The sequence below is a fragment of the Paraburkholderia sp. J8-2 genome, assembly GCF_905220195.1.
Taxonomy (GTDB): domain Bacteria; phylum Pseudomonadota; class Gammaproteobacteria; order Burkholderiales; family Burkholderiaceae; genus Paraburkholderia.
Genome location: NZ_CAJMZA010000006.1, coordinates 114,813 through 171,527, shown reverse-complemented (window position 1 = coordinate 171,527; position 56,715 = coordinate 114,813). Strand labels below are relative to the sequence as shown.

Genomic DNA, 56,715 nt, shown 5'->3' with positions numbered 1-56,715 from the left:
TCTCGGGACAGAAAATGCGAACCGACCCATTCAAGCACCTCACGCGGCCCGCACTCACCGCGCTCGATCGCATCAAGATGACGCTCCAGCGTGCTGGAAAAATCCGGAGCAGACAGTGCAGGCTCTTTCTCTTCGAGCGCGAGCGCGAGCCGGACGCCCGCCGGGGTGAGGCGAAGGGGACCGCCCGCCGCAGGCAGAACGAGGAGGCTTTTCTCAACGAGACTGTGCAAGGAGCGCGCAAGCGTTGACGGTCGCCCGATCCCGAGGCGCTCGAGAACGAGCATCAGCGCATCGAGCGTCAGATCCCACCGTCCGGCCGGTTCCTGTGTGAGGACAGGTACAACGCGATCGAAAGCGTTGCGCGTCCAGGCGTCTTCCAGATCATCGACGTCGTTCTTCAGGGCGGGAGAGGCGCCGAGCATCAGCATCTTCACGTCGTCCGGAACCGCGCCGGGGTGAGCTTCACCCTTGCGCCTGGATGTCGGTTCGCATGCCACCGCCTTGACGCGCACACACATCGCCGAGGATCCCGCGAAACGCAGATCAAGACTTGCAAACCGGACGTGGTAAGGACCACGCTCCGCTGCTTCGTACCTTTCCCAGACCAGTTCGTAGACGCGCGCAATCTCCCTGGTCGCGAACATGCCACCAAGCACATCAGGCCTCGAAGCCTCGTCCAGTGGCGTAATCGGCGGATGTCCCTCACGGGCGATCGGGGTAATCGGGAATTCCGGCTCGTAGGAGCGCGAGGCTACCGAGTCGTCGTTGCGCGCGGACCACGTTCCCGAGTAGAGCGCCTGCAGCGCTTCGGCGGTGCTCCACGGTGCGAGGCGATACCGCCGGTATGCCTCGGCCATGATGGAGATGGTCCCCGCTTCTGGCAGCGCCGCGCGCTCGTGAGTGAGAACCGGTGGATCCGCCGGTGCGAGTTCCCTCCCGCGCAGGGCTGAGACCGCCCCCGGATTGGTGGTCGTCGCGCGGTTCTCACCCGTATGCACCACTTCGCCGGACAGCTGCCCGGCCCCCACGGGGATCGTCGCAACAAACCGGTATTGCTTCGACAGCGCGATCGCGGTTCGAGCTTCCGCAAGCAGCAGACGTACGATGGCGCCTTGAACGCGGCCGGCGTTCTGGCGTCGGTCCGCCTTTACGTCCTCCTCGAGCGCCCCCAGCGTGGCGAGGTCCGTACAGATCGCTGTTGCGTTTGCAACGACCTCAGAGCTTGCGGAAATGGCGCCGAACTTCCCTGCTATCAGGCAGTCCGCAATCTCGCGGATGATTTCTGCGCTCACCTTGCGCGGGTCAAGCTCGCCCCGCGTATCGATCGCTTTGGTCACGGCGGACTGGGTGATCGCGCCAAGGCGTGAGCGGTGGATCGTTTTCCCCTCCAGCCCTTCTTTCAACAAGCGACGAATTTGCCAGCTGATGTACTCGCCCATCCGGTCATCATCGGTCGCGAGTACCACCTCGTCGACGGCACGCAGCCGCTCCGCCGCGACACCGAGAAAGCGCGAGGCATCGCCCTCGAGCTCGGGACGCGGCACAAATCCCGCCCGGATGTCCACTCCGCCGCGCAGCGGCAGACGGGTCAGTGCGCCGCCCGTTGCTTCGACCACAGAGGACTTGCCAAGGATGTCGGAGAGCGTCTCCTTCTTGTTGCCGGCCTCGATGAAAACAACACGTTTCGGATAGAGCGCCTGCGCCCGCGCGCGGCAGCGCAGGTGCACGCCAAGTTGTCGGGTCGCCGTGAGCTTCGAGACATCATCGTCAGTCACCTCCTTGCCGGACCGTACGATTGCTTCGACATCCTCAGAAAAGAGTCGGTCAGGGTTCGCAAAGATAACAAATGACCGCTTCGCGCGCGAGACCGCGACATTCATCAGGCTGGCGTCGGTGTCGATGAAACTCGTCCCGCCCTGCTCCGGTCCCTCGACGAGGCTGAAGCAGACGATCGGACGCTCAGCGCCCTGCAACTTGTGCACAGTGCCGATGACGACCTTGTTGACGTCGTCCCGGTCCGGCCAGTCACCCACATGCTTCGCTCGCGCGCGTACGCGATCGAACTCCCGGACAAGCGTCTCCCTCAGCAGGTCCGCCTGTGGCCTGTATGGCGTGATGAGCGCGACGATGTCCCGCAACGGCTTGCCCTGCGTCTGCGGGTTCTTTTGCCAGTGGGGCCAGCGCTCAACCACCCATGAGACGATCTCGCTGACTTCCCTCCTGTTGCGCCATGAGCCCCCAACCGGTTCGGGCGTGGCATCCACCGCCACCCAGGCGAGTGAGGGCTCCGGCCCTTCGCCATCGTCGTTCGTTCGGGTTTTCAGCTTGCCGCCGTAGGTCAACGTATTGCAGTACCAGATGATATTCGGCATGCAGCGGTAGTGATATCGCAGCGTGACGCCCAGGTCGTCGGGTTCCCGCCACCTCGACAGAAGCCGGGCGAGCGCGAGAATGCTACCCTTCGCAACTGACCTGTGCGAACGAATGATGTCGTCCAGACAGGCGAGCGTATCGGTCTGCGAGGCAACGCCAAACTCAGTCAGCGACGTATTGTTCCAGATCGGCGCGAGCTGCTTGAGATCTCCGACGACCGCTGCGCGCCGCGCGAGCGCAAAGATCGCCGCAGCAAGCTCGGGCGCCGCCTGACCCGCCTCATCGACGACAAGCAGGTCGATTTTCCCGAGCACGTGCGAGAGCGCAGGATCGGCATCCGCCTTTAGATCCCACGCAATCTCGAATAGCCGAGGCGCGCTGTGCAGCGTGGACACGATGCATGGCGTCAGCATGCAGATGCGCCTGAGGGCTTCGACGACATTGTCCCGGTGGCGCGAAGAGAGCCGCTCGCGTTGCGCGAGAAGGAAACGCCCTTCCCAATACCTTGCGGCCCAGTGGAAGGCATCCGCGCGCCAGAGCAGATCCTGTATCTCCTCTGCCGAATCGCCTGGCACCCCGGACTGAAGCCGGGCAATGCAACCCCCAACGAACTCCGCGCGAGAGGCGGACCAGAATGGCTTTGCGGCGGCCACCGCTCCCATGACGGGTGCCAGCCACGGACCGTTGCTGGACCAGTTCCTGTGAAACTGCAGGCGTGCGACCTCGGTGGCGCACAGCCGTTCCCACACAATACGAATCGCATCGTCGAGCGACGCGAGCTCCGGACTATTTGTGGCAAGTCGCGCGCGCGCGATATAGGCCTCCTCGTATTCGATCACACGAAGCGGATCCAGCACGTCCGGGCGGTTCCAGTACCGGTAGAGAAATCCTCCCGTCGATACGGCCTCGAGGCAGACAAAGCGCTCGACCTCGGCGCGGTGCTCCTTTTTGACCAGCCGCTCCTTTGCCGGCAGGTACGCACCGTAGCTGGAGGCGTCGGCGATCCAGCGCTGCGCGTGCGGCAACGAGCCATCGGGGTGCGGGGCCTTACCGAAGGCTTCGATCACGTTCGTAACCGACTGGTTCGTGGCGCCGCACGCGACAGTAATCGGGCACTCCCGTTGCTCGAGCGCGGCGCTCACCCATTGGCTCGCGACTACCGCACGTAGCATCGAGGTCTTGCCGCTGCCGGGAGGACCGTTGACCGCCTGCATCTCACCGTCCTGCAGTGAGAGGATCGCCGCCACCGCGGAGCGTTGAGTACCATCGAGCGGAAAGAGGGGCCGACGCTGTGAGAGCTCGTCGTATTCGTCGATGTGGCCGGAGATGAGTTCGCGCACTTCTGCGCCCGTCATCTCGCCGATCGGCCGCGCAGTCTCAGTCCCTCCGAGCCGATCAAACAGACGCACGCCGGGTGAACGCTCCTTCAGCGCGAGCAACGCGGCGTCGTACGTCGCCTTGATCTGGCCTCGCCCGCCGTCGTCGGCCGGGAAGACAAGTGCACGCCACTCCCAGACATGCGCACGGCGGCCTGGCTTGTCGTCTGCCGGGAGAAGCTCAATTACACGCTCAAGCATCTTCGCGTTGCTGTCGGCCTCGAGCAGTTCCCTGAGAACGGAGAGTGCGGTGTCCCACCAGATTGCCCACCCAGGCGTTACCGTCGGATCGCTCACCATCGCCGACAAGCGCGCGGTCATCCGTTCGTCGGCCGCGTCGTGGGTCGCAAGACAAAAGCAACGCGACTCGACGTTCGGCGCCAGGTACGACTCGTTGATGATGGGCGGCGCCTCCGTTCGCGGTACGAGCAGGTCGTCATCCGTGAGAATCGCGGGAACAGCGAGAAGAAGATGGGGACGTGGACTGTCCTGGACCCTTCCATTCCTGATTTGAGTGAGCGCCAGCACAACGTGGACGTTCGCGCCTGCACCCGGCTGGCCGTCCTCGTCGGGCGCCGCAGAGCGCCCCATCGCGTCTTCCAGGCTATAGACGCGACTGGGCAAACTGAATTTCCCGCCGCCGCCGCCGAGTTCCTTGAACGACACATAGTCGAGTGCCTTCGCCCAGTAACGCGCAAGCGCGTCTGAAGGCACAGTTGGCGTGCGCGGCGGTGACTCGACAGGGACATACTGCCGCGCAGGAATCACGGAAGCGCTCTCCCGGTTCGCGGAAGCAGTGCTAACGATCGCGGCATCGATACCTGGTTGTGCCTGGTCTCTCATGCTTGCCGCAGTAGCCTGCGACACATACGGCTGGCCACGAAACTGACGCGCGAGCGCCGTAAGGAATTTACTCAGCCACATTCTCGTTATCAACCGTCGTCATTGCCGTATTCGATGGAGTGGATCGATGCACGTGCGTCGTCTTCCAGTACGTCTTTTCCCGCCTGATCCGGATGATGGCAGGCACCCCCGCTTCGAGCCCGGCGCGGCTCACACACTCCGCATCCGTGTACCAGGTCGTGACGCCGCGCCCGATCTCCTGATCCTCGAAGCGAAAGCTCACTTTCTTACGGGCCGGCGATGCCTGCTGCCTGCGCGGCTCATCCGGGTTGCGCTTGTCGTTCGACGCCTTGTCGTCCTCAACCCTGTCAACCGTCGCCTTTACCCAATCGATGACCTGTCCAACAGGCCCCTGACGGAACGTGCCCGGCGCCAGCAGACGGTGATACACCCATGCTGTTCCGTTCTCTGCAGGCACGACCTCGATCAGTACGCGATCAATCTGAAGCGCATCGACCAGGGCCTTGTCGTTCTGGATCAGGAGATCGGTCCATTCTTCGATCTGCGCCTGACCCACGATCGAGGATTCGGCCTCCGGCAACTCAGCGCGCTTCACCCGGGGAATCCCGAGCGCCCTGAGCGCCGCGTGGGGAATCTGCACCCCCGCGTAGACGTCAGTGCCGTCCGCGTGGGTAGCGGCCAGAAGTGATCTCACCCCGCGTGGCTTGTCCGCGGCGTCCCAGTCATAGATGGGAAAGGCAATCGCAACTCGCGGAACCGGCGTCACGTCCCCTTCGGATGCCGGAAAAGCTTGGGAAGCTTCGGGCTCATGCAGGCGGCTGACCCGATATCCAGTCCCGTGCCTTTCCAGATCGACCGTGACAATCGCACCCGTCTTGAGGAAGGCGATGCGTGCGTCGTCGTTCAGATAGTCGGTGTGCAGGATCACACGTCGTGCGGGCCAACCTTCAGCGCCACAGGAAAGAAGCTCGTAGCCCCATTTGTCAAGCCGCGTCAGCTTTCCTACCGTTGCCCGCACCCGCTCGAAGGATTGCGTAAGGCCTTCTTCGTCTTCCTCTATCGAGATAACGGCCCATCCCCGCGGCGTCTCCTTGATCTCGCAGAAAAAAGGTTTACCGAGTTCTGGCTTGACGCCGACGGTTCGCGTCGAGAAATATGCGCTTTTAGTCGGACCGTCCGACACAATCTCGGCGAATCCCCAGGCGCCATGTTCCTCGTTGCGCCAGGCACTTATCGTCGCTTGCACACGGTTGGGCTTCGCTGGTAGGGCGGTCATCTACAACTGGCACGAGTTTGGGCGAACACGCAGTCTAAGGGAATGGCTCCGAGGATGCCAGCCGGATGGGCACGTCGTCGCCTCGCCATATCTCCTGCGCTCCTATTTCGCCTCGGTGACAAGGTCCCCGTTCGGACGTTGCACCAGCGTCACCGGGAACCCGTCGCGTTCCTGATGTACCACCTTCCAGACTTCCGGCTCCCTGGAGCGCACGCGGACGCGGACCTCTTTCGTTTCAGGCCCGACGACGATGCATCCCACGAGCGGAATATCGTCCGGTCGGCCGCCCAGCCAGTATGCCTTGCTTGGATCGCTCTCCAGCGGGCACTCATCCACACCGAAAACCGGTGTTGCCTGTCCGTCAATGAGAACCGTATATCCTGGCTTCATCACGAACTGTGGGTGAGCGCCTCCCGCTTCGTCCAGGTAGTACCGAGCCAGTGCGCCCGCGTAGGGGCGCACGACCGCCGCCAGAACGACCAGGGCGGTAACTGCTATCGCAACAGCGCGGGAATGCGCCTCGATCTTGCCAAGTGTGGAGCGAAGCGCTTGCATGATTTTCAGATCTCCAGTGTCGCCAGTTGCCATCATCAATAAGAGGGACGTCGTCTGATCGCGACGAGACGCGTCCGGGAGAGGGTCGATGTGCGCCGAATACAATCTATGGCGCATACATCGATCAACGACTCGAACGCGAAGAGCGCGCTACATAGCTTGCACATGTCAACCGGGGTATTCAGGTGCGCGGTGCCCAGAATAATCGCCGGACTCCAGGTACCGGTCCGCTCGCTGAAGATCATCGTCCCCGTTCGTCATACCGATCAGGCAGTCGCCTTTGTCATCAACTCAAGTGACCTGGGCGTCTCGCCCTCCCCGAATCCGCACGCGGATCGAGGCTATTCACCCTTGCTCGGGTAGGACCCGGCGACAACCCATCCTTTTCCAGCGTTCGAGGATTTCGCGCCTGCGGGGACCTTGACCACGTCCACATAGACCTTGCGAATGTGATATGCGTTGTCGACGAAAGCCGCCCACTCCGCTCTATGCGCCTCGGTATATGCGCTCGGGGAAAATTGGACGGTGTAGCTCAGGCGACTGGCAATGGTGTCACCATCCGGTACGCGGTACGCCGGGTACTCATCATATTCACTGCTATGGAAAATGAGTCCCGCCACCGAATCCTTTTCCACCCTGATCGACTCTGGCTTGACATTGCCATCCCAGGCGAGTTTTCCGAAGCAGAGCAACGTCGTGCGCTCTCCATCGGTGTCGACATCCTGATGTACCTGTGCGAGCGGCGCGCCTTTGCGCGTCAACTCGAAGTACAGCCGCGGCTCCGTCACAGTCTGCCCTGCATCAACGGTCACCCTCTCCTGCCGAACGCTGCGCTCAGCGAGGCCCGCCGCAACGAGTGCGCTCAACTCATTGTGGTAGACGTACCAAGTGGGCGTGCCGTCCGCCTGGACCGTCGTCGTGACTGGCCACCGGAACTGGTTAAGGCACTGTTCCTTTCCAACGTACCGCGCTGAATCAAGAGCGGCGAGTCGCTTAAGCTCGGCGCTTGTCGGCGGCGCCGCAGTGCGAGAGCACGCCGCCAGCCCGGCGAACGCGAGTGCAGCGACGAGTGTGCGTGACAAGGAATGTCGAATGCTGCGCATGCTCATCTTCCCTTTTATCGATCAGGAATTTTTGCTACCCGCCGGCCCTGCCGTTACCGGCCACGGTGCCTCTCTTACAGTCAAACGCATTGACGCGCCATGCATCCTGACGGTTCGCAGTAGCGCGAGCGAGTTCGACGCGGCAAGCCATATCCGCCACCTGCGCCACAACCGTCGCGCTATCACCGCGCACGACGGCGTTCGCCGGCGCGATGAACGTGCCAGTCAGGAATGCCGTTGCCGCTCGCATGGCATCGACCTGATCGAGCGCCCCCTTCGCCTTGCTTACATTCGCGCCGTATGCTCCCGCGTCGATATTGCCAACGGCGACGGACGCGCTCGCTACGGCCGTGACGCTCGTCAGTGCCAGCATCAATACCGCTAATCGTTTCATTGTGTATGGACTCCCCTTCTTCCCTTATCGCATTAGTGCGCATTAGGGCTTGGCTGCGGCCAATACCCAGTCAGCGTGACCGCCTCGCCTCCGCCGGACACATTGGATCGAACATCAGGAATACCGTCTTCACGCAACCATCCCCCGACCATCCGCGCATCAGCCTCGCTCCGCGCCGCTATCTCAACCCATGCATACGGACCTTGCATCGCGAAAGCGTCGATCATCGGGCGGTTTTCTCGCAACGCGAGTCCGCTTACGTCGACCCGGTTCGACACGAAGTGGACCGTCTGCGACTGAACAACCGGCGCAACGCCTGAGCAAGCCGCGAGACAGAGCACTACCCCAATGAAACCGCAGCGCCGAACTTGTTTGATCATGTCGTTGAATTCCGTTAAGCCGCTTCGCCTTGCGCCCTTTTGGCGTCTTCGCTCGCGCACTTAAAGGGCGCAGGCGATCTTGACGGTGGCGGTTGCTGCGCTGGCATCCAGCTTGCGTCCCGACGAATCCAGCCGATCGAGATCGAGGCGCCAACCGTCCCCATCCGGAATCAAGGACGCTGTCACCGTTTCGTTGGCAGAACGTGCCTCGGGCTTCGCTTCAATCGCTGCCCCCGCAGGGGCGTGACAACGCGGTTCATCAATGTGCTGCCCGGCGTGCAACGCAGTCACGGTGCTGACGGTCTCGTTAGAACCATGCAGTGGTACCCATTTCTTGCGCTCGCACTTGAGCACTTCACCTGATCCATCGCGGTTGAGCGCGAACGCGCCATTGCTACCGCAATCCGAGTCGAGCGCGGCCCCGGCGCCCGCCTGTATCAGGGCGTCATGTGTGTTGGTCGTGGCATGTGTGCCGACCGCCTGCGCTCCCATCTGCGCATGGGCGGCAGCCGAGAACCCGAGCAACGCAACAAGCAGAATCTTTTTCATGGTCGTGTTCCTTGAGGAGGTGGATTAAGCGATTCGAGTCGCGGTCTTATCGTGAGCTGGAAACAAGGACGGACACGCGGCTATTGGCGCGCGTTAGGATCTCGTCGGCGTGATCGCGCGACGGTGCTCGAGCAAGCTCATCGTGATCAGCCTCATTGAGGATCGAGATCGCGACCCCGAACCTGCGCCCGCGCTCGCTAAAGAAGGTCAGCACCGTTTTCTCTTCCTCGGTCAACATGCTGAAAATCCTGCCGTTCAATGCCCTGACCTGTTCAATCGTCGGTTGATCTGCACTCGTCATTTCGCTCTCTATCGCTCCTTATGCATCAAGATGGCGGCGTTCCGCGACCGCAGCATGGGTAAACGCTCCGAGGCGCTCGTTCGCCTCGAGAATCGAGATTAGGCGGGCCTCCCGCAACACCCTGTCGTACTCATTGACCACTACCGTCAAGGTTTCCACGAGTTCCGGGTCGAGTTCCATGCCATCTGACCCGCCCAGATCCTCCAACGCACGGTGCAGGCGCCTTTCCGCACTGTCCACGGTTTCCTTTGAGATCACGCTGTCGCCAGCCTCAATCAGGAATCCGACCAGCAACGTCACCTCGACCATGCTGAAGATCGCGTCTCGTCTCCCCCGACCGCGGCGCAGGGTTTCGAGTGCGAGCCTGATCGGGAGAACGAGCTTGTTCGCGGCAGATCGCTCCATCGGCAAAAACAACCCCTTCTTGTGGCGGTTGCGCTTTGCAAACGCAGAATGTCGGGCGCTGCCCTTTTCGCTACGGTTCATCGCTTGTCTTTCCGCTGCTAGTGCATCAGGTGTAATGAAATGGTGGGCTGCTGCGAGTCATCTCGCGAATGAACGGCCGATTCCGGAGATGCGACGGCGCTACGCATCGGCAGGACGGAACAAAAGCTCCGACGTTTCTCCGGCTCCGGCTGCTCGCGCTGATGCCCCAAGGTCCGCAAGCAGCGGGATCTTTTCGCACGCCCGAATAAACGCTTCGATCGTGATCTGTGCATTCTTGAAGCCGGCGAGTACGGTTATGGCTTGTGCTCGCTGTTCGGCCGTCGGAGTGAGCCCCGCGTTTGTACAGAAGAAGTCGATCACCCAGGCGTCCACCTTTTCTCGCGTTGGCTGCGCGCCGGGCATGCCCATCACCCCGCATTCGCGCAGGTTCTGCGCCGTATCCTCGAGCAATTCGTGCTGCAGGCGTGCGGCGGGCTTCTGTTCGTCCCTCATCTCGTTCTCCAGTCAATGTTCGTGGATGGGCGACAGCGTTTCCGAGCTCACCTGGGCCTCGGCGACGCCGACACGTGCAAGTAACCGCTTGACCGTCTGAACATGGCGCTCGTGTCCAGCAAGGCTTGTGGGCTCAACGTCCGAAATGGCGTACCGAGCCACGCCGAAGACCTTCCCTGAGCGGATGTGCGAGAAGGTCGCGATGACCGCTTCGACCACCCCGTCCGTTCCGTGAAGCGTAACGGCCGCCGTGACATTCTTCGGGTTGATCGCGCCAACCACACCGCGAACATCGCTTACGAAGCCCTGCGTTAGGCACAGACGACGAAAATCATCGAGCAGGTTCAGCAGATAGGTCGGCGGATAGACCTCAAGGCTACCCGGTGGCAAGCTCATACCGCCTTCCAGCAACCGCGTGGCGAGCGACGCCCACTTCCCCTGGTTTTCCGAATACTTCTGCGCGAGGGGAATGGCTTCCGTACCTGCGAGGAACGCGGGGTTTGACAAATCTTCAATCGACGCGATTTCCAATGCCGAGAAGGGACTGAGATCAACACTCGAAAAGTGCAGGAACAGCAGCGCCACGTTCTTGCTGTATCGCGCCCCGTGGGTGGCTTCGAAACGCCGGCGCATCTGATCCAGCGCGCGCAGGAAGCGCGACGGGGAGCCGTCCCGGACGGCTTCCAGCAGCGCGCGAGTGAGCGCGTGCAGATCCACGAACGCAAGCCCGATCAGCCACTCGACGGGCACAGGAATGCGGATGCCGCGCGCCTCACACGCCTTTCCCATGACGCCAAGTTCGGACATGCCGTTCAGCGCCATTTCGAAGCTCGACGACACGGGCATTCTCGCTTCCGGGCCCTCAGGGGAATACACCGCGTAATCGAGTTCGCTCGAATACATCGAGATGCAGCATAGGTGTGCCACCGCGTGCGGCGCTTCCGTGACCGCGGATGTCGCGCACCGCCGGATGAGCGTTTCAAGCGCTCGCGCGAGGGCCACGTCTTCGTCGAATGTCCTGAGATGCCTCAGTGCCTCGAGCAAAAGCTGGTTTTCACCGCCCTCAAGATGTCCGGCAATGGCCCCCTCAAGCGCGGCCCGCCGGCGCCGCATTTCGACTGCGTCGTCGCTCGCGGGCGTCGTTGGGGCGAGCGCGGCCCTCGCGAGCCCAATGGTCTCGGCGATCAACCGCGCTGGCGCGCGCGGATCCGCCCGCTTGAAGAAATGTTTGATCATGTCCGGAGCCCGTACGGCGTTTCCGTAGAATCTTTTAGGGGCAGCGGAACATTTTTCGAATGCCCGCCTATACGGGCGAAAGAACCGGTGCCCGACGCCGGCCGCCCGTAGCGCCGTCTCGCACACCTGGGCGGCGAAGAGGCTTGATCCTGCGCATGTTGCTTACAGGAGGTCGAGGTGCATCAGGCCGACGCGCCACGTAAATTCCATGTCCACCTGATCCGAACCGCGCCTCATTAATTCCCACACACCGTCTGCGCGCAGACGCACATGGTGCTCGGGGAATCTTCCCTCAAGGGCCTCGCGCATCTGCGGCGCCCTTTCCGCCCGGCGCGCGGCCGCAAGCCCGGCATACATATCCGCTCTCCGCGCGGCTTCAGCGGGGTCGACCTCATGATTCGGCCCGGACCCGTTGCCGACACTTCCGCGAGGGGGAAAAAGGACATACCCGCCGACCAGCACGATACCGAGGACAATGCCCTCCGGCTTCCATGCCAGCGACTCAAGGAAGTAAAAGGGCGCCAGTTTCGTCGCGATCCCGGGAATTGCGATCCGCGCTCCCACCCATATCAGATGAACAAATACCCCCCCAACTGCGAGCCCAACGACAGTCGTGTAGATCATTTGCCACTCGTCACGCCAGCGTCTCTGGCCGAGCGGGCCCTTTGGGCGAACTCTCGCCGCGAGTGCATTTTGGACGACTATGCCGATCACTACAGACACGATCGCGCTCCCGACTACTGCTGCAAACAGACTCACCATCTTCATCAACACCCTCACCCGATGTGCGCCGCGCTCGAACGTGCGGCAGCCCGTTACGCTTTCGATCGCCAGCACCATTCCGGTCTCCGGGCTGCCAAACGAAGACGAAGTGCCCTTGTCGAACGATGGAACATGGCGCATTACCGCCAGCCCTGTCCACCCGCTCGGCGACGTGTTTGAACACTCCCCGTATCCAGTACGGCATCCCGAGTCTAGGTTTTAGGGCACTGGTAGTATCTCAGCGGCGCTACCGCCTCGCCCTGGCCCTGGCGATACGCGGGTAAGCCAACGAGCGGTACTGCACCCAGGCGGGAGGCTCAATGTCGGCGGATTGGTTTGATGAGGATGGCGGCCAAGGGTGGCACGAGACGAATATGCCGGTTGGCTGCGCGGCGGTTGAACCGAGCGCTCGTACCAGGGTACGCGGCCGGGCGAGGCGTTTGGCGACCTCGCCCGGTGTCACAGTCCTTTGGTTAAACCCGCAGCACTCTCTGCTTTCGATCGAAAGGCGCAACGAGCCTAGCTCGGCGAGAACTCAAACTGATGGTCTTCCAGGTGCGCGCCAACATGGACGATCGTGCCACGGTACGTCGGCAACGTTTCATCAACGGGTATCGGAGGTAGCGTCATCCCATCGGGAAGATTCGTGCTTGTGAATCGAATCTGCGCTTGCAATTCAACTATCCGATTCGCGTCGCACAACTCGCGCCAGAGCGCTACGCTCACGAACATCCCGGTCGCCTTCGCGTTATTCGCTACGCGTGCGTCATAGGCTTCTTCGAATGCGGTCAAAAACTGGGGCATGGATCCTCTTCCTATCCTTGTGAAGGTGCCGCTTGCTGGGTATAGAACTGCTTGAGTTCGGCGAGGGCCGGACCGATATCACGCCCCTCTTGTGCGTCTGCTGCCATCTTCCGCAGAATCCTCAATTCTTCCATCGATGCGAGTGCTGCGCCTTCGCCTCGCAAAGCGTCCGACAGAATGCGCGTAGCCCCCGCTTGCAACCCGTCGACGGCGCTGCTCATCTGCCCGCTAATCGCTTTGGAGATCGCGCCGCCGAGCACGCTCGTATCACGCGCCAGCTTCCCACTGATCGCCTCGTACACTCCGGACGCAAAGCGATGCCCCACTCCCTCAACCATCTTCCCCGCCAACGATGACGCTCCGCTAGCCAGATCGGGAGCGCTCAAGAGAGCGAGATATGCGATTTGCTCGATCATCGGGTTCGTCTCGCTTATTTCAGCGGGTGGCAGCTGCCGCCAGGTATCCCAACAAGTCGCACAGAATCCCGAAACGTCGTCATCACGAGCGTCTTGCCGTCGTCGCACATGACAGGGGCCGCGAGATCCGCGATCTTCTTGTCTGCAGCGGTCACCTGCGAGATTTGCTTCGCCGTACCGTAGGCTGCGCCTGTCCAGCTCGAATACGTCTGGGCCGCTTCTTGCGCTGGGGCGTCCACGGTCAGCCTCCAGTCGAGCGTGCACCCTTCGTGCTCCATGATCAGGCGCAGTTGCTGTTCGAGAGATCCGCCCTGCTGCAAGGTCACGGGAGCCGCATGCGCGACCGCAGCCAGCATGCCCAACCCCACGACCAAAACTTTCGCTTTCATTGTCATTACCTACTCTTGCTTCCCGGCTTCCGGCCGGTTTCGGGGCGCGCAAACGCCTGCTGTTCAGTTCACCACCCGAGGGAGTCTGCCCTGCCTTCTTCAATCTCCGCGTGCCAGTGGCTCTGTCTCTGATGGTTCGGGCAACCCGCCAGGTGAAGTCGCCTTTCTATTGGTGGTGATATCGGCGGTCATATCGTTCCTCAATTCAAATGGCAGAGGCGAAGTGCATCAAAGCGACGCGCCTTTTACCGTCGCGGAGGCTTCGCTCCTCTCACGCTCTGCTTCGCTCTTCTGTTGGGCCGCCAGGGCACGCTTGATGTGTTTGTCGCGGGCTTCAGTGCTGTTGTCGTGCCGCGCGGCGAATTCTGCAGCAACCCGCTTGACATCAACCTGGCGCCCTTCGTAGGTCCGATCAAATGCGGTAACGAGGGCGTCCAGCCTGTCGGGGGTCACGACGTTCGAGATCCCGCCTTGAATCTCCACGGTCCCTTGCTTTGACGCGATCGCCACGACAGGGATCGCGTCATACGGAGCGTCGAAGAAGCGATTCAGCTGCCGGCAGGTGTTTTTCACCTGCACCAGCGCGTTTCTCATTCTCGACGATCGCTGGGCGGTTCTCACCTCCCACTCCCTCGCGTCGTCCTTCACCCAGATGGTCCCCGTCCTGTGCTTCGATTCGACCACGAACACGTTGTGGGGGGTGATCAGCAGGTGATCGAGTTCCATCGAAAACTCGTCCGGCCGGTCGCGGTTGACGACGAGCAGGAGGTTGTTCAGGACGACACCATTACACCGCGAAGCGATTCGCCTAAGGTGCCGGGCAACCTCCTTCTCGGCCCACTTACCCGCTCGCGTCTGCCTGGCATCAACCGAATTCCAGCGTACCCAGGCAATCACGCCATAGATCTGGACGGCAAAGTACAACACCCACCCCAACCGGTGCCCAAACGGGATAGAAAAGAGCATGCCTCCGAACGGCCAACAGACGACCGCGAGGAGAATCAGAAAAGCTTTTTTCAAGGACACCTCTTTAGTACGTCTTGCCACGTCGGCTCCCTTCAATTTTAGTAAGCGTGTTCGAGCGGGTATTCGGTGCTCATCCCGGTTCACAGTTGCATGGTCACCGGCGAGCGAGCCTCGAGTTTGCAAGGCCTCTTTGCGCTTTCCGCCAGCCAGTTGTTCAAAGTTGTCCCTGCAGGAACCTTGCCGATTAGCTCGGTGCGACAGTGCGCACCCGGATCAGCGAGACTTTCTTGACCATCCCGAAAAAACCTGCGCACTGGAACCGAGCGGTCTCGCCAGCGCCCAGGTGAGCGATCGTGACCACCGGGTTTCCCTGTGTCACGAGCCCGTCAGCCGTATAGCCTTTGAATTCCATGGTGAGGTCCACTTCGTGGCCGGATCGATTCGCCACCAGTCCAACCACATTGTTATTTGGGCCGGGCTGATAGGACACGTCCATCTGCCGCGCCGCGTCGCCATCAAAGATCGTGTCGGCAAAGGCCTGGCCGCCCAGCAGCATCGTGGTCAGCAGTGCTGCAACCAGTAAAGGATGCTTCACTCGGTTGTTCTGTACTCTTTTCATATACCAGTTGTCCTGATTCCGGCTGTCACCGCTGATCGCGGCGCGCAGTCTCGATAGACGCCACGCCGTGCCCGCGTTAAGTTGGTTCGGTATGCCACTCAATTCTGTCGCGGCTTCTGCACCAGAAGCGCTACTGTGCCCGGGTCAGCATCCCGCGCAGGCCCATCGAGCAGCGTTGCCGCGTTAAGGGACCATTGCCCGACCGCGCCGACGTACTTGCCGTGAGTGTCGAGATAGCCCCCGTTCGCACCGAGCATCAGTGCGACCCGACGCCCAGTCTCTTCAGCCTGATGCTGACCGGCCAGGAAGAGAATCTGATACCCGCCGGCGTCCGCCAGCCGCAGATGGAGTCCAGTTCGTTCCCCGTTCCCTGGATACCCATAGCCCCGCGCGCCGACCTCCGCTGAGTCGCGTATATCGCAATACTGGCTCTGTACACTGTCGAGCAGCATCGAGGGCCGACGGCATAGCGGCGCGTGATACAGCACGGTGCCGATTACCGCGCCCACTGCGATTGACGCGATCAGAGGTTTGACCATGCCGCCGTTGATTCCTTCACTTTGCATAAAGATCCTCTTTCCCAATCCTGCCCGGTCTGTAAACCGAGCCGTTGCTGCACGATCCGCCGCCACCCTGCTTCGCAGCGTTGCCTCACGTAAGCTTGTTTCCCTTCGGGATATCCAGGGACCGGACCCGTTCAACCCGATCCCAGAAGTTCGGGCCAAATGCGCCGCTGACCGTAAAGATCGTCAGTGCGACGAGGGAAAGTGGCGGCAGGACCGCGCATCCCCAGAAAGCGGCGCGAATCAGCATGAACAACACGAACGAGAGCGGCGGCAGCGTGTCTGATACCGCAAGCGCATGGTCGATCATTGACGCAAGCGGCGAAACGTAAGCGACCCAGGACGCCACGGGCACCACAATCGTAAGCAGCGCGACGTGGGCGTAGAAGGATCGCCTTGTCATCCCGATCGTCGCGAAATATGCGGCCTGGACGTCGCTCGCCACACTAACGAATCCCCGCTCTTTCATTTCCCGCTCAAGCTGCTTCGCTTCCATCATGTTCCTTGTTCATTAGACAGATTGACGCCACCGGCGCTACCGTTTCGGGTCCTCCGAAGCTGGAAGCGGCTCCAGACCACCACAGAGACGAAGCAGTGCGTTGTCGACTTCCACCGCCAGTGGGGAAAGGCCGTACACGACCGCAACGCACGCGATGGTCGCCAAGGCAGTCTCGACGTAGGCACCTCGTCCCAGCATCGGGAGAATGGACTGCAACCCGAGAATCAGAAGTCCCACCGCCCCGAATATCGCCACGCAGAGTGCCATCAACTTGCACACCAGACGAAGAAGCCACTCTCCTACGCCCATTTCCCCTTTCTCAGCCACCGGTACGCTTTTCATCTTCGAGCGTCGATTTCCCGAGTCTTGCTGGCGGGCTATCGACTGGATTCTTCACTCGGGCTTTCCTTCGCCTTCCGCCCTATTTCGCGCACAGCACGTTGCGAACGGGAACCGAATAGGCATCAATCTTCTCCCCATGGCGCTCGGCAATGGTGATGTCGCCGTGACACACATCCGAGGTGTGACTCGGGTCCGGAACGCTGTAATTTGTGAGTACGGTATGGCGCAGCGCCAGCGGTACGGTACCGACATACTTGATGGGCGCGAGCGCGGGATTGTCCTGCGATGTCCAGGTCACATAGATGGTTGAGGTCTTCCCGACTGAGTCGATATGCATCTCGTACTTCGTATGCGTGTCGACGACGGCGATGACGTTGCGAGCGCACGCACCGTCACAGCCCGAATCAGGCGCGGCCGTCGCGCCAGCAGTGACGCCCGCCAAACCGAGCAGCAGGAAAATCTTCTTCATGTCCAGATCTCTTTCTGGTATGTAAATCAGTTGCGTTGCGACTCGTAGGACAGCACCACAAACCCTAGCGGATTGGTTTCCGCCATCAGAAGCTGATCTCTTCAAACGTCGCTGAACCAGCGTCAGATTTGCCATCCGCCGCCGTGATGCTGACGTGGAGCGTCTCGCCGGTCCTTTGTCCGGCAAGCACCGTGCGCGCGAATGCTCTTGCCTGCTCGACGCCTGCTTCCACTCGCGCGGCCGCGCTCGCGTCCCCGCATTGCGTATCGCTGGACGATGCAGCGCGTCGGTGAATCGTCGCGGCAACATAGTCATAGCTCTCTGCGGCAGGTCGTGCCTCGAACCCCTCACGCCAAATGGCGTTCTTCTTCGCGTGCCCATTGCGAATCTGGGCGCCCGGGCCATAAAACGCCATGAGCGCCGCGCCCGCAGCAGGATCAACGCATGACCCGACGTATTGCCCTGCTGGGTCATAGACCTTCATCCATGCAACGGGTAGCTTGCTCATCGTTTTCCGATCGAACACTGGGGTGTGACCACATTTCCGGAGCTTTGACGAGAAAGCATCGTCATCGCATTTCCGGGTCCTCGATGATGCTCCATTTTAGTATCACCATGATACTTTTCAAGATGCTTTTTTACTTCTTTCATGAAGGGAAATCGATGCGCTGCGTGTCGATCGCTTCGGGGCGAATTTGATGCGGGCTCCGACGGCGTACTGTCGCGGCTCCCCTCGGTCCTTGCCCGACGATGAGTATCATCGCGATACCACCCGACAACCAGTGACCTTCACGCGCGAAGTATCACCGTGATAACGACATATCCGATGATTTCTTGAGCGAGTATCGTGTAGTGGACCGCGCGCACATCCAGTTCCGCACGTCCCTTTTCACTCTAGTGACGCGTGCACATCACTGCACGCCGCGCGACGGTTCTCTCGAGCTCGGTGACACAAACACGCCGCCGCGACCCCAACTTGCATTCCCATTTCCGCGGGCGAGGATAGAGCCATCTCGCATCTACCGTTACCAACAGCGGAGAAGTCCATGGAAATCGTCAAACAGCATCCCGAGGCGCAACACAACGCCGGTGCGGGCCCCTCCCGCCGACGCCTGAGCCACCGCCCCGTCGAAGTCAGCGCCCACGCGGTGGGACGAACCTTCAGGCGCTCGTTCCTCGACCCGGACCGCGTCTGCGTCATGATCGAAAACGGCGGGGCAATCGTCCTGCCCTGGACCATGCAGGCCGAAGGCGGTGAGCGCAGCTACCATCTCATCTACGATCCCCAGCTGGGTGATTTCGTCGTCGCAGTAGTTGCCAGGAACATGCGCGATCTCTCAGGCTTGCGCATCGTAACGATGCTCACGCGCGAGCAGGTCGAGCAGGATATGGGTCCTTTGCCCGTACGACATCTGCGCATGGCGGCAAGCCGCGCGCTCGACACGGAGGCCTTCCTCGAATGGGAGAACACCAACCCCGACGCCCGCACACGAGCGCCGCACTACAGCATTCAGTCGTTCTACCGCCGTGAGGAACCGTCGAGCAGAACGTACAAACGCCCTGCGCATACGACATTCCATGGGGCGCCGCTCTGTCGCGAGTTCGTTAATCGCCACGGGATCTCGCAAGCTGCTGGCCACCCTGGGTTCTGGGAGTGGTACGGCCGCAAGGCAGCGGAGGCGGGTTTGCCCGTCGATCGGGTGGTCGCGCTTCGAATCGAAGACACGCAGCGGGTCGAGCTCGATGCCAATGCGCCCGCGCGTGCGTGCCCGCACTGCGAGGCTCGCAAACCCCTCTTCGGATTTGCGCATTGATGGGGATGTTGCAGTGGTCGCTATTCGCTCTGGGCGGGGCGCGGAGCCCGGCGGCGCGCGGTCTTCGTTACGCTCTTCGTCGCGCTCTTCCTGGTGCGCGCCTGCCGCGGCTGCACGCGGCATGAAGCGTAGTACTCCCCGAGCAGCGCGACGGCAGCCAACGTGACTCCGGCCGGTGCGCAGATCCACCACGAAAGGCCGTGGGCTCGGCAGATCAGCAGCAGCATCACACCCAGAACGGCGATGGCGAGGCTTGCAAGCGTCGTCCACGCGGGAGCGTTGTACTGCGGATCTTGCACCTCGTTTCGTGTGCCTTGCTCGCCCCCTGCCCGCCGATTGGCGCCGCGCTCGAGCAGCGCGCGGGAATTGGCGTGCTTCAGAGGCGGCTTCTTTTGAGACGAATGGTGTGAATCGGGCATATTTTTATGCTCAACGCAATTTCAGACAATCGTGTGGGGAAGACCTAGCATGACAGACCAGCAAGACGACCAGAACAATGCCGCGCACGCACCTACGCTATGGGACGCCTTCGAAATGGGCTTCCAGCTCCGCTCGGCGATGCTTGGCCACGTGCTTGATGGACGTGACGTTGGGCGCCTGACAACGTGCGAGTTCTGGCACCCCTCGATGTGCGAGATGCATAAGGATACTGACCTCCACGTCGGCTTGTCCGTGGGAGAGGCTATCGTGAAGCTCAAGGCTGAGGTCCGTCGACGCCTGAGCGCATTCGACGCTGCATCCCCGTCAGCGAAGGCAGACGAGACCACGCGAGTGGCCCAGGCCCGCCGGGACGCCTTCAACGAAGCCGCGAGCGTGGATGCGAAGGTCATCGCGATGCTGCTGGCTACGGGCAAGGTGACGCGCGAAGATGTTGATATGGCGCTCGCGAGAGTCGCCGAGATGCCTGAGGAGGCCCCCGTGTATTCCTCCTGAACCATTGCATGCCAGGGCGCTGTCGCGCGCTGCGCCCACACGTGCTGCTGCTGGCTGGCGGCACACGCACCCCGAGTCACGCAGTCGCGTAACCCGAGCGCCTCAAGCCTTCACGGCGTACACAACGACGGTGCGCTTGAGTTCCGGGACAAAGGCGCCCCATCTAACCCGGCATTCTACCGACGCCCTGTCCATGGGCCCGGTACGATTCGCTGCAGGCATTGCGTCAGCGACTGGCAGCCCACGATTGTTCAAGTGCCTGATTTCACAACCAGCGGTCGCTTGCCGATTTCACCAGTTACGACTTCGGGAGCGTTCGCGGCAAGTGCGCGTCGCCAAATCAGGCGCCCCAAGCCGCACCTGCGTCCTCGCCGGACTTCACTTGTGCGATCGACGCCGGATCGCCCGCGTTTTCCCTGAACTGGAGACTCGAGATGGCAAACAACCGGAAAGGCCAGCCCTTGCGCGAGGCGCGCCTGGTCATCAACAGCATGAGCCTGATGGATGGCCTCAAGCAGGTTCTCAAGGACGATCTCGTGGCCGGCCTCGTTCCGCGCCTCGAAGCGGCGTTCGACGGCGAGTTCATTGACGCCCTGTCGTTGCTCGCCCCACTCGTGATCAACGTCACTGATCTCGAGATGGCGCTGAGCGACACGTTCGCGTATCGCGGCGTCTTCCAGTATGAGGTCGTTCAGGAGCTCGGTATCGCGCTCGCGGAGATGCTGCAGGGGCGCAAGTACGAAGGTTCGCCTGACGCCCTGTTGCGCGACGCGACCGCAAAGCTCGTGACGCTGACCGCGGCGTTCATATCTGCGGCGAACCGCGATGCGACTGAGGCGAGCATCCTTGAGGAAATCGCTCGGGTCGTGAAGCACGTGGAATCCGAAGCAGCTGAGCCGGCCTGACCGGCGATGTCCATGGGCCGCCCTCAATCGCGATGGCTACGTCTCCTTCCCGAGCCCGCCACCGGCCGCCAGTCGGCACAGCGCCTTTCGCACCACGCAGCCGATCGCAGCACACTACGTCCGGCGCGGGGGGCGCGCGCTATGCTCCCGGCTGAACTCGCAACGTTGCCATGCGTCCGCTCCATCAATCGACGTGGCTGCGTGCAGGTGCCTTACCTTGCGGCGTCGCCCCCGCCAGCCTTCTCCGAAATGATCGCGGATCGCTTGAACTTCCGGGCGAGCTCGCGCACGGGATAGTTGTCGAACCCGGAGATCAGTTCTTCGGTCAAGCCGGCATTCCGCAGGTTGCGGCGGGCGAACGAGACGGCCTGGGTGAAGATTCCCGCGCCCACGACGACAAGGAAGACACCTGCACAGGCACAAGCAGCTGGAACCCAGCGTGGCACCGCCAGATCGCCAGGTGATATGACAAGCGATCGCGTGATGAATACCGCAGCGACACACATAGCGAGCGCAACGATCGAATGCTTCGCATACGCATAGCGGCGCGTGCGTGCCTCGATGTAGGCGTACATGGCGCTGATCTGCTCGTCCGAAAATTTCATATCGTTCTGCATCGAATCCCCGATTCCCCCTTTTACCCTTGTTCCTTTCCCCGGGCTCTGGTCGTTCGCTCCGGTCTTCGCCCCAGAGCCGGGAACGCACAATGTTGTTTTTGCGCGGGCCTCGCGCTGCTCCGCGGACGTCGCCCGGCGCCATTCACCAGAGACTCCCCTCCGAAACACGGCGCTGAGATCAGCGCTGCCAAGATGTCCCCCGTCCCCTTCAGGGACGGTGACGCGTGTCGATCAGGTTGGCATCGCGCAAGCCTCGCAGGCACCATCCTGCCCCCACAAGGCCGAGGAGGATCGCCGGCACACCGATCACCCATGCGCGGTACAAAACACCCAGCAACAGGCCGATCGTCGCGATGGCAGCCATCGGCAGCAGCGAAACCACCTCATGCTTCATTCGGCTTTGCTTCTCGACGACGAGGTCGAACACGTGCTCCTGATAGAACTGCTCTTTCCCCTGCATTGTCCTGCCTCCGTATTCAGCTTGTTGCTTTGACACGCCGGCGCTCTCCCGGAGCAGTTGCGGACCGTACGCGAGATCCGCACCCAATCCAATGCTCGCAGGTTAGCGCCTGGGCGTGACCGGTTTTCCCCGGGACAGTCTGTCGAACCGCTTTCGGGCCCGCGCGATACAGAAGCGCCCAAAGGTCCTGCCGATGAGCGTATCGGCGTGCCACTCACTGAACGACCACGAAACGCGCTCCCCTCCTCCTGCGTCGCACCTGACGCTTCGACTAATCTCGGCGCGAAAGTGCCGTCCCGACGGTGTGCTGCCGCTCGCGCTCCACGACGCGTACAACTCAACGAGAAGCGCCAGCGCCACAACGATCGCAAAGGCGAGGACCGTGACCTCCCAGGTGTCCATATCGCAACGCTCCAATTTCCCGCACTTATCGGTGGGCCACCCTGCTACAGCGTGGCGTCGCTCGCGGAATCGCGTATCACAGCGACTTTGACTCCCCCTTCTCGACACCCGGTCGCGCTGTGCAGGTGTGAGCGCCTCGAGATGCCGCGCCCGGGCATCAATCCACGCCCTATCGCTCGGTTGTCATGATGCGGATCCTACCGGAGTGCAAGTACCACAACAACGCCAAACGCGCGGTTTTGCGGTAGAGAGGCGCAAAAGCGGCGTTCCTTCTCCCGCATTCGTCCACGGTACGGCAGCTTTGCCCGGCTACCATCAGGCGCGTCGGCACATGCCGGGGCCTCATTCTCGTGATGATGGAAAGGGAAAAAAAAGTGAATACCGTCGAAAAGCCGAAAGCGAAAGCCAAAGAGTTGTCATCAGGTGCGCACCGCGCGCGCAGCGGCACGTTTCTGCTGGCCGTGGTTGTGGTGATCTACTGCTTCGTAAAAGTAGCCTTTATCGAGCCGGCGAAAGCCAGACGTGAAGCCAACGCTGCAGTGGTTGAGCATTCGACCGCCGCAGTCACGTCTGCGCTCTCAAACTGGTCGTACACCGAACCTTCCCCCAGGAGCCTGACACCCGATACGCACTGGAGCGGACGAGACGCACGAGTCGTTGGGGTCTACGAGCAAGATGTCGACTCGACGAGCCTGATGGGCAAGCAGAACAAGGCGTGGATCGTCATCGCGAAAACCCGGAGCGGCCGCTACTTCTCCGTTCAATTCGAGCTCTGCGAGCGCTGCCAGGTGGACGCAGACGATGTTGGCTGGAAGCGCCTTTTTGTTCACGGATTTCAGCCCCTCACCGAAGAGGTAGTGAGGGACAGTCTCTACCGAAACAATCTGCTTCGGGAGTACAAGGCAGAGTTCGGTACCGATGCACCGCCGCGGACCGTCGAAGGCTGACGACCGCATCAGCGGTATCGAGCAGGACGAGAACTGAAATAACCCATGCGGCCGCAAGAAAGTGCCGCATACCTACGGGTGTTGAGCGGATCGCGCGATAAATTTTGTGCGCGCGCACTTCACGCCCTCTTCGGCTCGGCCGCGCCGGGTTAGGTGCACCGCCCTCGCCCATCCGGGATAGCACCGCGCGTCCGCGTAGCGCGGAACACCCTGCCTTCCCGGTGGATGCCTCAAGCAAGCACTTAGCCGTGCCCCGGCACGGCAAAATACATGCAATCGAGTCCCCGCGCCCGTACGGGCGCGCGGGGACTCCTGCTGTTCGACTAGCAGACAGTTGCAAGAGCCTCCTCATACTCGGCGACCGTGCCCAGCGCTTCGTCATACGCCCGTAGCACATCGCCGTACTTGAGAGGATTGCCCGATTCACGATTCATCGGACTGAACCAGCCTTTGATGCATACACCGGCCGCCTGTGCCGCCAGCAGCCGTCGACGATTGGTTGAGATCAGGTTTCCGTCATTGCCCTCGTTCACATGGATGTAAGGCGGCTCGTGCCCCTCCTGCGTCCACTTCAGATAGCGCTGATACGTGACGTGTTGCTTGATGCCGCTTTCCGCTTCGGACATCACAAGCGTTGCTGAATCGAACTCACGCAGATAGTCGACATAGGCCTGCGACGGGTCGCACGCATACGAGGGGATCTTCGCCGCGCCGGGCGCGAAGCGCGGGAATGCGACGATCTCGCGAGCATTCGATGGCGCGAAGAAACGATCGCGGTGTTTCAGGTCCTCCACACGCAGCGTGACCAGATCTTCGACAGCCCGTACCGGGATTCCAAAGCGATTTCCAACTATGCGCAAGGCTTTCGGGTCTGCCGACCGCACTGGCGTGGCGACGTGCACAGGCAGGGACGAGACAGAGGGGGATTGCGGGTTCATGGTTCTCTCCTTTATGCCTCGGCGAGGCTTGATGAAAGGAGATACGGCGCTTGTCGGTCGATTCGATCGAGAAACAATAGTGAGGGGTTCGGCCGGCCTACCGCGCGCAGGCGCGCGTGGAGACGTGGAGGGAAAGCGTACGCGCCGCGCCTCGTCGGGAGCAGTGCAGGGGCCGCATTGAAGGATGTCGGCGCATCGGCTTGCTCCTCCTGAGAGAGAGCAAGCCGCGGCCATTACACCTGGATGGTGATTTTCGAGAGCATCTGCCGCGCCGCCTTGAGCGCCTCGGTCCGCGTGATGCCGGGCTTTTCGCGCTGAAGCTCATTAGCGAGGCGGGATTCCTCCCCTACCCGCGCATCGAGCTGGCGTCTCACACGCTGCTCGAGCTTGTGACTGGGCAGCGTTGTCATGCGTCTTCCTTGCTGGCGGTTCCCTGCGCACCGGCCGACGCTGGCGTCGTGCCGACGTAGTCCAGCAGGTCGGTACGCACGATGAGGATGTCATCGCCATCGGCGTAGTTGCCGGGAATTACCCAACCCGGGATCCCGGACGCCTCGACGGACTCGCGCATTTCCTCGACACCGGTCACCGCGATATCGTGCTCGTCCGCCAGCTGCGCCATCGCGCGCTGGGACGAGACGAGGTGCAGCTCGAGGTCTTCTGCCAGGGCATATTCAATGACACGCTTCGTGCCACCCCATCCGCCGGGGCGCGTCGCGAAGTACTGTGCGACACCGCGCGAGCTTGAAAGCCACGCGGGGCCGTTCAGGCTCTCCGTGGTCTCGTCGAAGTCGTCACAATCCGTGCCGTGAAAAAGCGCCGTCCCCTTCTTCAGGACCGTCATGTTTCCTGCGGACTTCATCGTGGATTCTGAATCGTTGCGTGCGTTCATGGATTCTCCTTTATCGTGCCGCCGGTGCGGCGTTGATCAAAAGGAGGAGCGAAGCTCGGGTGAAGCCTTGACGCTTCAGCCGAACGATGTCGGCTCGCGGAGATGAGCCCGTAAAACGAGGGCCGTTCGATAGAGACGCAATGCCGATTTAACGGCTGAGCGCAGAATACCACAAAGCAGCAGGCTTCTTGCCTCTGGGGGCGGTGCGCCGTCGGCCGACCGTCATCGGGGCGGCCCCGGTGGGGGGCCGCCACCCCAGTTCGGCGACGCCCCCAGCCAATTACGACTTCAGCCAGTCGATCAGTTCATCAGTAATCAGCGCTTCGTTGAATTCGTCATCGGTCAACTTGACGAATTCGCGCAGGTTGGACACGCCGTAGAAACCGACATTGCCGAACATGTTGCCCAGCTTTTCGATGAAGGGGAATTTCGTTCCCTGATTCGAGACACCGAGGAAAATGAAGTAGACCTCATCCTTGCGCTGCTCGGACGCACGGAGCACTTCGATCGTGCGGTCTTTGTCGTCATTGTCGCCGTCCGTGATGACGATCACGAGGCTCTTGCGCTTCTCGCCGCTCGAGATCACGCGATCCTTGTGGCCGAAGAGCTTGCCGATGAAGCTGGCCTTCTCGACGACCTGAGCCCAGCCGAAGTGCGCGAGGTACCGCTCGACCACGTGCGAATAGTCGGTGCCACCATTCCACCCGTCGACGCGCCCGATCACCTGCTTCTTCACGAAGCCTTCGAGGTTTTCAACCGTGATCGGACCGACATCGTGCACATGGTGCGGGCCGTCCGAGAACGTGAAGCAGTCGATCTTCTTGTCCGGATCGAAGGCGAGTGCCCACGGGATCAGGCGCGTGATGAGGGTGTTCGTGATGCCGTCGACGTGCTCGTCCTCGAACGACTGGGACACATCGAGCCCGATGCCGACCTCGAGCTCGGGCGGCGTGTGAATGCCCGCCTTTTCGAGATTGAGTCGGAGGGAGGTGGTAGCCTTTTCCAGATTGAGAGTCAGTGCCATGTACGGCTCCTTTCGAAGAGTTGGGTGAGATTGCTGAGGGCCTCGCGTGCGAGGTAGCGATCCGTGTCAGTCGGCTTGTCGGGCAGCGCAGCGATTTGCGTCACCACCGACGGTAGCTTCACGAGCACGCCGTCCTGAATCAGTACGACGAGTTCGCGTAGCCCCGCTTCCTGCTGCTGGAGAATCAGGCGGTTATCCTGTGCCAGCGTCTGCGACGCCGTCAGCGCGATCAGCCGTGACTGAAGGAGATGAGCCGTGTCGTCTCCCGTCATGCTGTCGAGGAGATACTGGCCCGCGAGGTAGTGCGACTCCAGTTCCTCCACCGCGGCAACGTAGCGAAGGCAAAGCCCGGCAATGCCGTCGAGCATCCGCCGCACGTCACTTCCCGTACGGTCCAGCAAGGTCTCGAGACGACCGATCTCGGGTGAGTGTTGCTGCCATACCGCGTGAGCCGACTTCCGGAAAAAGCCTCCTTCCATCGAACCCAGGACCTCGCTGAGAATCTCGTGCAGGCGCGCCAGATGCGCCACGGCGTCACGGCGGGCTGAGGACTCGAGCAGCGCGACCTGGTCCTTCAGCGTTGCGTTGACGCTCGATTGCTGAGCCACCGCGAAGGTCAGCCAGTCCGTGCGGCCCGAGCCGCCGCGCGCGCCTCCATGGCCGAGCAAGACGGCGCGAACGCGCGCCAGCATGTCGGGTTTGACATCCGGGAAACGTTGCGCCAGTGCCTCGAGCGGCACTGCCTTCGCGACCGGCACCCCACCGATACTTGACACCGTGAGAGGCATCGCAGGCGCGTGCAGCACGGAAGGAGCTTGCCTATCCACCACCGGGACCGGAGCCCCAGCCCCGATCCGCGTGGGCGTAATCCCCTCGCTGCGCGGCACCGGCACGCCGGCGGGCGCGGCAGGCTGCGCGAGCGGCATCGACGTCGGTTTCATCATGGTGGGCATCAACGACGGCGTCGGCTTCTCCTGGCTGTCGCCACAGGACTTGCCGCCGTCGTTGCCGCCGCCGATCGTTGTCACCGGAATGACCATTGCCGAAGTGCCCCCGGCGAATCAGGAGAAGTGCTCGAGCACGCCGTTGAAGTCGACGTTGAAGCCCGCAGCAGTGCCCGCGAATGATGACGCGCCGCGGCTGTCGATCACGATCGATCCCATGTGAACGCCAACGGACTGCCCGAATTCGGTCGAAAGTGATGCGTTGAGCAGCGGATTGCCGTCGCCGTCCTCGACGATCACGCGAGGGTTTTCGACCGAGCTGAAGGTCTTGCCCGACGACTGGGGGTGAATCATCGCGATCAGCGGAATTTCGAGTTGCCCGTTGGTCGGTGGCGTGAGCTGGTCCGGCTTGATGACGACGTACTCGTCGTCGCCGTCCGCACTGCCGTCGCGGGCGTCCGGACTGTGCACGAGCGCGCCGCCTCGAATCGAGAACGTCTTGTCGGCCGCGAGCGGGAGCGTGCCCACGTGGTCGCCACCAGGCGTGACGCGCACCACGTTGTAGGTCGACAGAATGTCATCGAGAGTGGACACCTTCGCACCCGCTCCAGTGTTCGTCGCCACGAACGCGTGCAGGTCGAGATCGGTCTTCCCGTCCCAGGACAGGCGGACCTTGAACAAGGCACCCTTGCTGAGATTGAGCGCAAGCTTCGGTGCTTCGTCGCCGGGTTTGGTCAGGTTCAGAACGAGCGAGCTCATGGATTTCCTCAGTAGGTTTGCGGCACGAGCGGTGCCGCGGGGTTGACTTTCATGCCGAGCACCAGAAGGTCCTGGCGCACACCGGCGAGGGTGTTACGGGCTTCTTCGAATTTCGCCTGGTTGGTGACCCGGGCGTTGTCGACGATCGTTTGTAGCCCCTGCGTGTCGGAGACAATGCGCTTGAGGTTGTTGGCCTGCTCCACCCGGTTGTTACCCGGTGCCGTCGCCGCCGTGCTGACGACGCCCTGCATAAGGTGGGCACGCACTTCCTGCAGGTTGTTGTCGAGGGAAGCGCCCGTCTGGGCGAGACGCTGGACGTTCTGGATCATCTGCGTCCCGTGGATCGTGATCAGCGTCATTCGGATGCTCGCAAACCGATCTCCCATCGTCGTGACCACTTCCTGCACGGTCGAAATGGCGGCGTTCTGGACCTGCCGGATCACGATCTGCTCGGAGGGCATGCGCGTCATCATCGTTTCCCGCGCGACCGAGACAGACTCGAGCGACTGCAGCTTGTCCTGAATCTCCTGCTGCAGAGCGAGATCCGGACCAGCGGCGGCCAGCAGCGCCGGCGCCTCGGCCTTCGCCTTTTTCAGGACGTTCTGCAGAAAGACCGTTTCCTCCGCGAACGCTACGAAAATGCCGCGGTACTCGTTCTTCAGGGCTTCGAGCTCGAGCTGCTCCGTCCCGAGCTTCTTCAGCTCTAGCGCGAGCGTGCCCTCCATGTCGTTCACGACAGTGGACAGCGCCTGTGATTTCATCTTCGCGAGCCGACTGAGCTCGTCGTAGACGCGGTCCATTGCACGAACAAAGCTTCGCTTGTTCATCGCTCCCGGCAGCCTTCCTCGAATCCGGTCGAGGAAGCCCGGCTTCGCGTTCAGGATGTTGTCCGCGAGTTCGCCCAGCCGCTCTTTCGCGACGGCCTCATCGAGCGCGGGAATCAGCTTGAATATCTGGGGGTTCTCTGCCCGGTTGATGCGGCCAAGGTAGTCATCGAGAACGCGGTTCAGTGCGAGCGTTGGCTCGGCGCCGAGCACGGCGATCTGCTGCTGCCCGGTACCCGCGAAGTCAAACGCTGCAACACGTTTCTGGATCTTCGCGATTTGTTCGGGGTGGAGCTGAACCGGAAAGTTCGCGGGCAACGTGAGGCCCTGGACCGCGTCGATCGGACCGGGTGAAAGCGTGGCGGCCGGCGCAAGAGACTGTAAAGACGTCACGCCGAAGCTGGTCGGTTGCATGGAGGCTCCTTAAGCTGCGGCGTCGGCCTGTTGAGGTTGCTTCTGCCCAGCACGGCGACGCATGAAGTACGCGGCGCCCACGACGAGTACGAAGCCTCCGAGGTTAGCCAGCGGGACGGCGTAGCCAGCGATCGGGAGCGTGGCGTAGTCGGCGTAGCGCGAGAGAAAAGCATCGGAGAGGAGCATTTCCGCGCCGACCCACCCCAGGAGGCCTCCCCCGAACCACACGATCACCGGGAAGCGGTCCATGAGCGACGTCAGGACCCCAGCGCCGAAGACGATCACCGGGATGCTCACGCAGACGCCCGCGACCGCGTACAACGTGCTGTGCGCGGTCGAACTGTGCGCGGCGGACGCAACAGCGAGCACGTTGTCGAGGCTCATCATCAGATCCGCTACGACGATCGTCCAGACGGCCGCCAGCACCTTGTCGTATTGCTTCACGTTCGGATCGTCGTCCTCGCTCGCAGCCAGCAGCTTGTAGCCGATATAGAGCAGGTAGACGCCCGCGGCGATCTTGAGATACGGAATGTCCATCAGGTAGTCCGCCGCTGCGAGGAGCACGCCTCTGAGCACAACGGCGCCGAGCGTCCCAAGCAGCAAGGCACGAAGCCGCAGCGCAGCCGGCAATGCCGCACACGCCAGCGCGATCACGACAGCGTTATCGACACCGAGCATGATGTCGAGCACAACAATCTTGAGAATCGCACTCCAGTCGATCACGGAAAGGAAGGTCATAAAGGCCCCGTTCGTTGAATAAAACATCAGTTGAATTTCAGGGCCCAAGAACGAAGCCCTCCGGTTTCAAGGCTGGCGACGGACACCACCGAGCAGGGCGCTGCGCTTCTCGAGGTTCCTGTGCACGCTTGTCATGCCATCTCTCTACGAGACAAGAAGTTCCGTGTTCTCGCCTCTAGATGAGAATTTCCTCGTGGCCCGCTAACTGTCCATTAGGTATCCTGACTGCTTAACTTCGATTCCTGTCGCGCGGAGCCCTTCTCTTCTTTGCGAGTGGCTCACAGCCGAATGCGCTCCCCTGTCACTCGACCACATTTCCCGTGGAAGATGCGTGAGCGACCTTCAAGAAAGGCTCTTCCGAACCAGTACGGATGTTCGTCGCGAAGTTTTAGGGGGGAGCGAAAACTTTTCGAAAGGCAGGGCACTATTGCGAACGGATCAGGACATGTACGTCCGCGCCCCAAGGCAACTCACCCCAACAGATGAGCGGAGCTACTCTCGTTGGCGTAGTAGCCAAGGAAAGCGCGATAGAGGATGAACTTGGCGCCCGTCGCAATGGACTAACCCCGGCCTTTTGGGCGGACCTATGGACCTGTCTCGAAGAGCGATGTAGGTGCGCGCGTGCGGGCTGCCTGAAAACCTGGCGCTGGGAAACCATCGACGCAATCGGTTTGTGCGGCGCGCCTGATCGGCCTTCTGCGGTTCATCGCGATTCGATTCGTCGAACCTGGCTCACATGCGCTGCCACTTCCGAGTTGAGAGGCGCCCTGTTCGCTTGTCAGTCCCTACCCACCCCTGCCAGCCCTATCCGCGCGCCATCATTATCTCGCGGTCGTGTTCCAGGATACAGACTGCGGCAGGCAGATTGCTTGCTTCCCAGATATCAATGGCGGCCTTGAGCACCTTGCGCGCCTCTGCAGCATCCCCATGCTGAAGTCGCTGGGCCAGGGCGAAAACGTCGCCAACCCATCGGATGGTTTGACCATGCGCAATCTGGCAGCGCCGAAGAGCATCCTGGAGAGGAGGTTCGACATTGCGCGCGATGCGATCGATGTCGAAGGCCAGACGCATTACATCCGCGAGGTCGAAAAATCTGGCATCAGGAAGCTCATATCCTGCCTTCCTGATTTCGTCTGCGTCCCTCAGTGTCAGCCACCCTCCCGTCGCGTCCCGGACGTCGATCGGGAGGTTCTCCAGCCATTTGGTCTCGCGCGTATGCCCCACCGCCCGCTCGGCCTCGTCGGACAGTCGCATGAGCATCTCAACGGCCAACGGGTTAAGCCTGTCGATCAATCTTAGACCGGCCTCGTAACTGGTCTGGAGTCGGTCGATTTCGACGAAGATCCCACGGTCCCTGTCGGCGAGTGCTCGGCTCATCCATTGCAGGCGCTTGCACAGATAGAAGCAGGCTAGGCACAAAATGACAAAGCACACCGAGATAAACCACGCAAGCATGTTGGTCCTCAAATATATGGTTCGTGCGAATCTGCCGGGCGGGTTGGTGATCACTGACGGATACAAAACGAAAAGGAACCCAACAGATGTACACCAGCATTGATCGGCCTTCTGGACGCCCTGGCTACGCCCCCTTGGGTTTGACGAACATGAACCCGGCCGAATCGAGCAAGTTATGAAGCTCCTTCTTCAATTTGCCTTTTTTATAAAGTCGGCGGATCTCTGCTGACCAATTGACGAGATCGCCGTCCGGGCAGTCGATCCCAACCCATCCGGTACCGGATGTTCTGAGGTGCTTGAGAAAGCGATCAATCATCTCGCGAGTGTCATAGCGCTTATTCACCTCCCACGGGAATCCGATAGAGTCGAGAAGGGCGATGCGATCGGCGCTAAGAGTACCGGTCTTACGCGCGTACCTGGAGTTGTTCGCAAAAGTGGCAGCCGGATGGTCCTTGGGGAACGCGAACTTGTTCCTTTTTTCGTTGCTGGCTACCGCCTCCTTGAACGCCTCAAATCGGAACATCCAATCCTTTGCGATCTCCCAGGGGAATCCGATGGAGTCGAGAAGCGCGATGCGCTCGGCACTAAGAGTTCCGCTCTTTTTATCGTACCTGCATGCGTTAGCGAAATTGCTGGCCGGGTGGTCCTTGGGGAAGGCGAATTTGTTCTTCTTCCCGTTACTGGCGACGGCGTCCCTGAACCACTGAAACCGGCGCATCCACCTGGGCTCCGCCGTCCACGGGAATCCGATGGAGTCGAGAAGCGCAATTCGATCGGCGCTGAGCGCTCCCGTGTTCCGCTCGTTCCTGCACCGACTCGTAAAAATGTAAGCCGGATGGCCCTTGGGGAATACGAACTTGTTCACATTCACGTTATTGGCGACTGCGTCCTTATACGCATCAAAGCGGAGACGCCACTTGTCTGCGGCCTTTATGGGCGGCGTGAGGCCCAAGCTGACCAGCGCATTGATCTGATCAGGCGTGTGCTCGTTCCACCGGTTAAATATTGCCTTGCTGGCGGTTTGGAAGCGTCCGCGATCCGGATGTGCCAACGGAAATCGCGCTTTCGAGAGGCCGAGTCGGTCGCAGTTCTCCCGAAATTCTCGATAGTCGGCGATAAAGTTGTCCACCAGGCTTACCCGGTCCCGGAAGTCAAATCCGGCCTCCTTGAGTTTGCGTTCCCGCTCGGCCGATAGTCCATCGTCGCGCTTCGCGGTTCGAACGTTATTGATCCAGTTCAAGATGCCCGTTGGAGTCGGCCTCGGGGAGCCCGATATTGTCCACCGTCGCCAGGCGTCAAACTTTCCTTCCCACTTCGCAGACAAGACCACCGAGGGGAGCCCGAGCTCGATGAGCCGCTTGCTACGCTCCTTGCTTAGAGTTCCGGTAGCAATCCTCCTGGCCTGCAAGTGCAGCCACTCCCCCAGCCCGAAGTCCGTTGACGTGACGTAGTCCCGTGGCACCTCCAGATGGCCATTCGTAGCCTGGTGGATCTGCGCCTCTCTAAAGTTCGACTCCCAATCCGACTCGCGGGACAGTCCGACTCCGAACCCCTTCGCTACCCGCGCCGAGATCGCGATCCTCAGTCGTGCGACGATGTCACTCGGCGCGAAGATATCAATCTTTTCGGTGAGTTCCCTAAGAGCCCTCCCCTCAGACGTCACATCCCGCCCACTCGGACTCAGGAGAGGCGCGAAATCTTCGTCGATCGACGCCATCGCGTATAGCAGGTCGAGCACGTCAGCGAAATCCGCGCCCGCGACGGCCGCTTCGATGTCGTCGGGAGCAGCCGCGTTCAGATAGATGGGAACAAAAATATATCCGAGCGACTTACCGGTCATCGGGTTCAGGCGCAACGTCCTCCCACAGATCTGGGCAAGTTCGATCGGAGCACGCCTGGCAGACATCAGTCCGACCACCTCGATTTCGGGCATATCCACACCTTCTGCGAGGCAGCGCACGTTGGTCGCAATGGCGTCAGTCGCGTCGCGAAATTCCGCTATCGCCGCGTCGCGCTCACCCACCGTCATCGATCCATTCACGTGGACGGCCTTGATCGGTGCCCCCTTGTGTTCGGCCTTGACGGCGTTGCTCAGCGCAGCGAACTTGCGAGATGCAAGAACGTTCCGGTGAAACGTGATGGCCTTTGTCGCACCGACCTCGGCCATGGCCTTTTGAAATGCGACGAGCGCCGCTACTTCGGGCGTGTCTGTGCTGCCGGAGAAATCTAGAAAGACCGGGCCAGTTGACTCAAGCCAGTGGGAATGCACGCCGGCGCGCGGATCAACGCAGGCGATCACAACGCGATAGTCGCAAATCAGTCCTCGCTTGATTGCCTCGCGCAGGCCAAGCCGATAAGCGGTACGCCCGTAGATCGCCTCGTCATCCATCGATATCACAGCGGGGCCAGACGAGGTGGTTCGTTGCACGAACCGTGGCGTGGCAGTCATGAACAGGCGCTTACGCACCGGGATGTGGGCATCGTCGAGCGCCAGGGTGAATTCCCGCTCCGCAAGTCCAGTTGTACGATGCGCTTCGTCGAAGATGCCGAGGTCGAATTCGAAGCCCTTTGGCATTACGTCTGCGATGACAGACGAGGACTGGTAGGTGGAAAAGACTACGAGACGCCGCCGGCCGTTGAAGAAGTACGGGCGGGCGACGTCCGGATCTGTGGTCACCGGGATATTCAGTCCATCGAGGTCGATCCCGGAGTTCCGGTCGTCGCCATCCTTGCTCGGGACAACTGATGCGTCCGAGCAAACGCAAAGCGCGTTGGCCATGCGCATTGGATACTGAGCTTGCCACGTGCGTATCGTCTGCGCGATCAACGCGAGCGTGGGCGCGAACACGATCGTAAAGCGCGCGTGCATTCTGGCGTCGACTTCCGAGCCTACGAGCGTCTTTCCGGTGCCGCACGCCATTACGGCCGTGGTTTGATCTGCGATCTCGAGTTCCGTACACACCGCGCTAACGCACTCGGCCTGGTGCAGCCTCGGCGGTAGCGCCTTCGTGAACGGCGGTCGGTTTCCCATACCTTACGGGCCTCGAAATGGTCTCGGTACCCGTACGGCACTTGGAAGGGAAGTTTTAGGGGGCCGCTGCCGATTGCAGGCAAATCCCGCTTGCGCCGGTTTGACGGAGCATCGTGCGAGAGAATGCGGGGGCGGACGCCCGGACGGCCGGTCCGCGTAGTCTCATCCCAGAGTGCGAAGCGCGTCGTCCACGACGTCGACGGCGGCAGCCCATTGAGAAGCGGATGGAGGCTGGCGGTCGCAGGAGTAGGCGTCGCCCGCCTGATGGGCACGCTGTCGGGGGAGCGAAGGGGGCGCTCGGGCGCGCGCCCCATGGCGAGGTACGCCCTACTGCTGGGCGGGCGCGGCCGCGACGTCAACGGCGCCGTGTTCACGCGAACGTTCGCCCTCGAAGTATTCGCGCAGGCGCACGAAGAACGGGTGCACCGCTTCGTTGAAACGCCGTGCGCGCGCCGGCGTGATCGCCCGGTACGCGAGCGTGACGGTGGCAATGATGACGATCGTCTGGATGAGACAGTTCACAATTCCCTCCTTACCCGATGAATGTGGTCGCAACGACCGGCGTGAAGCTAGCCGACAACAGGACTGTACGCTTTCTCCCGGGACCCGCAATGTTGGCTGCCGTACCCCGCCAGGTGGTGCTTCATTCCTCAACTGCCGCTCTCTCAGCGCGTCACCCCGCCGCGCTCGGCTGCAGGCCCCTCAGCCGTTGGGCGTAGATCCTATAGAGCCAGGCTGCGCACGCCCCACCAATGCAGGCGCCCGCGACATCGGCGAGCGCCTCGAACAGCGCGGAGATCCCTCCCGGGCGCGCCATCGCGAGGGGCGTGTGCATCGCGATCCTCGCGAGCAGAAGCAGTGGCAACGTCGCGACCGCCTGCGTGAGCCACAGTCTCCAGAAACGCCCCCGAGAATCGCGCCAAGCTTCGGCGATTCGCACGCTTCCCCCGATCGCGACGTGCGTGGAAAGCAGGCTTAGGCGCGTGACAAGGAAAATGCCGAGGAACTGAGAGACGATAGCGGCTCCGCCAACCAGCAGCGGCACTGACAACGGCGCGTGAACGTGAGACAGCATCAGGACGAACACCACGCCGAGCGCGAACACGACGGCAATGGCTGCGAGCACAACCAAAGCAAACAGCAGCGCCCACGTCACGCCCAGATAACGCCAGAAGCTGCGTCCGAAAAGGGGCTCTGGAACAGCCGGTCGCTCCGGAAGCAGGAGGAAGCGCAGGACGTCCACCGCGAGCGCGGCGACGAAGCCGAACCTCACGACCTCGAATACCGCTAGCGGCACCCAGACGAGAAACCGGAATGGAGGATGTGGATGCGGGCGCAGGATTGCTTCGACGTAGGGCGCGACCCACGACGGCAGAAAGAAGGCCAGCACGAGCAGCGGGCGCAGTCGCATGTAATTCAAGCCGTCGGCCCACGCGCCCCGCACGCATCGCCAGAACGTGAGGTTCTCCACCGAGCGTCTCCAGTGCGCCGCCGCGCGCGGCGCTTCACACGGTTCTTTTGCCGAACGAGCATGGCCCCCTCGGCCGGCCGGATTGTCCCACGCACGGTTGGGCGACGTGTGCTCGCTCGCGCACTGTCGGTGACAAAAGCCGCGCCGGACGTTGCAGGATCTGATGCGGAGAGGGGGGGTTCATCATCCTTCAGTAAATCCGATACCCCCGCTTACGATCCCACGGACACCCCGTCCCGCAAGGATTTCACGCCTTAGGAGCATCTTAGATAACCCTTAGAGATTCTTATGCTGACGTAAAATGTTGTTGCATGCGGGATACGCGCCTCTTATACTTCGGCGTCCAACAAGGAGAAGCGAAATGCCAAAGTCCCCTGCAACCATCGCACAGGAAATCTCAGACCAGATGCGCAAGCAAGGCGCACAGGCCTTGACCTATCAGTGGAAAGACTTCTACAAAGCGACGGGCCGCGAGCGAATCAAGGAAGCATTCCAGGATCAGCTCACCCACAGCCTCGCCTCGAGGAGCCTTCTGATTGCATATGGTCGAGCGGTCGTCGTCGTGTGTCAGGACTACAACTTCAATCCGGCCCAAGGCTAGGAGCGATCCTCGGGAAGCGTCCAATCCGGGCACGCGCCCCATGCGGGGCATCGTGACCAATCGTGTGTGAAGTCACGCCGGGCCAGAACATCGGGCTGAGTGCCGGCGACCTAAAACGAAGTGAAAACATGAAAATCAAGGTCGGGGATTTTTACTACGGCGCAGCGTTGGCGCAGATTGCGGCGCATCCGGTTCTTTCCCACGTGCATTCGGTTGCCGGAAAGGAAGGCTACTACCAGATCAACGGCGACAAGCGTCTGCTCATCAAATACGCGACTGCTGATCGCGGAACATGGCGTTTTACGGTCCGCCCCGATGATCTGACGGATGTCAGCTGGTCCGCGGACTATATCGTCTGGTTTGCACTGGTTTGCGGCGAAGAAACCATTTGCCTGCTCAACGATGAGGAGGTGCGAGAACTCGTTGACGTCGAGGCGTCTGGCAGCCAGTGGATCTCCGTCTCGTCGAGCAATGGCACGAGCATGAAGGTTGCGGGAACGACAGGCCGCCTGAAGCACAGGATCCGGCACAACGCATTCCCGCACAAGCTGCTCACGGACGGCCCTGAGCCCAACAAGTACTCGTGGCCACCGCTCTCCCGCCTGCAGTTCTACACGACCTGGCCGCACATCGTTCGCAGCACGGTAGATCCCTTCTTCGACCTGTCCGATGCGCTCACGGGCGACATCGGTTTCGGCGACGAGAAGACCGTCTACATGGGACTGTGCACTTACAGTCCTGACTGGTCGGTCTGGGACAACTCCACCCTCAAGAAGGTCGAAAAGCACATCCGATACGACCTTAACTTCGACGGCTTCGATGTTGCTATTGAGCGCGCTAGTCCCGAAGTTATTGAGCAGGGAAGCGGCCTCTTTGTCCAGCGGTGCTCCGACGAATTTTTGTGGAAGCTGACGATCACCGTCAGGGAATAGCGCCGCCGTGCTGCAAATGCGGCCGTCCCGACGAGTCCGGTCGGCACTGGGACCTTCCTCGCACGGGACAGCGGTCATTTGTAACCATTACGCCCCCGTAGGCAAAAGATACCCGGCCTGATTATGCAACCGCACGTCCTGAGGTGCCATACCATAGGCGCGTCTAAAGGCACGGGTGAAGTCGGACGCGCTCGTAAAGCCGTGGGCATACGCGACGTCCTTGACTGGCACTGCCGGCCACGCGACCAGTTCGCGGGCGGCAGCGCGCAAGCGGACGTGTCTGATGTACGCGGCGAGGCCGCCGTCATGCTGAAAAAGTCGATACACCGTTGGTCTGGAAAGACCAAGCGATTCCACGACGCTGTCGGGCGAGAGGCTGTCATCATGCAGGTTCTCGCGTACGTAGCGCCGCGCCTGATCGAATGCGATCGCACGTCCAAGCGACGGCTTGCTGCCTTTCAACCCAGCCTGGTCAGCGAACGCATCCGCGATCAGTAGCACCAGTTCCCGCAGTACGCGGTGCGCATCACCTGCAGCCATGTGGTGGATCCGCGCAGCGAGTGACATGACGCTGTCCGTGAGAAAGCGCACGACCGGCAGGAGGGGCGAGAGCATGCGCCCATGTAGCGCCGATGGGTCCGGAAACACGTCGCACAGCAACGAGCCTGGAAGGAAAATCGTCACGTGCCGGCAGGCGGCTCGCCTGAACTGCATTGGCTGGTCGAGGTCGATGGCGAAGATGCCGCCTTCGAGCGCCGGGTCAGTGCGCTTTTTGCCGGCGTAGATAAGCTCGTTGTCGGGCGCGCGGTCGAAGAATATGTGGAACACGATGCTGCGCGCGTCGTCCCTGGAAATTCTCGCGATCGTGCGGTCCTGCGTGATGCGATCAGTGAAGCAGTCCGCGAAAAGGAATTCGCCCACGGCATAGCGGTCGATCCGGCCGCGAAACGGCTGTCCACGTCTATCGCGCGTTGTTAGTAGGTCGGCGACACCGATCATTCGATCGCACCATGCGCCGAGCTGCTGATGAGCGGGCAGCGCGCATACATCGAACCGCTGATGTGCAATCTCGAGTTGGTGAGATGGCTCCAGTACAACAGGCAGGTCCAGATAATGTGTCTTCACGGTGGACATGAATAAGTCTCAGTACGTCAGCGGAGGCGCTTCCGCAATCGCTGTCGCGCGCGGTCATGCAGAGTATCGCGCGACGAATTGGGTAGTGGCCAAAATGACCGCGTGTGGACCGCGTTCTGCTCAACGGTCGCGGCGCGAAAAAATGAAGGTCTGCCGGCGACGACGTCGATATTTGTCGGCCCGCTGCCGCGCGCCGCCCCAACAAAGCGCCCCACCCGACCCCGCTCACCCCGTTCGAAACGTGAAAAGCGCACCCGCGACGCTGCGGCGCTGGATAGACGCTCACCCGCACGTCGTAAGAGTGTTCGACTGCGGCGACGGCTACGGAACGGAGCGCGGATTCGCCTACGACACCCTGCTGCGCGCCGGGCTGGCGCCAGGGCGACGACTTCGTTCACACCTTGATCGCAGGAGGTTTCCACACTGCCTCGGGATCCACTCATCCTTCGCGCCTCGCCCAGCAACTGGCAGGCCACTACATTTCACCCACCGCTCGGCCTCCCTCAGTCGGTCTGGGTTGTTATGGTGTCAGTGTTTTTCACCTGCATCATGGCAGTCCTAACGTTGTTTGTATGGAAAGGCTGGATCTCGGACGAAAAGAGCGAGATCGCAGCGGACGTCGTCAAGGGCGTCATATGTCTCGGTGTCGGTGTTTTCTTCGGAACCTTTGCGGGCGGGTATTTGCTGTAAGGCATAAGGGCAACGTGCGCCCCGAACAAGGCATCGCGACGGGCGCTACTTCAGACCGTCGCAATCCCCAAGCTCGCGGCAAGCGTGAGCACCTTGCTGCGGCACGGCTGTGCCGCCAGCAACTGATCATCTAGCAATTCGAATGGATTCGCGGGGTCCGCAAGACGCTGGCGGATGAGCATCACGCAACGTCCCACGTCGTGCCTGCGCGATCCATACGCGATCGCCTGCGCGTCCGATCTCTGTTCGATTGCTGCCTGCGCCCACTTGCGCGTCTGTCCGTAGAAGGTGGGAAGGCTGTCGACGAGTTGCGTGCGGGTGAGTCCCAGCTGCGGCAGGAACGCACTGTGAAAGCTCACGCATGACAAGTCACCTCGGAACCGTACGCGGGCGATCCGAAAATACTCCAGCTTGTCGACATCGAAAGCGCCCGCCGGCGCGAGCGGCAGGTCGTGGAAAACCGACTCCATGATCGCGCAGTCGAACCTGCTCGCCGCGTACCACGTATGCGCGGGCTCGCCGCCAGGCAACGTGATCGGGGCGAACCGCGTGTCGCCCCATCCTTCAGAGAAAGTGAGCGCCGTGTTGGCGTGCGGAGACGTGGAGTAGACGTGGAACCACTCCGGAACATCGGCGCGCGTGACCGTTTCCACGACAAAAGACTCGGCTGGGCCTGGGTCGGGGATCACGAAGCTCACGCCACGTAGCTCCCGTGGTAGCGCCTCGCCGCACCAATGACGTCCTCGCGCCTGTCGAGCGCGTCCTTAGGTGCCACCGGTCGACCTTCGTCGTCGCTGATCCAGCCGTTGGGGAAATGGAACCACGCGGCGATCTTCCAGGTATCTGCGAGCGGTCCGAGCGCCTCCAGGATCTCACGGATAATCGGCAAAGGCTGACTGAACGTGTCGAACTGGTAGGCGGCGAAATACTCCCGCCCATTGACGCTCACGCTGTAGACGCGATCGCGCCGCTTCCAGTCACTCGCAGGCTGAGACTTGCTCGCCGGCGGGGTTTTCTGAAGCGCGTTGATGTCCTCGGCGGTAAGCCACTGGCCGTCGTCGAACACGGTGCGCATGGCGTCCTGGCGTCGTCGCCGCTCAATCAGCAACGACTCGTCCGGCTCGGCGATGCTTGTCACGAGGCGCGCGATGTCGTCCGCTCGCGTAAGCAGATCCTGGCCGGTTTTCGGATCCGACAGAACGAGGCGGATCGCCTTTTCAAGACTTGCCTGAACGGCTCCGGTCAGAGCGAGGTTCGCGCCCACCGGCAGGTCGACACTAAACTGCACGCGGCGCTGGTCGCCTCCCGGAGCACCCGAGCGCATATTTCCCATGGGCATGGCGCACTCCAAATTAATGACGATATTGACGACATGATAGACCTAATTGGCAATCTCGTCACTGATCGGGTTCACGCCGCGCGACGTGCTCTGTGCTGGGCAAGCGTCGCGGGAATTGAGCGGCGCGAGCGCTCCGCCGCCAGCGCCCGCGATATTGCGCCGCTGCGCGACTGCGCGACGTTTGTGGCGTGGCGCGCACTCGCGCAGGCCGCGCGCTCGCGCTCGCGCACGCGCAGCGTGGCACTTCCCTAGTGCCGCGCGCACGCCCCTAGCGCGAGCAGGCCGCGCGCGCCGCGCGCCCGCCGGCGCTTCCTACTATGCGTCCTCGGCGCGTGCCGGTGCTCGCGCGCATACCGCGCGCGGTGGTGCGCGAATCCACGCGCAGATTGGGCGCGGCGCGCGCGGGCGCGCGGGCGCGCGAGGCCCACTTCATCTGCGCGGCCACGCTCTTGCTCGCGCATCTGCGCGGCGCGCGCCGCGCGCTGCTCGCGCATGCGTGGGCGAAGGAATAAAAACCTTGCGATCGCATGTTTTTTGCAATTCTCGTGGCCGTACAATGGAAAAACCGTGCGATTACACTGTTTTTCAGTTGCGATGGCCTTGGAAGGCGCAAAACCATGCGATTGCAATGTTTGGCACCTTGAAATCAGGAAATCAGGCACAATCTCTTCGTTCGCAAGGTTTTTACATCGCACCGAGACCCCGACCGCCACTGGCCGACACCCAGCACAACACGAGGCACTTTTAGACATGCACTACACCATCGATCGCGCGTCCGACATCGGCGGCATCATCCGGGCGGCGCGCAAGGCCCAGCAGCTGCGGCAGGACGATGCCGCGGGCAGTGTGGGTGTGAGTGAGTCGTTTCTCGGAAAGGCGGAAGCTGGCGCTGCGTCGATCCAGTGGGGCAAGCTCTTCCAGATCCTGGAGGGTCTTGGGGTACGGGTGAGCGTCGACATCCCGGACGCGGATGAGGGCCTCCTCAAGACGGAATCGGAAAAGGCGCGGCACCGCGCCGCGGTTCGCGTGTTCCTCGCGTTGGAGCAGCAGAGCCTGAAAGAAAGTCGAAACGACGAACCGAGTTCGACAGACACGCCGGACGCCAGCACTACCACCTTCAAGAATGCTCGCTCCAACAAAGGGGCCGCCGTCGCGGAGGCCTTCAAGGCGGCACTGCGTGTACTTGAGACAAGTCAACCCGGTGTGCGCGAGGGCGCAACACTCAAGCGCGCTCGCAAGCTTGTCGAAGGCGCCAAGGCAACACCGCCTGCGAAGGGCGGTAAAGGAAGCACCCGCAAATGACCGAGCGCACCCTCCTCGCCTCGATCGATCATCAGTTGATCGGCACGCTGATCGAAGGAAACGGAATCTGGGCGTTTGAATACGACCCGGCGTGGCTCGAAAATCCCGATCGATTCGCGCTGAGCCCCCATATTCCGCTACTGGACAAGATCCAACGAGATGGGGCCACAACACGCCCGATACAATGGACGTTCGATAACCTCCTGCCCGAGGAGACAGTTCGCCAGCTCATCGCAAGCGACGCGAATCTCCCCGACGTGAGTGACGCGTTCGCGCTGCTTGAGCGCTACGGTCGGGAATCGGCTGGGTCTGTGAGCCTGCGCGTGCCGGGCGACGCCGAAGAGGCCGATCAGGAAACGTTGCTGCGGGCGCTGACCGACGAGGAGCTCAACGAGCGCATCCGAAACCTCCCGAACGTCCCGCTTACGCACGATGCGCCCAAGAAGATGTCACTCGCCGGCGCCCAGCACAAGCTGGCGGTGGTCGTGCGCGACGGCGAGCTTTTCGAGCCGGGCGGGCAGGCAGTTTCTACGCACATCATGAAGCCGAACCATCCGCAGGCCGGCGCATACCCTCACACGGTGGTCAACGAGTGGTTCATCATGCAGCTCGCGCGCAGCGTCGGGCTCGACGTGCCGGACGTGGCGCGGCGCTACGTGCCCGCGCCTGTGTATCTGATCACGCGATTCGACCGTGAAGAGAACAAGAGCGGCATCGTGTTGCGCCGTCACGCGATCGACGGATGCCAGATGCTCAATCTGGCTGCAACGATGAAGTACTCGAGCTGGTCGGTCGGTGCACTTGCCGAGCTCGCCGGGCGATGCCGCGCGCCGGCGCCGGCGCGTCTGCGCCTTTTCAAGTGGCTCGTGTTTTGTGTGCTGGTCGGCAACGGGGACTCGCACCTCAAAAACACGAGCTTTCTCGTGGATCGCAACGGGATCACATTGGCGCCCTTCTATGACCTGCTGTGCGAAGCGGTGTACGAGACGCGCAACTACAGCGACAAGGGCCGCTGGCCTGATCTCACGGAGTTCACGCGCGAGGTCTGTGGTGTCCAGCGCTACGCCGACTTCAGCCGCGCCGTGCTGATAGAAGCCGGCGAGCAACTCGGGCTGACCCGCGCTACCGCTACTCGCCAGATCACAGAGCTCCTCGCACGCCTGCCCGCCGCAGCCGATGCCCTCATCGTCGAGGTCGAGGATCAAAACAACAAGCTCATGGATTGGAGGCCCGAGCTGCGCGCGACCCTCGGCGGTGAAATGCAACTGCTGCGAGCGATCCGCCACATCGTGATTCAGGAGATGGTCGCCCGCATCTCGGCATAGCATTGCTTCGGGCGATGCGGCGAGTTGCAGCTGGCGGGGCTCGCCGATGTTCAAATGCGCCCGCGAAGGAGCGGACGAAAGCCGCGCGAATGCATTGCGTTGCCGGGCCGCTTTCGTCTGCCATGGGACCGCTGCTATGGCTACCCTCAGGCATGGGCGAAGTGGCCCGATCTCCACCGGCCGAGCGAAGCGATGAATCAGGAATTTTCAGCAGAATGCGAGAGCGAGCTCGCCGATGAGGCGAGCGCTATTGACACGCCCACCGCGGAGCGCACGAACAGACTAAGGGGCGATCTTTGTTGGCTTGCCGGGTTGCTCGCACGCTCCATGCACTCGATCGCTCTGAATCTGCCTGAACGCGTGTTCGAGCTTAAAGGCAGTGAGCGCGTGCATGCGGAAGCGATCTTCGAAATCGATATCCGGGTATACGGCCGATGGGCTCGACGCTGGGTCTCTCGGGACTACTATTTTCTGCAAGAGCAAGTGACACTCCGGAAGCAAACGCGGAGGGACCGCGACATGCTGGCCGAATTTGAAGCACGCGTGGCCGAGGCTGTTACCGCGTACCCGATCGACGAAAAGCTCCTTGCCCTGCTGCCCTACCATAAGGCCACGGTTCGTATCACCTCGCCGATTGCGGCAAGGGTCCTGGAGCAGCTATGCGAAGTTGATCGCGCGCTGGCCTGCCATTATTTCGGACAGAGTGCGCGAGGGATTGACGGCCCGCACGGGATCTGCGCGGACATGATTCGGGAGGCCTTGCACTGGCTCAAGGGCAACCCTCACGCCCCGATCGAAAGCCGAAACGGGGTTCGCGTTGCCAGCCGTTACATCTCAACCCGTTGAACTGACGCTCCCGTGGCGCCAGGCGTGAGACACACCGGGCGCGCACCGCCCGGAAATGGCGCTCCGCTTCACCAGCCGTAGCCCATTGACGCAGACGTCCGGCTCGGGAATGACACCGTTCCCCCACACAACAGCACTCTCGCACAGTTGCATGCGCGAGCCCACTTTCGGCGCGGCCCCACCGGAACGCGTCTCAGCCCTGCCGCTTGAGGTCAGGCAAGGGCCCACGCGCGTCCCACTCCAGAACCTTGACGCCCCGCACGCGGTAGAGGGCGATCTTTTCCGCCTTGCGCCGCTCGTACTCGCGATTGCCCAGCATCCCCCAGACCTCGACGACGCTCTCCTCCTCCACGTCTGTCAACCGGAAGTCCGGGAACACGCCTTCATGAACGTCGTAGCGCAAAGGCTTGACGAAAGCTCGACTGGCTTCCTCGAGCGCGTCGGCCATGGTCACCTCGTATGACGAGTCGGCCGGGATGTAGTGGCGGTTGGTCAGCATGACGCCCATGTCGACGACGCGCAGGTTGCTGTTCTTCGAGAGATCGACGACGAGCAGCGCGATCGCGCGCGCATTGTCTGCCGCTGCGGCTCCCGCGTCATTGCCCGCCAGCCGGTCGATCTGCGCGAAAGCGGGACTCGAGGCCTTGCGCGCGCGATCCACGAGCCCCTCGCTAGCGTAGAACGGTTGCAGGTGGTGCCGCAGGTCGATGCGGTAGCCGTACTTCGAGCGATCGATCTTCTTGATTTCGCCGATGACAATTCCGCGCGTGCGGAACGTGCCCGGCTGCGCCAGATACGCGTGAAAGCGACCCCATGCGCCCTCGATGGCGTCTCTCTCCTCAGGCGCCCAGGCCGGCACCGCGTAGAGCACGCGCTCCATCGGTTCGCCGTTGATGCGCCCTTCGAGCTTTCGCACCTCCCACCGGCAGCGGCTCCAGCTTCGCTTCCAGCCAGGCATCCAGCGGTTCAGTCCGGCCCGCTCCCAGAACGAGTGAAGCATTCCGACCAGGCCGACACTCGCGCGCCGCGCCCCGCCGCCACCTTGATTTTCGTGACGCTCAACGGGACCCTCGCGCTCATCGACACGCACCTTCATCGGGATATCCGCCTTGATATCGACGGACCCGTCATCGCGCTCGACAATCGCCCCGCTCGCATAGCCCGCGCGCACCGTGGCCTCGTCCGCTTCCTTCCTGAAGTCACATCCGCGCTTGTGGGCGAGACCCTCCCCGGGCCATCCGGCGAGATGGTAGAGCCCGTCGCGTCGCCGAATGACCAGGCGCCGGCCGCACGGACAGAGAGCATGCCCTAGCGTGGTGCGCGCCTCCTCAAACCACCTCCGGTATTTAGCGGGGGAGTCCTGAAGGTCTTCGAGCGCAAAGCGCTGCCCTGCGAGGGTGATCAGCATTACGGGCTTCCTGCGGTGCCGGCGCGGACCGAGCGCGCCATCGGTTGTTCAGTGCAGGCAGCGATGTGTCATGCGGCCTGTCCGATCTGACGTTAACACTGGAGCCCGGGTTGCCGTCCCGGAAAGGGGCGCGATGTTGCCCCGCATTCGCTGACGGTTGCGCACGCAACGACACCAGCACGGCGGTGGCGCCGCCGGACCTGCATCAGCTGGCGCGACGCAGGCGTGAGTAGAGGTGCAGCTGCGCGAGCAGGCTTTTCACCTCATGGATGTCGGCATTCAGGCCCGCCGCAAGTCCTGCGGCATCGAGGCTCGGATCTTCCCGGCGCAGGTCCAGGAGACTGTGAAGCAATGCCGAGCGACGTGCCTCCGGCGTGAGGTTCTTGAGGTCCTTCCCATCAGGATATTCCTGCGCCAACCAGTCTGCGAACCTCGCGGCCGCCTCGCTGCAAGCGGAATCAGGCGCCTCCTCAAGATCCGTGGGATCAGTACCGAAACTCGACAGGAACTCGATGAGCGGCCTCACTGGCATCATATGAGCCAGCTCCCCGGCTTCCAGCTTGTTTGGCCAGATCTTGGCGTCGGGCTTCTTGCTTTTGACGATCTCTAAAAACGTTTGCGATGAGACAAATCCCACAATACCCGCGACGTCTTCAAGTTTCAGAGAAATAAATTCCCTGTCTCTCGACATGGCCACAAGTAGGGGCTTCTCGCAATACGTCCGTCTCTGGACCGGCATGAATATCCACACGTAAGACAATGCGCCCTTGCTTATTCTTCTCGTAGGCGGCACTGGGTCAATAAACCATCTGAACAATGCTGGCGGTGGCTCCGCGCATTCGTCCAGCATATCCACGTCCACTTTCACCAAACTTACAGTCCGCGGGCCGAGCATTCTATCAGCAATGAATTGGAATACATCCACTTCTCATTGATTATATGCGCGTTATGATATCCGACCCGATTTCCTAGCGTGACTGTTGTCACAATAATGATGAAGAGCACGTTTTAGCATAATCGGCCTGATTCCCCCGCCAGACTGGATGACCAGACACCCGGCAGTCTCAGAACGCAAACGCCTGGCCACTTCTTCGTCACAAAAGGTAACGCACTTTCACAGTCCCGATTGCGGATTCGCGCTGCCGTCGCGCTTCGGGCTTCGCTGCGGGCGGTCAACCAGGCTCACCAGCGAGAGACTGAACGGGAAGAAGCCCATCAGACAGATCAGAAAGAAGCAGGCCCACTCACGGCCCGTGAGCTTGACCGGCTGGTCCTGCTGGACCTTGCGCATATCCTCGCGGATACGGCTCACCGCAAGCTGGTAGACAGCCACGATGCCGACGAGGCCCGTAACCAATGCCGCGAGCACCCACCACTTGAACGACGCCATGATCGACTGGAACTGCGCGTCGTCAGTTCGCCGATTTTCCTGACCCCGCACAAAGCCGTCACACGGTTCGGCCTGTTTCAGCCATTGTGCGGTGCTCATCTGCTTCATGTCCGGAATGTGCATCCAGGTCAACGTGCTTTCCGCCAGCTCACGCTTGACCTGATCGAGCCTGGCCGCCGGGACCTTGGTGCGGTCCCCCTGACACAGCAGGGTGAAGTCAACGACCTCGCGCATGGTGTCGACCATCCTATCGGTCAGATAGACGCTCGTCGCGGACTGCGCTCTCATGACACCCGCGAATTCCATCGGCAACAGGCCGGCGGAGGCGATGGCGATGGCGACCGCCCAATTGAACCGCACCGGCACACGCTTGTAGCGGCGCAGGAACAGCCAAAGGCACGGATAGGAGAGGACAACCAGCAGCGACGCCCAGATGATCTGAGCCTTCATGGCGAAATCGGCAGCGAACATGGATTGGAGCCTCTCAGGTGTATTTTTTTGCCGCAGCTTTGATAGCTGGCGCGAAGATTCTATGGGCGGCGAGGTCCCAACCCGATCCCGAAAACGAGACTGCACTCGCCACCATTCACTTGAGGCGGTGCGATGACCCGCCGATATCGGCTGCGCTGAGGTGCCCGCGGATTGCCGTTGCGCCCTGGATGCTTGAACTTTCAACCCTCCCCGAACGGGGGTGCGCCAGACGCCTTCGCAGGGCGAATACGCGTTCCACCGAAAGCCCCGAGCCGGTAGTCACGTCGCTCGCGCTCACCTTGGTACGCGCGCACCTTCGGGCTCACCGCTTCGCTTCACGCCGTGCGCGTGAAACAAAAAGGCCCTCGCGAGCTTACGCTTGCAAGGGCCGCGTGGCCGAGCGTTCAGGTCGGGAGGTCACTGCTTGCCCCCACTAACCGGTACGTTCCCTGTTGATACCGCGGACCGACATCATCCGACGCCCCGACTGGCCCCGGGTGCATACAGCCACCCGTCCCAATCGCAACCTCGCATCGAGCGGCCGGTAACGCAAGTCCGGGTCAGGCCAGCTCCGGACACCTGGATGCCTAATTGGCCCCACAGTTCGGGTTGCTATCCGTCACGAACGGCATCCCGTTCTGGAGCAATATCCATCCGTTTAGTTGCCCCGAACTTGCATCCACCTGGCACACCGCGGTATATCCTGTGGCGACATACGGCTCCTGATTGCCGCACGATGAATAGAACGTGTCGTACGAAGGCCCGCTCAGATACGCGTAGTACGTGGTCGCCGTTGTACTCAGGTTGTAGCTTGTCGGAACGAGCTGGATTTCCGACCACGTCGTCAAGCTCGGCGGTGAATATAGTACGTATTCACCCGACGCCATCCCGACGTTCGCGACCGCCAACGCGTTCCCGAGCATGTAGCTGTACCCAGCCGGGAAGCTGTTCTCGCACTGTGTGAGCGGAGGCAGAAGAGCCATCTGGCAGGTCGGCGCAGTCCAGCTCGAGCCAGTCCATGATGATGGAGTGATGAGCGTATAACCCGAAGGGCAGGTTGGTTGTGGCGTGTAGGTGCAGACCGGGTCCGTCCAGTAAGTCCCTTGCCACGCTGCGGCGGTAGACGTGACCCACCCCGCCGCCGTCGAGCAGCTTGGCGGAGCCGTGTAGGTGCAGGTCGGCGCCGACCATTTGCTACCCAGCCAGACTGCCGCCACGCTCGTGACCCAACCCGGAGAAGACGAGCATGCCGTGGGTTGCTGTGCAGGCGCATTGATTCCCGTCGCACAGCTCGTGTCCTCATATCCCGTGGTACATCGCGCGGGCGTTGCAAAAGCCGTGTGCGTGGCGAGCATGACAACGCATGCCACCCACGCGCGAGCCAGATGTGAAAAGCGCACTGTGATCTCCTTACCTTCCATGTATTTCTAGTTTTGAAGCGCTGGCCAATGGAGCCCGGCCCTCACGGCAGGTTGTCCATCGACGGCTAAATGAGCTAACGGCAAATCTCCGAACAGCCTTTGCCTTCTGGTGGATCCCTCATTTTGACGACTGCGTAGCCTCGCTGAGGCCGGCGATCCCGAATCTAGATCTGCTCGCCCAACCAACTCAAATCCATCCCCCCCTCCTCTTCTCGTCCCCGTCCCCGCGAGCAATGCGCACCTGGCGCCACCCCAAAGGGTGGGAGCAAGCGAGCCGCTTCCTTTCCCGCGACCAGAGCTACTTCGGTTTCCTGAACTTCACCTAGCAACGCCGCGCAGGTGCACGCATATCTAGGCGCATGTGCCCCACTGCTCAATGGTCGGAAATCCAGCTTTCTACCCCGCAAAAACCGGCATCAACGGTTGCCTTTCCAACCATCAAGCAAGGGGCGCGCGACTAGAGCCCGTAGCGGTACTGCTCCCCCGGCCGCCCCGCGTATCGCACTTCGGGTGTCTTACGTGCGGCCTGCCCCGAATCCCTGACATCCGCGACATGCGTGGGCCATTCACTCTCAGGCGGCGGGTCACCAAGAGCGACTTCACGCGAGATGGCAAGCCCAGCCAACCATGCCAGTAGATCGCCCGGCGTGCGCGTGGCCATCCATACCGAGCGATCCGAGTCGTTCACCCCCACGCAGAGTCCCGAATCCAGATCGAGCCCGAATGAAACGCCAACCATCGCGCCGAGCCACAACACCCGACTCGACACCGTTGCGTGCAACGTCCGGTTCGCCTCAACGATGCCTCGCGGCCGGTCCGCCCTTTTCGCTTCCCTGCCGCTGCCGAAGACCTCGACGCCCGCACCAAGAAAACCATCGCACCAGGCCATCACGGTCGTCCAAGCCTGCGGAGGCTCCACACCGAACTCGTCCCGGAAATTCCATCTCAGCCCGCGAACCTCCTCACGCGGCGCAGCCACCGGTACGCCATGCCCACCGTTTCCGCCACCCGAAAGAATTTCCACGAGCACGCCGAGGAGCGACCCCAACTTCACCCATCGATAAGCCAGGCCGTGTGCGACAAGGTGGTCCTTCACCTCATACGCTTCCTTGCCGAGCATCCACTTGACGGGAGCTTCGGCCGCCGTGCAGATCCAGGTTCCTTCATGGGTGCGCCACCATTCAGACGCGACTTCACCGATCGCGCTACCTGCGCCGGTCCGATTCAATAGCAACATCTTCGCCTCCATCGTCCACGAAGCAACACGCGAAAGCTCACGTGGACCCGAGTCCATTCGAAGGCAGGGCAAGCCAGTACCTGCCCTGCATCAGCCACACGCCCGGCCTTACGTCGGCCGCTTGCGGAACATCAGCACACCATCGTGCAACTGGAGGTCCATCTGGCGCGCATCGACGTCCGCTGCCTTGCGTTTGCGAAAGCCCGGCGCACCTGCACGGTCCTTCCCTGCAGCGTTCCCGGATTCACTCACCTTTCGACTCACGACCGGCGCCGGCGTGGCCTTGCCCGGGGCGTGGTTTTCATTCACCGCGGGCTTCTCAGGCTTCCTGCGGAACCTGCCGAACGAGCCGTAGTACGAGTTCATCACCGAGAGCCGGCTGTGCCCAAGCATCTCACTCATGCGACCACGGATGAGATCGAGGTCCTCTCGTGGCATCTGGTCGGCCGTGCCGCCCAGCGTCGGAGGCGTCATCCCTTCGGCCATCGCGCTGTTCTCGATGAACTCCATCCGTAAGCCGTGACCCGTTACCCCAGACAGCGCACGCGTGACGCCTATCTCTGCCATCCGGCGGCTGTACTCCGCAATCTGATACTTCAGCTTCGCTGGCTTACCTCTCCGGGTATGCGTCCATCCCAGCGTCCCCGTCTTTGAAATGCGCGCCTTGAGCAGTTCCAAAACCTGCCGTTGGAATTCGTTAGTAATCGGCACCGTTCTCGCGCGTCCGTTCTTCGGCCCAGCATTCGCGTACACAGCGATGTGGTCGCCTCGATCTGCCTTCCACGGGCTGAACATCAGGATTTCCTTGCGTCGCAGTCCGAACGCGACGCCCAAGCGCAGCATCAGTCCGAAGCGCTCATCGACCTCGTCGGCTTGCGCGTACTTGGCATCCACGTCGACATCATTCTTCGTCCACGATTTCGACTCAGTAATCGTCGCAACGTGCCTGAGGCGCGAGGCTGGCACATGCTTGAGGTACAACGGCAGTGCCCTCACCAATCCCTTTTTGCCGATCCACGTCGCGAACTTGCGCAGCATCGACATCTTCGTCTGCATCGTCTTGATTGCAGCGCCCTTCTCGTACCAACAGATCACGAGCGCTTCGACGTGTCTATCGCCGAGGCTCCTCGGATCCTGAATCTTGAATCCGAGTCCATGCAGCGTATTGAAGATATCGAACAGAACCGTTGCGGTCGCCTCGATCGTTCTATTGGACGCCGGCTGTCCGTTCATGCGCTTACCCGCTCGCTCGTTGATCAGAGCTTGCAGGCGTCCCTTCCATCCCGTCAGGTCTTCGCGGAAACCGGTCGCACCACCATCACGCCCATCCATCGCACGCTTTAATGCAGCACCCATCTCATCCTCCTTGGACACACGAATGACTTCACAATGTGAAACGTGCCTCGCCGCACGCAACGTTGCGCATCGTGAAACGCGCGCCCGGGGATACCGGGGTACTTCTGCACTACATGGCCGTGGTCTTAAAAGTGTGCGATTCGCCAGCCGGCTCGACCTGATGCGGTGCTTCTACGGCTGTTCGCCCGGTGATTACTCATTCCGGGTTACCTCCCCTAAGGCAGGCGCTGGTCACTAAGTGGTGGCCTCACTCCCATCTCCATCCGTGCGGATGGTCCCGGCCGATGGGTAGCCGGTATGTACTTCAACTCCCGCCAAAGGGCAGGCCGGGCCTTCCTGTGTGTCGCGGGTACCCGCCGTCCACACAGTCACCCAAGGGGTGCTATGGCCTCTTCTCTTTGCGCGATTCCTCGCGTTTCGAACTTTTGATTTGTAGCTGCGATATCGATCGATGCCATCGCGAATGTCACACAGGGATTGGCTTGCGCCGTTCCTCTGTGTTCGATTGTCGTTCTGTTTGGCGAGATCGAAAAAAAACGCGCATGCGCGCGTCGTCGTGGAAAAAGCAGGCGAGATCGGGCGATCTACTGCCTGTTTTCTGGGGAGCCTAGAGCATTCCTGCCATAGGACTCTTGAAGATTCTTTGGGGACCCAGCGAGGGGTCTTATGCCGCCGTGCGGCCTTTTGAAGCATTTGGATGGGGAAAAGCGCCCCGTCGAGCGAAGTAAAGCATGCCTCACCTACAGTGTCAAGTAAGGACGACGTCTCAAGGCACCATTCGTAGTGCCAATTATCTCCTAGTCGATGGATACATATTCTCGAATCGCCCGAATGACTTGCTCCAAGTTGCTCCCTTTCGCTCCCCACCTTACGGAACGCATCGGGGTGCTTCGAGCAGTCGGAAGCGCACTTTCTATCCATTTTCCTACTATTAAATCCTTTCTGCCCCCCACCGTTCCCTTCTACTCCCAAAACCGCTCCCTTCAATCACGCTATAGGCAAGCTTGCGGCGCTCGAGCGTCCGCCGGGACAGCGCATCCGTTCTACTCCGCTTCACTCCCGCCGTTTCTCCACAAGTCTCTGTTACTCCCTTTTAATCCACGCGCTTTAGCTGACGCGACTTCCGAGCGACGGCGTGTGGAGCGCGCAAGCCACGGATATCGTGCGATCGCCTTGTGCGGACTCCCATCTCGTTCCCCCTCTTCCCAGCTGGTCTCATCCGCTCTGCAATACTCCGTTTTGCTCCCGACAGAATGAACGGGGCGGTCGCTACCGGCGCCTGCTGGTACAACTTGACTCCGCTTTTGTCCCCGCGACTCGCTTTTTCTCCCTGCTCAATCCGCATCCCGTGTATTGCCGTCGTTCCGCGCGCCTCTTTCGGGATCCGTCGGCAATTGCCCCTCCATATAATTGGCGATCATCGGGACGCCGCCGCAATATGAACGAGACAAATACCGAAACCAACCGTATCCGCGAATTCATTGCGTCTAGCCGATCGACTCGGAGGAGCAAAAAGACCGCGGGCCTGGACGAAGTTCTGCTAGTCCTTCACCGCGAGGGGGCCACGTATCCAGAGATGGTTGACTACCTAAAGATCAACCACGATGTGGTCGTTACGCGCAGTGGGATCGGCAAACGCGTGCGGCACTTGCTGAAGCAAGGGACGGCTGCGCGCGACGGATTCTCAAGCGCCTCTAGACAGAGCGTTGAACCTGTGGCGCCCGAGCAAGCTGCGCCTGCTTCCCCCGTTCCCGCGATCCCAATGCATGCGTCGACCGCGGAGGCACTCGAGCCACGAAATGCGCGCGAACCGGGGGCGACATTCGCTCGGCGGACCACCACCGACGCACCCCAAAATTCACCCACACCGGCTGTCCCTCCTGGTAGGGAGCGGCTGGGCCCACGGTATGACTCAAACTCCCCTGAAGCCCTGGAGAGAGAGGCCCGGCTTGAAGAATCCATCCGGCAGCAGCGAATAATCTCCCCCCCCTAAAGGTCCAACAGATGCCCTACAAAATCCTCATCGCCCACCAATCCGGCATGGTCGGAAAGAGCACCACGGTCGCTTCTCTCCTCTACCCGCGCCTCCCTGGTTCTCTTAAGGTGTTTTCGGTCGAAGACGTCAACCAGGATGCCGCCCGTTACGGGCTCACCGTTCACCGCTATCGGGCCGCCGATTTTTCCGCACTCTGGCACGACATCAATATGGAAACGGCCAACGTCCTAGTAGACGTCGGTGCATCCAACTACCTGCAGTTCATGAACGAGATCATGGATTTGGAGGATGCGATCAACGACTTTAAGGCAGTTATCATTCCGTGCACTCCCGACCGCCGCGCTCAAGAGGAAACCGTCACAACAATCGAGGATCTTTCGAAGGCGGGTCTCGCTCCTCACAAACTGCGTGTGATTTTCAATCGGAGTACGTCCCGCCGCGGCACCCCGCCTGACCACGAATATCGGGTCATCGTGGCGTACCTGAAGGACCATCCGGAATACTCGTACTACGAAGATCTTGTCGTTCCCAACAAGAAGGTACACACCGACCTGGCTGCAGCGGGCAAGTCGATTGCCGACATCCTGAGCGACGCTACTGACCATCAAGCGGAGCTCGAGAAGGCGATCAAGCAGAATGTAGGCCCCAAGGAACAGGAGCGGCTCCTCCGTGCCGCGACACTCCAGCGCGCGGTTCGCGGTGCCGAATTAGATCTCCAGTCAGCCTTTCGAGCGCTGCGACTGCCGTTCGAAAGCCCGACGGCAGAGGCCTGATCATGCGCGATCCGGGTGGCGTCGAAGATGCCGCGTACATCATGCAGCTTGAGGAGCGAATCAAAAATGAGGGCATCCTCAAGGACATGGTTGAGAGATTCAGCGCTGCCCATGCTGAGCAGATGCAACTGCGATCGGAGATCGGATCGGTGGCGTCGCTGCTAGCCGCGGTGCCTACCGATATTCAGGCCGTCATCGATAAAGCGGACGTCATCGAGATACATCGCATGCTGGCACGAGCTCTCGAAACGGACTTCTGGTCCCGCCTCACCGACCACACCGATACAGAGTCCCGGGGGCTGAAGGCGTTCATGGTGGAAACGAAGGAATCCGTCCGGCTTGAGGTCGCCGAACTGCGCGACGCTGTTGCAGGCAAGCCGGCTCTCCCAATCGCCCCGCCAGGTTCCTCGCGCTGGCGCCGCGCCTTCATCGCCACCCAACGAGCCGCACTGCGTTCCGTACGGGCATGTGCAACGTTCTGGCCGGTTTTTCTTGTTGCCACAACCATCGCGGTCACTCTGTTTGCGGCGGTTGCTGTGGCGTTGCTCTACGCGACACTCCAGCACGTGTGCACTTAGGGGGTTCACTCTATTTTTCAGAAAGGCGACCCGCTGCACACGTAACTGTCAGCGGCTGACAGTCGTCCTTGCCGTAACTCCATGATTTTAATAACACTCCCCGCTTGCCGCAATTGCTAGTTACTACCTACACAGCATTGGCGGCAAGCGCCGCGTTGACGACCCCGCCTGAACGCGCCCAAAAAAATCGCGCTTTTTATGCCTAAGGCCTAAAACCTCCGCGCGTTCCTCCGTACAGACTCTCCAGCAAATATTTCCACGAAGAAATTCCGCCGGGAGTCGATCCATGTCCGCTGTCCTCACGCAACTCCACGTCGTAACCGCGCCCACCGTGCCCACCATGCCCGCGGGTCTTTCCCCGGCGGACCAGCAGCAACTGAGCTCCATCGCCGCGAATCTCCGCGTGCATTTCGCGCACCTGCAGGAGTCGATGGGCCACATCGCTTTTCACACCGCGCGGCTTGTCAAGATGCTCCAGGACAAGCCGGCGGAAGCTGAAAGATTCTTCTGCCAGGTAACTGGAAAATCGACGAGTACGTTCCGGGCCTATCGCCGGGCTGCGAAGGTCATCGAGCAGCACTTTGCTTCCGAGGACGGAACGCTGCCGGACTTCCTGACCAACATTCCGCTCGCGGCCTACAAGTTCATCAACGAGTCGACTGACACGCCCGTCATCGAAGCGATCGGAGAGCGCGCATCTCAGGGCCCCGTGACCGAAAGCGAGGTGAAGGCCATTGTGGCTTCCGCGACACAGGAGATGCAGGCGCGCCTCGACGCGGCTAACGACCAGATCGCGGAACGGGTAGCGGAAACACAGCATTTCCAGGCCAATGCGGCAGAGAGTGCGCGCCAGGCCACCGACCAAGAGGCGCGCGCAAACAGCATGGCCGCACAGCTTCGCAGCGAAGAGCAGATCAATCGTGATCTTCAGGCCGATCGCGACGCCCTAGCGCGGGACCTTGATGAAGCCAAGGACGAAATTGATCGACTGGTCAAGCAGTCCACCGTCGTCCAATTTCAGGACCGGGAAGTACAGGTCGTGCCAGCGGAGTTCAAGAACCTCGAAGAAGTTCAGCGAGCGCTGGAGGAAGCGACCGCCCGCCGAGATTCTGTGCAGACCGAACTCTCCAACCTGGAGTCCAAGCTCGTCTCGGCCCAGGAGGCCGCGCAAACCCTCCAGACGCTCGAGGCAGAGGTCGGTCGCATCTCTGGCCTCTTCCCCGCTGCTCTACTCGAAAAACTGCACGACTCCGATGACCAGGTTTCTGCGCGCATCTATCGCATAGCGGCACAGCTGCGCCTGCTCGCGGACACCCTCAGCATGTCCGCAACGGCATGACCTGCATCTTCACCTGACTCTCGGAGCCTCTACATGTCCACCACTGACACCCTTCTCCTGACGCTACCTCCCGCTGTGCGCAACGCGGTGAACGCTGCGAACGTAAAGATCCTGGAAGCTTACCGGTCGGCAAAAAACGAGTCCGACGCTGCGCTGTACCTGTTGTTCGGCATGAACGAGAGCCAGTTTGATGTTGCACGCAAGCTCAGTCATACCGACATCCGCCGCTTCTCAGACCTGGGCTTGCCCATCTGGGCTTCCCGCATCGAATTTGCAAGTCTTGGCGAGGTGGATAGCCCGCTCGTCGAACTCGATAACGACCGAATTTTCCGGACGTTGAACCTTTCCCTGAAACACGTCACTCCTGTCTGATGCCAGGAAGAGAGTGAGGAGTCAATCATGTATCAGAACGTGCACGCACTGAACGAAGAAATCGCCCGCGCTCTCATCAAGGCTGGCGCAAGAAAGCCGACCGTGAGCAGTAGCTCCCGTTTGCCAGACGGACGGCTTGACCGTATGTACAGTCAGGAATTCCGGTTGAAATCGTCCTCGGGCCTACTCCCCTCGAGTCTGCTCTGGTTTACATCGACACACCGGATCCAGCTGCAGTCTGCCTTCCTACTCATGACCTATCAGCAGCTCTGCCAATCGATGAAGCGCCGGATGAACATGCCGCCCGACGCAATTGCGCGCGCGGCACTAACTCGCGCGATCACCCTTTACCAGGAAGTGGCGGGCGGGAAAGAGAGCGTTGATATCAGCGCGGACCGTGCCGCCTTCTTCTTGCGTGCCTTCTCCGATGCAATGTGGCTGTCAACGAACGGCAACGACGCT

The 56,715-nt window shown here is 61.4% G+C and carries 59 protein-coding genes and 1 pseudogene (2 of these 60 running past the window's edge); 17 read left to right on the top strand and 43 right to left on the bottom strand.

Annotated features, from left to right (window positions below; all coding sequences use genetic code 11):
* From U5A52_RS16100 to U5A52_RS16085, 4 genes are all read right to left on the bottom strand, one after another.
* Positions 1-4,673, bottom strand: partial view of an AAA domain-containing protein gene (locus U5A52_RS16100; RefSeq protein WP_321935336.1) — the 5' portion only. 166 nt of this gene lie to the left of the window's left edge; only the first 4,673 of its 4,839 coding nucleotides appear in the window; its start codon is at positions 4,671-4,673; the stop codon falls past the left edge of the window.
* On the bottom strand, positions 4,660-5,889 hold the full coding sequence (locus U5A52_RS16095; RefSeq protein WP_321935334.1) for a hypothetical protein: 1,230 nt from the start codon (positions 5,887-5,889) through the stop codon (positions 4,660-4,662). Before U5A52_RS16095 ends, U5A52_RS16100 begins: the two co-directional genes overlap by 14 nt.
* A 102-nt stretch (positions 5,890-5,991) precedes the next feature.
* Entirely contained in the window at positions 5,992-6,444 is a 453-nt protein-coding gene (locus U5A52_RS16090) for a hypothetical protein (protein ID WP_321935333.1), read from the bottom strand.
* A gap of 341 nt (positions 6,445-6,785) precedes the next feature.
* Positions 6,786-7,547, bottom strand: coding sequence for a hypothetical protein (locus U5A52_RS16085; protein ID WP_321935332.1), 762 nt, complete (start codon positions 7,545-7,547; stop codon positions 6,786-6,788).
* Here U5A52_RS16085 and U5A52_RS16080 point away from each other — a divergent pair.
* Positions 7,537-7,932 carry a hypothetical protein gene (locus U5A52_RS16080; protein ID WP_321935331.1) on the top strand — a complete coding sequence of 132 codons (396 nt, stop codon included), beginning with the start codon at positions 7,537-7,539 and terminating at the stop codon, positions 7,930-7,932. The genes U5A52_RS16085 and U5A52_RS16080 overlap by 11 nt on opposite strands.
* 41 nt (positions 7,933-7,973) lie before the next feature.
* Here the strand turns inward: U5A52_RS16080 and U5A52_RS16075 are convergent, their stop codons facing one another.
* The 15 genes from U5A52_RS16075 to U5A52_RS16005 form a co-directional block, all read right to left on the bottom strand.
* The gene (locus tag U5A52_RS16075; protein WP_321935330.1) at positions 7,974-8,321 is read right to left on the bottom strand and encodes a hypothetical protein; all 348 of its coding nucleotides are present in this window, start codon (positions 8,319-8,321) and stop codon (positions 7,974-7,976) included.
* A 60-nt stretch (positions 8,322-8,381) separates the two neighbouring features.
* Entirely contained in the window at positions 8,382-8,870 is a 489-nt protein-coding gene (locus U5A52_RS16070; protein ID WP_321935329.1) for a hypothetical protein, read from the bottom strand.
* 46 nt (positions 8,871-8,916) lie between these two features.
* Positions 8,917-9,171 carry a hypothetical protein gene (locus tag U5A52_RS16065; protein ID WP_321935328.1) on the bottom strand — a complete coding sequence of 85 codons (255 nt, stop codon included), beginning with the start codon at positions 9,169-9,171 and terminating at the stop codon, positions 8,917-8,919.
* An 18-nt stretch (positions 9,172-9,189) separates the two neighbouring features.
* Positions 9,190-9,657, bottom strand: coding sequence for a hypothetical protein (locus tag U5A52_RS16060; protein WP_321935327.1), 468 nt, complete (start codon positions 9,655-9,657; stop codon positions 9,190-9,192).
* Between the two features lie 99 nt (positions 9,658-9,756).
* A complete protein-coding gene (locus U5A52_RS16055; protein WP_321935326.1) occupies positions 9,757-10,110 on the bottom strand; it encodes a hypothetical protein in 354 nt (117 codons plus the stop codon).
* Positions 10,111-10,122: 12 nt separating this feature from the next.
* Positions 10,123-11,346, bottom strand: a complete 1,224-nt coding sequence (locus U5A52_RS16050) for a hypothetical protein (RefSeq protein ID WP_321935325.1) — start codon at positions 11,344-11,346, stop codon at positions 10,123-10,125.
* A 162-nt stretch (positions 11,347-11,508) separates the two neighbouring features.
* Positions 11,509-12,186: a hypothetical protein gene (locus U5A52_RS16045; RefSeq protein ID WP_321935324.1), complete on the bottom strand. Its 678-nt coding sequence runs from the start codon at positions 12,184-12,186 to the stop codon at positions 11,509-11,511.
* A gap of 737 nt (positions 12,187-12,923) precedes the next feature.
* The gene (locus U5A52_RS16040) at positions 12,924-13,328 is read right to left on the bottom strand and encodes a hypothetical protein (protein ID WP_321935323.1); all 405 of its coding nucleotides are present in this window, start codon (positions 13,326-13,328) and stop codon (positions 12,924-12,926) included.
* Between the two features lie 14 nt (positions 13,329-13,342).
* Positions 13,343-13,717 carry a hypothetical protein gene (locus tag U5A52_RS16035; RefSeq protein WP_321935322.1) on the bottom strand — a complete coding sequence of 125 codons (375 nt, stop codon included), beginning with the start codon at positions 13,715-13,717 and terminating at the stop codon, positions 13,343-13,345.
* Positions 13,718-13,945: 228 nt separating this feature from the next.
* Entirely contained in the window at positions 13,946-14,764 is an 819-nt protein-coding gene (locus tag U5A52_RS16030) for a nuclease-related domain-containing protein (protein WP_321935321.1), read from the bottom strand.
* Positions 14,765-14,927: 163 nt separating this feature from the next.
* Positions 14,928-15,302 (bottom strand): hypothetical protein, encoded by a 375-nt coding sequence (locus U5A52_RS16025; protein ID WP_321935320.1) that lies wholly within the window; start codon positions 15,300-15,302, stop codon positions 14,928-14,930.
* Positions 15,303-15,400: 98 nt separating this feature from the next.
* The gene (locus tag U5A52_RS16020; RefSeq protein WP_321935319.1) at positions 15,401-15,868 is read right to left on the bottom strand and encodes a hypothetical protein; all 468 of its coding nucleotides are present in this window, start codon (positions 15,866-15,868) and stop codon (positions 15,401-15,403) included.
* A gap of 85 nt (positions 15,869-15,953) precedes the next feature.
* Positions 15,954-16,364: a hypothetical protein gene (locus U5A52_RS16015; protein ID WP_321935318.1), complete on the bottom strand. Its 411-nt coding sequence runs from the start codon at positions 16,362-16,364 to the stop codon at positions 15,954-15,956.
* 421 nt (positions 16,365-16,785) lie between these two features.
* A complete protein-coding gene (locus tag U5A52_RS16010; RefSeq protein WP_321935317.1) occupies positions 16,786-17,175 on the bottom strand; it encodes a hypothetical protein in 390 nt (129 codons plus the stop codon).
* 85 nt (positions 17,176-17,260) lie between these two features.
* Complete coding sequence (locus U5A52_RS16005) at positions 17,261-17,683, bottom strand: hypothetical protein (RefSeq protein WP_321935316.1); 423 nt, start codon at positions 17,681-17,683, stop codon at positions 17,261-17,263.
* A 538-nt stretch (positions 17,684-18,221) separates the two neighbouring features.
* On the opposite strand from U5A52_RS16005, the gene U5A52_RS16000 reads away from it, so the two are divergent.
* On the top strand, positions 18,222-18,989 hold the full coding sequence (locus U5A52_RS16000) for a hypothetical protein (protein WP_321935315.1): 768 nt from the start codon (positions 18,222-18,224) through the stop codon (positions 18,987-18,989).
* 20 nt (positions 18,990-19,009) lie between these two features.
* On the opposite strand, the gene U5A52_RS15995 is transcribed toward U5A52_RS16000, so the two are convergent.
* Complete coding sequence (locus U5A52_RS15995; RefSeq protein WP_321935314.1) at positions 19,010-19,288, bottom strand: hypothetical protein; 279 nt, start codon at positions 19,286-19,288, stop codon at positions 19,010-19,012.
* A gap of 169 nt (positions 19,289-19,457) precedes the next feature.
* Here U5A52_RS15995 and U5A52_RS15990 point away from each other — a divergent pair, with 169 nt between their 5' ends.
* On the top strand, positions 19,458-19,922 hold the full coding sequence (locus U5A52_RS15990; protein ID WP_321935312.1) for a hypothetical protein: 465 nt from the start codon (positions 19,458-19,460) through the stop codon (positions 19,920-19,922).
* 434 nt (positions 19,923-20,356) lie between these two features.
* A complete protein-coding gene (locus U5A52_RS15985) occupies positions 20,357-20,827 on the top strand; it encodes a hypothetical protein (RefSeq protein ID WP_321935311.1) in 471 nt (156 codons plus the stop codon).
* A 212-nt stretch (positions 20,828-21,039) separates the two neighbouring features.
* Here U5A52_RS15985 and U5A52_RS15980 read toward each other — a convergent pair whose 3' ends face one another.
* Together U5A52_RS15980 and U5A52_RS15975 are read right to left on the bottom strand one after the other, a co-directional pair.
* Entirely contained in the window at positions 21,040-21,444 is a 405-nt protein-coding gene (locus tag U5A52_RS15980) for a hypothetical protein (protein ID WP_321935310.1), read from the bottom strand.
* 208 nt (positions 21,445-21,652) lie between these two features.
* Positions 21,653-21,940, bottom strand: coding sequence for a hypothetical protein (locus U5A52_RS15975; RefSeq protein WP_321935309.1), 288 nt, complete (start codon positions 21,938-21,940; stop codon positions 21,653-21,655).
* A gap of 740 nt (positions 21,941-22,680) precedes the next feature.
* On the opposite strand from U5A52_RS15975, the gene U5A52_RS15970 reads away from it, so the two are divergent.
* Complete coding sequence (locus U5A52_RS15970) at positions 22,681-23,253, top strand: hypothetical protein (protein WP_321935308.1); 573 nt, start codon at positions 22,681-22,683, stop codon at positions 23,251-23,253.
* Positions 23,254-23,576: 323 nt separating this feature from the next.
* On the opposite strand, the gene U5A52_RS15965 is transcribed toward U5A52_RS15970, so the two are convergent.
* The 12 genes from U5A52_RS15965 to U5A52_RS15910 form a co-directional block, all read right to left on the bottom strand.
* Entirely contained in the window at positions 23,577-24,191 is a 615-nt protein-coding gene (locus U5A52_RS15965; protein WP_321935307.1) for a hypothetical protein, read from the bottom strand.
* 233 nt (positions 24,192-24,424) lie between these two features.
* Positions 24,425-24,601, bottom strand: coding sequence for a hypothetical protein (locus tag U5A52_RS15960; protein WP_321935306.1), 177 nt, complete (start codon positions 24,599-24,601; stop codon positions 24,425-24,427).
* Positions 24,598-25,083, bottom strand: a complete 486-nt coding sequence (locus U5A52_RS15955) for a hypothetical protein (RefSeq protein WP_321935305.1) — start codon at positions 25,081-25,083, stop codon at positions 24,598-24,600. The genes U5A52_RS15960 and U5A52_RS15955 overlap by 4 nt, the downstream gene beginning before the upstream one ends.
* A gap of 280 nt (positions 25,084-25,363) precedes the next feature.
* Positions 25,364-26,107, bottom strand: a complete 744-nt coding sequence (locus U5A52_RS15950) for a VWA domain-containing protein (RefSeq protein ID WP_321935304.1) — start codon at positions 26,105-26,107, stop codon at positions 25,364-25,366.
* Complete coding sequence (locus tag U5A52_RS15945; protein WP_321935303.1) at positions 26,098-27,147, bottom strand: hypothetical protein; 1,050 nt, start codon at positions 27,145-27,147, stop codon at positions 26,098-26,100. The genes U5A52_RS15950 and U5A52_RS15945 overlap by 10 nt, the downstream gene beginning before the upstream one ends.
* A gap of 21 nt (positions 27,148-27,168) precedes the next feature.
* Entirely contained in the window at positions 27,169-27,810 is a 642-nt protein-coding gene (locus U5A52_RS15940; protein ID WP_321935302.1) for a TerD family protein, read from the bottom strand.
* 8 nt (positions 27,811-27,818) lie between these two features.
* Entirely contained in the window at positions 27,819-29,048 is a 1,230-nt protein-coding gene (locus U5A52_RS15935; RefSeq protein WP_321935301.1) for a hypothetical protein, read from the bottom strand.
* A gap of 9 nt (positions 29,049-29,057) precedes the next feature.
* Positions 29,058-29,786: a YjbE family putative metal transport protein gene (locus tag U5A52_RS15930; RefSeq protein WP_321935300.1), complete on the bottom strand. Its 729-nt coding sequence runs from the start codon at positions 29,784-29,786 to the stop codon at positions 29,058-29,060.
* Positions 29,787-30,590: 804 nt separating this feature from the next.
* Positions 30,591-31,241 carry a hypothetical protein gene (locus U5A52_RS15925; protein ID WP_321935299.1) on the bottom strand — a complete coding sequence of 217 codons (651 nt, stop codon included), beginning with the start codon at positions 31,239-31,241 and terminating at the stop codon, positions 30,591-30,593.
* Positions 31,242-31,365: 124 nt separating this feature from the next.
* Positions 31,366-34,272, bottom strand: coding sequence for a DEAD/DEAH box helicase (locus U5A52_RS15920; RefSeq protein ID WP_321935298.1), 2,907 nt, complete (start codon positions 34,270-34,272; stop codon positions 31,366-31,368).
* 327 nt (positions 34,273-34,599) lie between these two features.
* Positions 34,600-34,794, bottom strand: coding sequence for a hypothetical protein (locus tag U5A52_RS15915; protein WP_321935297.1), 195 nt, complete (start codon positions 34,792-34,794; stop codon positions 34,600-34,602).
* A gap of 151 nt (positions 34,795-34,945) precedes the next feature.
* On the bottom strand, positions 34,946-35,743 hold the full coding sequence (locus tag U5A52_RS15910) for a hypothetical protein (RefSeq protein ID WP_321935296.1): 798 nt from the start codon (positions 35,741-35,743) through the stop codon (positions 34,946-34,948).
* Positions 35,744-36,104: 361 nt separating this feature from the next.
* Here U5A52_RS15910 and U5A52_RS15905 point away from each other — a divergent pair, with 361 nt between their 5' ends.
* Both U5A52_RS15905 and U5A52_RS15900 read left to right on the top strand, forming a co-directional pair.
* Positions 36,105-36,344, top strand: a complete 240-nt coding sequence (locus U5A52_RS15905; protein ID WP_321935295.1) for a hypothetical protein — start codon at positions 36,105-36,107, stop codon at positions 36,342-36,344.
* A 128-nt stretch (positions 36,345-36,472) separates the two neighbouring features.
* A complete protein-coding gene (locus U5A52_RS15900; protein WP_321935294.1) occupies positions 36,473-37,276 on the top strand; it encodes a hypothetical protein in 804 nt (267 codons plus the stop codon).
* An 87-nt stretch (positions 37,277-37,363) separates the two neighbouring features.
* Here the strand turns inward: U5A52_RS15900 and U5A52_RS15895 are convergent, their stop codons facing one another.
* The 3 genes from U5A52_RS15895 to U5A52_RS15885 form a co-directional block, all read right to left on the bottom strand.
* Complete coding sequence (locus U5A52_RS15895; RefSeq protein WP_321935293.1) at positions 37,364-38,410, bottom strand: AraC family transcriptional regulator; 1,047 nt, start codon at positions 38,408-38,410, stop codon at positions 37,364-37,366.
* Between the two features lie 740 nt (positions 38,411-39,150).
* A complete protein-coding gene (locus tag U5A52_RS15890; protein WP_321935292.1) occupies positions 39,151-39,798 on the bottom strand; it encodes an RES family NAD+ phosphorylase in 648 nt (215 codons plus the stop codon).
* Positions 39,795-40,439: a hypothetical protein gene (locus U5A52_RS15885; RefSeq protein WP_321935291.1), complete on the bottom strand. Its 645-nt coding sequence runs from the start codon at positions 40,437-40,439 to the stop codon at positions 39,795-39,797. Before U5A52_RS15885 ends, U5A52_RS15890 begins: the two co-directional genes overlap by 4 nt.
* Positions 40,440-40,472: 33 nt before the next feature.
* On the opposite strand from U5A52_RS15885, the gene U5A52_RS15880 reads away from it, so the two are divergent.
* The 5 genes and pseudogenes from U5A52_RS15880 to U5A52_RS15860 all read left to right on the top strand — a co-directional run bounded on the left by U5A52_RS15880 (position 40,473) and on the right by U5A52_RS15860 (position 43,912).
* A complete protein-coding gene (locus tag U5A52_RS15880; protein ID WP_321935290.1) occupies positions 40,473-40,691 on the top strand; it encodes a hypothetical protein in 219 nt (72 codons plus the stop codon).
* Between the two features lie 65 nt (positions 40,692-40,756).
* Entirely contained in the window at positions 40,757-40,951 is a 195-nt protein-coding gene (locus U5A52_RS15875; RefSeq protein WP_321935289.1) for a hypothetical protein, read from the top strand.
* Positions 40,952-41,189: 238 nt separating this feature from the next.
* Positions 41,190-41,456, top strand: a pseudogene (locus U5A52_RS15870) (helix-turn-helix domain-containing protein); the annotation flags it as partial.
* A 281-nt stretch (positions 41,457-41,737) separates the two neighbouring features.
* Positions 41,738-43,066 (top strand): HipA domain-containing protein, encoded by a 1,329-nt coding sequence (locus tag U5A52_RS15865; RefSeq protein ID WP_321935288.1) that lies wholly within the window; start codon positions 41,738-41,740, stop codon positions 43,064-43,066.
* A gap of 192 nt (positions 43,067-43,258) precedes the next feature.
* Entirely contained in the window at positions 43,259-43,912 is a 654-nt protein-coding gene (locus U5A52_RS15860; protein WP_321935287.1) for a hypothetical protein, read from the top strand.
* Positions 43,913-44,105: 193 nt separating this feature from the next.
* Here U5A52_RS15860 and U5A52_RS15855 read toward each other — a convergent pair whose 3' ends face one another.
* The 6 genes from U5A52_RS15855 to U5A52_RS15830 form a co-directional block, all read right to left on the bottom strand.
* Entirely contained in the window at positions 44,106-45,320 is a 1,215-nt protein-coding gene (locus tag U5A52_RS15855) for a DUF1173 family protein (protein ID WP_321935286.1), read from the bottom strand.
* Positions 45,321-45,525: 205 nt separating this feature from the next.
* Positions 45,526-46,017 (bottom strand): hypothetical protein, encoded by a 492-nt coding sequence (locus U5A52_RS15850; protein ID WP_321935285.1) that lies wholly within the window; start codon positions 46,015-46,017, stop codon positions 45,526-45,528.
* A 417-nt stretch (positions 46,018-46,434) separates the two neighbouring features.
* Positions 46,435-47,181 (bottom strand): hypothetical protein, encoded by a 747-nt coding sequence (locus U5A52_RS15845; RefSeq protein ID WP_321935284.1) that lies wholly within the window; start codon positions 47,179-47,181, stop codon positions 46,435-46,437.
* 587 nt (positions 47,182-47,768) lie between these two features.
* On the bottom strand, positions 47,769-48,164 hold the full coding sequence (locus U5A52_RS15840) for a hypothetical protein (protein WP_321935283.1): 396 nt from the start codon (positions 48,162-48,164) through the stop codon (positions 47,769-47,771).
* Positions 48,165-49,059: 895 nt separating this feature from the next.
* Positions 49,060-49,839, bottom strand: coding sequence for a hypothetical protein (locus U5A52_RS15835; RefSeq protein ID WP_321935281.1), 780 nt, complete (start codon positions 49,837-49,839; stop codon positions 49,060-49,062).
* 108 nt (positions 49,840-49,947) lie between these two features.
* Positions 49,948-51,195, bottom strand: a complete 1,248-nt coding sequence (locus tag U5A52_RS15830) for a phage integrase N-terminal domain-containing protein (RefSeq protein ID WP_321935280.1) — start codon at positions 51,193-51,195, stop codon at positions 49,948-49,950.
* Between the two features lie 2,004 nt (positions 51,196-53,199).
* On the opposite strand from U5A52_RS15830, the gene U5A52_RS15825 reads away from it, so the two are divergent.
* The 5 genes from U5A52_RS15825 to U5A52_RS15805 all read left to right on the top strand — a co-directional run.
* Complete coding sequence (locus U5A52_RS15825) at positions 53,200-53,964, top strand: hypothetical protein (RefSeq protein ID WP_321935279.1); 765 nt, start codon at positions 53,200-53,202, stop codon at positions 53,962-53,964.
* 2 nt (positions 53,965-53,966) lie between these two features.
* Positions 53,967-54,542, top strand: coding sequence for a hypothetical protein (locus U5A52_RS15820; RefSeq protein WP_321935278.1), 576 nt, complete (start codon positions 53,967-53,969; stop codon positions 54,540-54,542).
* 286 nt (positions 54,543-54,828) lie between these two features.
* Positions 54,829-55,881: a hypothetical protein gene (locus tag U5A52_RS15815; protein WP_321935277.1), complete on the top strand. Its 1,053-nt coding sequence runs from the start codon at positions 54,829-54,831 to the stop codon at positions 55,879-55,881.
* 33 nt (positions 55,882-55,914) lie between these two features.
* Positions 55,915-56,253 (top strand): hypothetical protein, encoded by a 339-nt coding sequence (locus U5A52_RS15810; RefSeq protein WP_321935276.1) that lies wholly within the window; start codon positions 55,915-55,917, stop codon positions 56,251-56,253.
* A gap of 27 nt (positions 56,254-56,280) precedes the next feature.
* A protein-coding gene (locus U5A52_RS15805; protein ID WP_321935275.1) for a FlhC family transcriptional regulator crosses the window boundary here: on the top strand, positions 56,281-56,715 show its 5' portion. It continues 150 nt past the right edge of the window; only the first 435 of its 585 coding nucleotides appear in the window; its start codon is at positions 56,281-56,283; the stop codon falls past the right edge of the window.

Coding starts and splice junctions, on each gene's coding strand:
- U5A52_RS16095 (WP_321935334.1), bottom strand. CDS start 5,889: ATGACCGCCCTACCAGCGAAGCCCAACCGTGTGCAAGCGACGATAAGT.
- U5A52_RS16090 (WP_321935333.1), bottom strand. CDS start 6,444: ATGCAAGCGCTTCGCTCCACACTTGGCAAGATCGAGGCGCATTCCCGC.
- U5A52_RS16080 (WP_321935331.1), top strand. CDS start 7,537: ATGCTGCGCATGCTCATCTTCCCTTTTATCGATCAGGAATTTTTGCTA.
- U5A52_RS16085 (WP_321935332.1), bottom strand. CDS start 7,547: ATGCGCAGCATTCGACATTCCTTGTCACGCACACTCGTCGCTGCACTC.
- U5A52_RS16075 (WP_321935330.1), bottom strand. CDS start 8,321: ATGATCAAACAAGTTCGGCGCTGCGGTTTCATTGGGGTAGTGCTCTGT.
- U5A52_RS16070 (WP_321935329.1), bottom strand. CDS start 8,870: ATGAAAAAGATTCTGCTTGTTGCGTTGCTCGGGTTCTCGGCTGCCGCC.
- U5A52_RS16065 (WP_321935328.1), bottom strand. CDS start 9,171: ATGACGAGTGCAGATCAACCGACGATTGAACAGGTCAGGGCATTGAAC.
- U5A52_RS16060 (WP_321935327.1), bottom strand. CDS start 9,657: ATGAACCGTAGCGAAAAGGGCAGCGCCCGACATTCTGCGTTTGCAAAG.
- U5A52_RS16055 (WP_321935326.1), bottom strand. CDS start 10,110: ATGAGGGACGAACAGAAGCCCGCCGCACGCCTGCAGCACGAATTGCTC.
- U5A52_RS16050 (WP_321935325.1), bottom strand. CDS start 11,346: ATGATCAAACATTTCTTCAAGCGGGCGGATCCGCGCGCGCCAGCGCGG.
- U5A52_RS16045 (WP_321935324.1), bottom strand. CDS start 12,186: ATGGTGCTGGCGATCGAAAGCGTAACGGGCTGCCGCACGTTCGAGCGC.
- U5A52_RS16040 (WP_321935323.1), bottom strand. CDS start 13,328: ATGATCGAGCAAATCGCATATCTCGCTCTCTTGAGCGCTCCCGATCTG.
- U5A52_RS16035 (WP_321935322.1), bottom strand. CDS start 13,717: ATGAAAGCGAAAGTTTTGGTCGTGGGGTTGGGCATGCTGGCTGCGGTC.
- U5A52_RS16025 (WP_321935320.1), bottom strand. CDS start 15,302: ATGAAAAGAGTACAGAACAACCGAGTGAAGCATCCTTTACTGGTTGCA.
- U5A52_RS16020 (WP_321935319.1), bottom strand. CDS start 15,868: ATGCAAAGTGAAGGAATCAACGGCGGCATGGTCAAACCTCTGATCGCG.
- U5A52_RS16015 (WP_321935318.1), bottom strand. CDS start 16,364: ATGATGGAAGCGAAGCAGCTTGAGCGGGAAATGAAAGAGCGGGGATTC.
- U5A52_RS16010 (WP_321935317.1), bottom strand. CDS start 17,175: ATGAAGAAGATTTTCCTGCTGCTCGGTTTGGCGGGCGTCACTGCTGGC.
- U5A52_RS16005 (WP_321935316.1), bottom strand. CDS start 17,683: ATGAGCAAGCTACCCGTTGCATGGATGAAGGTCTATGACCCAGCAGGG.
- U5A52_RS16000 (WP_321935315.1), top strand. CDS start 18,222: ATGGAAATCGTCAAACAGCATCCCGAGGCGCAACACAACGCCGGTGCG.
- U5A52_RS15990 (WP_321935312.1), top strand. CDS start 19,458: ATGACAGACCAGCAAGACGACCAGAACAATGCCGCGCACGCACCTACG.
- U5A52_RS15985 (WP_321935311.1), top strand. CDS start 20,357: ATGGCAAACAACCGGAAAGGCCAGCCCTTGCGCGAGGCGCGCCTGGTC.
- U5A52_RS15980 (WP_321935310.1), bottom strand. CDS start 21,444: ATGCAGAACGATATGAAATTTTCGGACGAGCAGATCAGCGCCATGTAC.
- U5A52_RS15965 (WP_321935307.1), bottom strand. CDS start 24,191: ATGAACCCGCAATCCCCCTCTGTCTCGTCCCTGCCTGTGCACGTCGCC.
- U5A52_RS15960 (WP_321935306.1), bottom strand. CDS start 24,601: ATGACAACGCTGCCCAGTCACAAGCTCGAGCAGCGTGTGAGACGCCAG.
- U5A52_RS15955 (WP_321935305.1), bottom strand. CDS start 25,083: ATGAACGCACGCAACGATTCAGAATCCACGATGAAGTCCGCAGGAAAC.
- U5A52_RS15950 (WP_321935304.1), bottom strand. CDS start 26,107: ATGGCACTGACTCTCAATCTGGAAAAGGCTACCACCTCCCTCCGACTC.
- U5A52_RS15945 (WP_321935303.1), bottom strand. CDS start 27,147: ATGGTCATTCCGGTGACAACGATCGGCGGCGGCAACGACGGCGGCAAG.
- U5A52_RS15940 (WP_321935302.1), bottom strand. CDS start 27,810: ATGAGCTCGCTCGTTCTGAACCTGACCAAACCCGGCGACGAAGCACCG.
- U5A52_RS15935 (WP_321935301.1), bottom strand. CDS start 29,048: ATGCAACCGACCAGCTTCGGCGTGACGTCTTTACAGTCTCTTGCGCCG.
- U5A52_RS15930 (WP_321935300.1), bottom strand. CDS start 29,786: ATGACCTTCCTTTCCGTGATCGACTGGAGTGCGATTCTCAAGATTGTT.
- U5A52_RS15925 (WP_321935299.1), bottom strand. CDS start 31,241: ATGCTTGCGTGGTTTATCTCGGTGTGCTTTGTCATTTTGTGCCTAGCC.
- U5A52_RS15920 (WP_321935298.1), bottom strand. CDS start 34,272: ATGGGAAACCGACCGCCGTTCACGAAGGCGCTACCGCCGAGGCTGCAC.
- U5A52_RS15905 (WP_321935295.1), top strand. CDS start 36,105: ATGCCAAAGTCCCCTGCAACCATCGCACAGGAAATCTCAGACCAGATG.
- U5A52_RS15900 (WP_321935294.1), top strand. CDS start 36,473: ATGAAAATCAAGGTCGGGGATTTTTACTACGGCGCAGCGTTGGCGCAG.
- U5A52_RS15895 (WP_321935293.1), bottom strand. CDS start 38,410: ATGTCCACCGTGAAGACACATTATCTGGACCTGCCTGTTGTACTGGAG.
- U5A52_RS15885 (WP_321935291.1), bottom strand. CDS start 40,439: ATGCCCATGGGAAATATGCGCTCGGGTGCTCCGGGAGGCGACCAGCGC.
- U5A52_RS15880 (WP_321935290.1), top strand. CDS start 40,473: ATGATAGACCTAATTGGCAATCTCGTCACTGATCGGGTTCACGCCGCG.
- U5A52_RS15875 (WP_321935289.1), top strand. CDS start 40,757: ATGCGTCCTCGGCGCGTGCCGGTGCTCGCGCGCATACCGCGCGCGGTG.
- U5A52_RS15865 (WP_321935288.1), top strand. CDS start 41,738: ATGACCGAGCGCACCCTCCTCGCCTCGATCGATCATCAGTTGATCGGC.
- U5A52_RS15860 (WP_321935287.1), top strand. CDS start 43,259: ATGAATCAGGAATTTTCAGCAGAATGCGAGAGCGAGCTCGCCGATGAG.
- U5A52_RS15855 (WP_321935286.1), bottom strand. CDS start 45,320: ATGCTGATCACCCTCGCAGGGCAGCGCTTTGCGCTCGAAGACCTTCAG.
- U5A52_RS15845 (WP_321935284.1), bottom strand. CDS start 47,181: ATGTTCGCTGCCGATTTCGCCATGAAGGCTCAGATCATCTGGGCGTCG.
- U5A52_RS15840 (WP_321935283.1), bottom strand. CDS start 48,164: ATGGCTCTTCTGCCTCCGCTCACACAGTGCGAGAACAGCTTCCCGGCT.
- U5A52_RS15835 (WP_321935281.1), bottom strand. CDS start 49,839: ATGTTGCTATTGAATCGGACCGGCGCAGGTAGCGCGATCGGTGAAGTC.
- U5A52_RS15830 (WP_321935280.1), bottom strand. CDS start 51,195: ATGGGTGCTGCATTAAAGCGTGCGATGGATGGGCGTGATGGTGGTGCG.
- U5A52_RS15825 (WP_321935279.1), top strand. CDS start 53,200: ATGCCCTACAAAATCCTCATCGCCCACCAATCCGGCATGGTCGGAAAG.
- U5A52_RS15820 (WP_321935278.1), top strand. CDS start 53,967: ATGCGCGATCCGGGTGGCGTCGAAGATGCCGCGTACATCATGCAGCTT.
- U5A52_RS15815 (WP_321935277.1), top strand. CDS start 54,829: ATGTCCGCTGTCCTCACGCAACTCCACGTCGTAACCGCGCCCACCGTG.
- U5A52_RS15810 (WP_321935276.1), top strand. CDS start 55,915: ATGTCCACCACTGACACCCTTCTCCTGACGCTACCTCCCGCTGTGCGC.